The organism is Pseudomonas sp. GW456-12-1-14-TSB6 (genome assembly GCF_059424205.1).
In genome coordinates this window covers 111,671-164,026 of sequence record NZ_JBWKZE010000015.1, presented here as the reverse complement: position 1 = coordinate 164,026, position 52,356 = coordinate 111,671, and the positions used below count along the sequence as shown (strand labels likewise).

Annotated in this window: 50 protein-coding genes (1 of these 50 running past the window's edge); 29 read left to right on the top strand and 21 right to left on the bottom strand. The window is 56.9% G+C overall.

Annotated elements, in window-relative coordinates; all coding sequences use genetic code 11:
* The 5 genes from AC07Y2_RS16305 to AC07Y2_RS16285 form a co-directional block, all read left to right on the top strand.
* On the top strand, positions 1–716 hold a 716-nt coding region (locus AC07Y2_RS16305), incomplete at its 5' end, for an MraY family glycosyltransferase (RefSeq protein WP_103386375.1).
* Between the two features lie 117 nt (positions 717–833).
* On the top strand, positions 834–2,744 hold the full coding sequence (locus tag AC07Y2_RS16300) for a hypothetical protein (protein ID WP_146040482.1): 1,911 nt from the start codon (positions 834–836) through the stop codon (positions 2,742–2,744).
* A gap of 8 nt (positions 2,745–2,752) precedes the next feature.
* Positions 2,753–3,751 (top strand): glycosyltransferase family 2 protein, encoded by a 999-nt coding sequence (locus tag AC07Y2_RS16295; RefSeq protein WP_103386373.1) that lies wholly within the window; start codon positions 2,753–2,755, stop codon positions 3,749–3,751.
* Positions 3,741–4,451: a class I SAM-dependent methyltransferase gene (locus AC07Y2_RS16290; protein WP_103386372.1), complete on the top strand. Its 711-nt coding sequence runs from the start codon at positions 3,741–3,743 to the stop codon at positions 4,449–4,451. The genes AC07Y2_RS16295 and AC07Y2_RS16290 overlap by 11 nt, the downstream gene beginning before the upstream one ends.
* Positions 4,417–4,791, top strand: coding sequence for a DMT family transporter (locus tag AC07Y2_RS16285; RefSeq protein ID WP_256587012.1), 375 nt, complete (start codon positions 4,417–4,419; stop codon positions 4,789–4,791). Before AC07Y2_RS16290 ends, AC07Y2_RS16285 begins: the two co-directional genes overlap by 35 nt.
* A gap of 93 nt (positions 4,792–4,884) precedes the next feature.
* Here the strand turns inward: AC07Y2_RS16285 and AC07Y2_RS16280 are convergent, their stop codons facing one another.
* From AC07Y2_RS16280 to AC07Y2_RS16245, 8 genes are all read right to left on the bottom strand, one after another.
* Positions 4,885–6,918, bottom strand: a complete 2,034-nt coding sequence (locus tag AC07Y2_RS16280; RefSeq protein WP_103386370.1) for an HAD family hydrolase — start codon at positions 6,916–6,918, stop codon at positions 4,885–4,887.
* Positions 6,915–8,147, bottom strand: coding sequence for a glycosyltransferase (locus tag AC07Y2_RS16275; protein WP_256587011.1), 1,233 nt, complete (start codon positions 8,145–8,147; stop codon positions 6,915–6,917). Before AC07Y2_RS16275 ends, AC07Y2_RS16280 begins: the two co-directional genes overlap by 4 nt.
* 6 nt (positions 8,148–8,153) lie before the next feature.
* A complete protein-coding gene (locus AC07Y2_RS16270) occupies positions 8,154–9,425 on the bottom strand; it encodes a hypothetical protein (protein WP_256587010.1) in 1,272 nt (423 codons plus the stop codon).
* Between the two features lie 99 nt (positions 9,426–9,524).
* Positions 9,525–11,606, bottom strand: coding sequence for a glycosyltransferase (locus tag AC07Y2_RS16265; protein WP_103386368.1), 2,082 nt, complete (start codon positions 11,604–11,606; stop codon positions 9,525–9,527).
* Entirely contained in the window at positions 11,606–12,703 is a 1,098-nt protein-coding gene (locus tag AC07Y2_RS16260) for a class I SAM-dependent methyltransferase (protein ID WP_103386367.1), read from the bottom strand. The genes AC07Y2_RS16265 and AC07Y2_RS16260 overlap by 1 nt, the downstream gene beginning before the upstream one ends.
* 12 nt (positions 12,704–12,715) lie before the next feature.
* The gene (locus AC07Y2_RS16255; RefSeq protein ID WP_103386366.1) at positions 12,716–14,023 is read right to left on the bottom strand and encodes an ABC transporter ATP-binding protein; all 1,308 of its coding nucleotides are present in this window, start codon (positions 14,021–14,023) and stop codon (positions 12,716–12,718) included.
* The gene (locus tag AC07Y2_RS16250; protein ID WP_207273854.1) at positions 14,013–14,843 is read right to left on the bottom strand and encodes an ABC transporter permease; all 831 of its coding nucleotides are present in this window, start codon (positions 14,841–14,843) and stop codon (positions 14,013–14,015) included. The genes AC07Y2_RS16255 and AC07Y2_RS16250 overlap by 11 nt, the downstream gene beginning before the upstream one ends.
* A 755-nt stretch (positions 14,844–15,598) precedes the next feature.
* Positions 15,599–16,540 carry an SDR family NAD(P)-dependent oxidoreductase gene (locus AC07Y2_RS16245; protein WP_103386364.1) on the bottom strand — a complete coding sequence of 314 codons (942 nt, stop codon included), beginning with the start codon at positions 16,538–16,540 and terminating at the stop codon, positions 15,599–15,601.
* A gap of 327 nt (positions 16,541–16,867) precedes the next feature.
* On the opposite strand from AC07Y2_RS16245, the gene AC07Y2_RS16240 reads away from it, so the two are divergent.
* The 4 genes from AC07Y2_RS16240 (at position 16,868) to fabF (ending at position 21,618) form a co-directional block, all read left to right on the top strand.
* Positions 16,868–18,862, top strand: coding sequence for a polysaccharide biosynthesis protein (locus AC07Y2_RS16240; RefSeq protein WP_103386362.1), 1,995 nt, complete (start codon positions 16,868–16,870; stop codon positions 18,860–18,862).
* A 110-nt stretch (positions 18,863–18,972) separates the two neighbouring features.
* Complete coding sequence (locus tag AC07Y2_RS16235) at positions 18,973–19,308, top strand: ComEA family DNA-binding protein (protein WP_039770521.1); 336 nt, start codon at positions 18,973–18,975, stop codon at positions 19,306–19,308.
* A gap of 214 nt (positions 19,309–19,522) precedes the next feature.
* Complete coding sequence (locus AC07Y2_RS16230) at positions 19,523–20,317, top strand: SDR family NAD(P)-dependent oxidoreductase (protein WP_085668130.1); 795 nt, start codon at positions 19,523–19,525, stop codon at positions 20,315–20,317.
* Positions 20,318–20,343: 26 nt separating this feature from the next.
* On the top strand, positions 20,344–21,618 hold the full coding sequence (gene fabF / locus AC07Y2_RS16225) for a beta-ketoacyl-ACP synthase II (RefSeq protein WP_103386361.1): 1,275 nt from the start codon (positions 20,344–20,346) through the stop codon (positions 21,616–21,618).
* On the opposite strand, the gene AC07Y2_RS16220 is transcribed toward fabF, so the two are convergent.
* Positions 21,615–22,172: a TetR/AcrR family transcriptional regulator gene (locus AC07Y2_RS16220; RefSeq protein ID WP_103386360.1), complete on the bottom strand. Its 558-nt coding sequence runs from the start codon at positions 22,170–22,172 to the stop codon at positions 21,615–21,617. The genes fabF and AC07Y2_RS16220 overlap by 4 nt on opposite strands.
* Positions 22,173–22,347: 175 nt before the next feature.
* Here AC07Y2_RS16220 and AC07Y2_RS16215 point away from each other — a divergent pair, with 175 nt between their 5' ends.
* Positions 22,348–23,199, top strand: a complete 852-nt coding sequence (locus AC07Y2_RS16215) for an urea carboxylase-associated family protein (protein WP_103386359.1) — start codon at positions 22,348–22,350, stop codon at positions 23,197–23,199.
* Positions 23,200–23,244: 45 nt separating this feature from the next.
* Here the strand turns inward: AC07Y2_RS16215 and AC07Y2_RS16210 are convergent, their stop codons facing one another.
* Entirely contained in the window at positions 23,245–23,412 is a 168-nt protein-coding gene (locus AC07Y2_RS16210; RefSeq protein WP_007950938.1) for a DUF2897 family protein, read from the bottom strand.
* A 119-nt stretch (positions 23,413–23,531) separates the two neighbouring features.
* Positions 23,532–24,896 (bottom strand): ethanolamine permease, encoded by a 1,365-nt coding sequence (eat, locus tag AC07Y2_RS16205; RefSeq protein WP_039770512.1) that lies wholly within the window; start codon positions 24,894–24,896, stop codon positions 23,532–23,534.
* A 302-nt stretch (positions 24,897–25,198) separates the two neighbouring features.
* Between eat and kdpF the strand changes: the two genes are divergently transcribed.
* From kdpF to AC07Y2_RS16175, 6 genes are read left to right on the top strand one after another with little or no spacing between them, the layout of a single operon-like run.
* The gene (kdpF, locus tag AC07Y2_RS16200; RefSeq protein WP_007950940.1) at positions 25,199–25,288 is read left to right on the top strand and encodes a K(+)-transporting ATPase subunit F; all 90 of its coding nucleotides are present in this window, start codon (positions 25,199–25,201) and stop codon (positions 25,286–25,288) included.
* Positions 25,289–25,296: 8 nt separating this feature from the next.
* The gene (kdpA, locus tag AC07Y2_RS16195; protein ID WP_039770510.1) at positions 25,297–26,991 is read left to right on the top strand and encodes a potassium-transporting ATPase subunit KdpA; all 1,695 of its coding nucleotides are present in this window, start codon (positions 25,297–25,299) and stop codon (positions 26,989–26,991) included.
* 10 nt (positions 26,992–27,001) lie between these two features.
* Positions 27,002–29,068 (top strand): potassium-transporting ATPase subunit KdpB, encoded by a 2,067-nt coding sequence (gene kdpB / locus AC07Y2_RS16190; protein WP_103386358.1) that lies wholly within the window; start codon positions 27,002–27,004, stop codon positions 29,066–29,068.
* A 57-nt stretch (positions 29,069–29,125) separates the two neighbouring features.
* Entirely contained in the window at positions 29,126–29,671 is a 546-nt protein-coding gene (gene kdpC / locus AC07Y2_RS16185; protein ID WP_103386357.1) for a potassium-transporting ATPase subunit KdpC, read from the top strand.
* A 34-nt stretch (positions 29,672–29,705) separates the two neighbouring features.
* Positions 29,706–32,357, top strand: coding sequence for a DUF4118 domain-containing protein (locus AC07Y2_RS16180; protein ID WP_103386356.1), 2,652 nt, complete (start codon positions 29,706–29,708; stop codon positions 32,355–32,357).
* A 48-nt stretch (positions 32,358–32,405) separates the two neighbouring features.
* Positions 32,406–33,104, top strand: coding sequence for a response regulator (locus AC07Y2_RS16175; protein WP_039770498.1), 699 nt, complete (start codon positions 32,406–32,408; stop codon positions 33,102–33,104).
* Here AC07Y2_RS16175 and AC07Y2_RS16170 read toward each other — a convergent pair.
* Positions 33,101–34,138 carry a patatin-like phospholipase family protein gene (locus AC07Y2_RS16170; protein ID WP_064383337.1) on the bottom strand — a complete coding sequence of 346 codons (1,038 nt, stop codon included), beginning with the start codon at positions 34,136–34,138 and terminating at the stop codon, positions 33,101–33,103. The genes AC07Y2_RS16175 and AC07Y2_RS16170 overlap by 4 nt on opposite strands.
* Before the next feature lie 217 nt (positions 34,139–34,355).
* Between AC07Y2_RS16170 and AC07Y2_RS16165 the strand changes: the two genes are divergently transcribed.
* The 3 genes from AC07Y2_RS16165 (at position 34,356) to AC07Y2_RS16155 (ending at position 36,395) form a co-directional block, all read left to right on the top strand.
* The gene (locus AC07Y2_RS16165; RefSeq protein ID WP_007950948.1) at positions 34,356–34,634 is read left to right on the top strand and encodes a hypothetical protein; all 279 of its coding nucleotides are present in this window, start codon (positions 34,356–34,358) and stop codon (positions 34,632–34,634) included.
* Between the two features lie 77 nt (positions 34,635–34,711).
* A complete protein-coding gene (locus AC07Y2_RS16160) occupies positions 34,712–35,479 on the top strand; it encodes a CHAD domain-containing protein (protein ID WP_103386355.1) in 768 nt (255 codons plus the stop codon).
* 121 nt (positions 35,480–35,600) lie between these two features.
* Complete coding sequence (locus AC07Y2_RS16155; RefSeq protein WP_074688002.1) at positions 35,601–36,395, top strand: acyl-CoA thioesterase; 795 nt, start codon at positions 35,601–35,603, stop codon at positions 36,393–36,395.
* A 1-nt stretch (position 36,396) separates the two neighbouring features.
* Here AC07Y2_RS16155 and AC07Y2_RS16150 read toward each other — a convergent pair whose 3' ends face one another.
* The 3 genes from AC07Y2_RS16150 to AC07Y2_RS16140 form a co-directional block, all read right to left on the bottom strand.
* Positions 36,397–36,762: an Mpo1-like protein gene (locus AC07Y2_RS16150; RefSeq protein WP_039770492.1), complete on the bottom strand. Its 366-nt coding sequence runs from the start codon at positions 36,760–36,762 to the stop codon at positions 36,397–36,399.
* A gap of 120 nt (positions 36,763–36,882) precedes the next feature.
* Positions 36,883–38,364, bottom strand: a complete 1,482-nt coding sequence (locus AC07Y2_RS16145) for a methyl-accepting chemotaxis protein (RefSeq protein WP_039770490.1) — start codon at positions 38,362–38,364, stop codon at positions 36,883–36,885.
* Positions 38,365–38,472: 108 nt separating this feature from the next.
* On the bottom strand, positions 38,473–39,279 hold the full coding sequence (locus AC07Y2_RS16140; protein ID WP_085668138.1) for a TatD family hydrolase: 807 nt from the start codon (positions 39,277–39,279) through the stop codon (positions 38,473–38,475).
* 235 nt (positions 39,280–39,514) lie between these two features.
* On the opposite strand from AC07Y2_RS16140, the gene AC07Y2_RS16135 reads away from it, so the two are divergent.
* The 3 genes from AC07Y2_RS16135 to AC07Y2_RS16125 all read left to right on the top strand — a co-directional run bounded on the left by AC07Y2_RS16135 (position 39,515) and on the right by AC07Y2_RS16125 (position 42,037).
* Positions 39,515–40,936: an MltF family protein gene (locus AC07Y2_RS16135; RefSeq protein ID WP_074687998.1), complete on the top strand. Its 1,422-nt coding sequence runs from the start codon at positions 39,515–39,517 to the stop codon at positions 40,934–40,936.
* Between the two features lie 107 nt (positions 40,937–41,043).
* Positions 41,044–41,478, top strand: coding sequence for a DoxX family protein (locus AC07Y2_RS16130; RefSeq protein ID WP_007950955.1), 435 nt, complete (start codon positions 41,044–41,046; stop codon positions 41,476–41,478).
* Positions 41,479–41,728: 250 nt separating this feature from the next.
* Positions 41,729–42,037 (top strand): hypothetical protein, encoded by a 309-nt coding sequence (locus AC07Y2_RS16125; protein ID WP_039770484.1) that lies wholly within the window; start codon positions 41,729–41,731, stop codon positions 42,035–42,037.
* A 3-nt stretch (positions 42,038–42,040) separates the two neighbouring features.
* Here the strand turns inward: AC07Y2_RS16125 and greB are convergent, their stop codons facing one another.
* The 3 genes from greB to AC07Y2_RS16110 are packed head-to-tail and all read right to left on the bottom strand — an operon-like array spanning position 42,041 to position 45,760.
* Positions 42,041–42,538 carry a transcription elongation factor GreB gene (greB, locus tag AC07Y2_RS16120; protein WP_039770483.1) on the bottom strand — a complete coding sequence of 166 codons (498 nt, stop codon included), beginning with the start codon at positions 42,536–42,538 and terminating at the stop codon, positions 42,041–42,043.
* 34 nt (positions 42,539–42,572) lie between these two features.
* Complete coding sequence (locus AC07Y2_RS16115; protein WP_103386354.1) at positions 42,573–45,077, bottom strand: ABC transporter permease; 2,505 nt, start codon at positions 45,075–45,077, stop codon at positions 42,573–42,575.
* Positions 45,077–45,760: an ABC transporter ATP-binding protein gene (locus AC07Y2_RS16110; RefSeq protein ID WP_007955651.1), complete on the bottom strand. Its 684-nt coding sequence runs from the start codon at positions 45,758–45,760 to the stop codon at positions 45,077–45,079. Before AC07Y2_RS16110 ends, AC07Y2_RS16115 begins: the two co-directional genes overlap by 1 nt.
* Before the next feature lie 10 nt (positions 45,761–45,770).
* On the opposite strand from AC07Y2_RS16110, the gene AC07Y2_RS16105 reads away from it, so the two are divergent.
* The 3 genes from AC07Y2_RS16105 (at position 45,771) to AC07Y2_RS16095 (ending at position 47,808) form a co-directional block, all read left to right on the top strand.
* Positions 45,771–46,376, top strand: coding sequence for an arylesterase (locus AC07Y2_RS16105; protein WP_007955652.1), 606 nt, complete (start codon positions 45,771–45,773; stop codon positions 46,374–46,376).
* A gap of 57 nt (positions 46,377–46,433) precedes the next feature.
* Entirely contained in the window at positions 46,434–46,727 is a 294-nt protein-coding gene (locus AC07Y2_RS16100; protein ID WP_003226812.1) for a hypothetical protein, read from the top strand.
* A gap of 109 nt (positions 46,728–46,836) precedes the next feature.
* Positions 46,837–47,808 (top strand): L,D-transpeptidase family protein, encoded by a 972-nt coding sequence (locus AC07Y2_RS16095; RefSeq protein ID WP_039770479.1) that lies wholly within the window; start codon positions 46,837–46,839, stop codon positions 47,806–47,808.
* A gap of 123 nt (positions 47,809–47,931) precedes the next feature.
* On the opposite strand, the gene oprI is transcribed toward AC07Y2_RS16095, so the two are convergent.
* Positions 47,932–48,183 carry an outer membrane lipoprotei OprI gene (gene oprI / locus AC07Y2_RS16090; protein WP_025113130.1) on the bottom strand — a complete coding sequence of 84 codons (252 nt, stop codon included), beginning with the start codon at positions 48,181–48,183 and terminating at the stop codon, positions 47,932–47,934.
* Between the two features lie 637 nt (positions 48,184–48,820).
* Between oprI and AC07Y2_RS16085 the strand changes: the two genes are divergently transcribed.
* Complete coding sequence (locus tag AC07Y2_RS16085; RefSeq protein ID WP_007955658.1) at positions 48,821–49,102, top strand: GNAT family N-acetyltransferase; 282 nt, start codon at positions 48,821–48,823, stop codon at positions 49,100–49,102.
* 67 nt (positions 49,103–49,169) lie between these two features.
* On the opposite strand, the gene AC07Y2_RS16080 is transcribed toward AC07Y2_RS16085, so the two are convergent.
* Positions 49,170–50,246: a 3-deoxy-7-phosphoheptulonate synthase gene (locus AC07Y2_RS16080; RefSeq protein WP_011335309.1), complete on the bottom strand. Its 1,077-nt coding sequence runs from the start codon at positions 50,244–50,246 to the stop codon at positions 49,170–49,172.
* A gap of 130 nt (positions 50,247–50,376) precedes the next feature.
* Positions 50,377–50,820: a PilZ domain-containing protein gene (locus AC07Y2_RS16075; RefSeq protein WP_039770477.1), complete on the bottom strand. Its 444-nt coding sequence runs from the start codon at positions 50,818–50,820 to the stop codon at positions 50,377–50,379.
* Between AC07Y2_RS16075 and AC07Y2_RS16070 the strand changes: the two genes are divergently transcribed.
* The 3 genes in view from AC07Y2_RS16070 to AC07Y2_RS16060 are tightly spaced (at most 23 nt apart) and all read left to right on the top strand, a layout consistent with a single transcriptional unit that may run on beyond the window.
* Positions 50,819–51,205 (top strand): thioredoxin family protein, encoded by a 387-nt coding sequence (locus AC07Y2_RS16070; protein WP_039770475.1) that lies wholly within the window; start codon positions 50,819–50,821, stop codon positions 51,203–51,205. The genes AC07Y2_RS16075 and AC07Y2_RS16070 overlap by 2 nt on opposite strands.
* On the top strand, positions 51,205–52,158 hold the full coding sequence (locus tag AC07Y2_RS16065) for a putative 2-dehydropantoate 2-reductase (RefSeq protein ID WP_103386353.1): 954 nt from the start codon (positions 51,205–51,207) through the stop codon (positions 52,156–52,158). Before AC07Y2_RS16070 ends, AC07Y2_RS16065 begins: the two co-directional genes overlap by 1 nt.
* Before the next feature lie 23 nt (positions 52,159–52,181).
* Positions 52,182–52,356 carry the beginning of a 5'-nucleotidase gene (locus AC07Y2_RS16060; protein ID WP_039770472.1) on the top strand. The gene runs 731 nt beyond the window's last position, so only the first 175 of its 906 coding nucleotides appear in the window; the start codon lies at positions 52,182–52,184; its stop codon lies off the right edge, out of view.

Genomic DNA, 52,356 nt, shown 5'->3' with positions numbered 1-52,356 from the left:
ATTTTATTGGGGGGGTGTGGGGGCTTTATTGGTTAGGCGGGTTAGGCCCGATCAGCATATTTGGCAGTGCTATTAACCTTGGATGGTTAGGGAATTTTATAGCACTGATATATGTAGTGTGGATGTTGAATCTCTATAACTTTATGGACGGGATTGACGGACTAGCAAGCATAGAAGCGATTTGTGCATGTCTCGGTGCGTCATTGATATTCTGGATTACCGGAAACTATTCATTAATTTTGGCACCATTAATTCTGGCCTTCGCAGTGGCCGGATTCTGCTGGTGGAATTTTCCTCCTGCAAGAATATTCATGGGAGACGCAGGGAGTGGTTTCCTGGGTGTAACCCTTGCGATACTTTCTATCTATTCAGCGTGGACCTCCTCAGCTTTATTATTCGTGTGGTTGATTATGCTGGGGGTTTTCATAGTAGATGCCACGTTGACGCTTTTAAGACGGTTGGTTCGTGGGGACGCGGTATATGAAGCTCACCGAAGTCACGCCTATCAGTTTGCATCTCGTCAGTTGAAAAGTCACAAAAAGGTAACTTTTGGTGTCGCGGCTATCAATGTGTTTTGGTTGTGGCCAATGGCGTTGATTGTTGGCAAACAATGGATGGATCCAGTTTTGGGGGTCTTTATTTCATATCTTCCGCTAATTGCACTTGCCATATTCTTCAAGGGTGGAAGCCTGGAGCGTAAGGAAACTGCTGTTTAGGATTGATGCTCTGTCGGTTCTTTTTATAACCTCAGAAGTTCAGTTCGCAGCGCGAGGCCGGTATTTGAGTTGCGGTGCCTGGAGGCATCAGCGCTTTACCCGTTAAGGAGAGTTTAATTGTTTGCGATTTCCGTGGTGCGAGCAGCTGTTGTTTCAGCGTTTTTTTCGCTAGTTTGCGTTGTAATGCTACCCGTATCATTTTTTTCGGATACATCTGAATATATAACGATCTTGGCCACTGGAGAGCGGAATCCAGACTCAAAGGGTACAGAGGTATGGATACCTGAGTCAGACGCAAAACGGCTTCAAGCAAAAGTCGTTCGTCAGGATGCAGGCTGGGAATCCAGAGAAGGCGCTATGGTTTCCTATCAAAACCAACCGGCTACAATACAATCATTTCTGAAATTAAAGTCAGAAAAATATTTGACCTTTTCTACGCATGAGTACTCTGGAGTAGTGGAGGTAAAATATGGGAAGTCTGGACGCCGGATTGATCTGTATTCTCCTACTCAGGGAGTGCTAAAGCTTGATCTCAGTGAGATCGCGCCAATGAAAATCGATCTATTGGATAATTTCAGTTCCATTGCGTTGTCCTTGTTGGTTTCTTTTGTCGGTTTTTTTTCGCTTACATTGCTTTTGTCTTATCGATCAGCAGTTAAAAGCACTATGTCCGGTAACGGCTTGCTGAACGCTTGGGTTTTGATCTCAAGTTTTCTTATCTATGGTCTGGTCTTGGCTGCATATTGGCCAGCACAAATGTCACCCGATTCTATCAATCAGTGGCAGCAGATTGTAAGAGGGGAATACAACGACGCGCACCCGATTTTATCATCCTTGTTTTATAAGATGGCTTACAGCGTTTTTCCATTCCCTCAATCAGCTGCGATTTTGCAGTTGGTTGTGTTTGCTGCTGCGACATGGCTATTTTTAAAGGAGAGCTTGGCCTGGGGGGCGAATCCTCGATTCGTCGCCATATTCGCTGTTCTGTTTCCGCTGTTTCCATCAAACTTTCTCATTGTTACAACGCTTTGGAAGGATGTACCATTCACAGCAGGTCTGATAGTCCTCACTGCATTGATTGCAAGGGAGGTCAGATATAAGTTTACATTCAAGTTCAGTTCCTTGTTTTGGATGGGTGTCACAGGCGCGTTTGTTATCGCAATGCGTCACAATGGAATTCTGATCGTCCTGTTGTTTTTTCTGATCCTGTTTTGTTTTGCGAGAACTCGGAAAGCGCGCTTGAGTGTGGGGGCAACATTGGTTTCGCAGATCGCGGTCTTCTTGGTGTTTAAGTCCGTTCTCTTAACAGCTTTGAATGTCTCGCCAATATTGCCGCAGTACCGCGCAATTAACGCCGTCCATGTGCTAGGTGCGATGCAGGCTGCTGACTATCAATGGAGCCCTGCAGAAAAGCAGTTGCTAGAAAAATTTCTTCCAGAAAAAGTTTGGCGTGATAGTTACAATTGTGAAAGTGTGGTGCCTATTTTCTGGCATCCAATGCTTAGAGAGCACTGGAAGTTATTTGCGCAGAGTACGTCCGACTTGAATGCTCTCGCATTGAAAACAATACTCGCTAAGCCACTGGTTTTTGTGGAGCATCAGATCTGTGTGACGGGAATAATATGGCGTATTGGTGGCCGAGATCAGGAGTGGCTAAGTATCTCGCCGGGTGAAATAACGGATATGCCCGAGCGCAGGGAGCTCATGCTGGAACCACATTCGCTATTAAGTCCCTTAAAGGAATATATCACCACATCTATTCAACCGTTTGTTCAGAAAAGCACTATTTATAACCGGCCTGCACTGTATGTGCTTTTGGGGTTGGTTGCTATTTGTATAGTTTCCCTGCGTACCCAACTGCCAGCCTGGTTAATAATGGTCCCGTCGTTGACTAATTTACTGAGTCTAGTACCGTTAATTGGGGCTCAGGACTATCGATATGTCTGGCCATCGGTTGTAATGTCGCTTCTCGTGTTGTTCATGGCCTTGGGATTGGCTTTCGGTCGAAACCGTATAGAAGAAAAATGAGTTGATAAATGAGCATTGTAAATAATATCGCCGTAGTAATTCCAAGCTATAAAGTACGGGCGCATGTTCTTGATGTTATCAATAAAGTTGGCCCGGAAATTTCGAGAATCTACGTTGTTGATGACAGTTGCCCTGAGCAGTCTGGCCTGTTTGTTGAAGAGTTTTGTAGTGATCCTCGTGTCAAGGTTTTGAAGCATGAACGTAACCTTGGCGTAGGGGGGGCGGTCATGACGGGTTACAAAGCAGCGATTGCTGAAGGCATGGAGGTAATTGTAAAGCTGGACGGCGATGGGCAGATGGACCCGGATTTGATAATGGATTTCGTTGAGCCCATACTGTCTGGGGAGGCAGATTACACAAAAGGTAACCGCTTTTTTGATTTGGAGAAAGTTAGGGTAATGCCGAGGGCTCGCTTGTTCGGGAATGCAGTGCTTTCTTTTATGGCAAAATTGTCTTCAGGCTATTGGAATCTATTTGATCCTACCAATGGCTATACTGCAATTCATCGTGATGTCCTTCTTCATTTACCTTTGTCCAAAATTAGCGAAAGATACTTTTTTGAGACGGATATTTTGTTCAGGCTTAATACCTTGCGCGCTGTAGTGGTTGATGTGCCGATGGAGGCAAAATACGGCGATGAAATTAGTAATCTGAAAATATCGTCGATTGTAGGTGAGTTTTTGGCGAAACATGTCAGGAACTTCTTCAAACGAATTTTCTATAATTACTATTTACGAGATATGTCTGTTGCTTCAATTGAACTCCCATTTGGGTGCTTGATGCTGCTATTTGGAGCAGTGTTTGGCAGTTATAATTGGATAAAATCAATAGAGACGGGCCTTCAGTCCTCAGCAGGGACCGTAATGTTGTCGGCGTTACCACTGATTGTCGGTATGCATTTGATTCTTGCATTCCTGGGCCATGATATTAGATCGGTTCCAGATAGGCCGTTTCATCGTGGTAAAAGTCGAGTGGCAAATAAATTGGAGAAAAATAATGCAGAATGAAGATAAAGAATGGCTCGATTATAGAGCCCGTTTTGCTGAGGTGTATGACAACAGCAACTATGAAAGTCCGTTGCAGTCATTTGTAATGCGAGCGAGCCATAAGCTGACTGAGAGCCCTTACAACGAAAAAGTGAAATTCGAGCGCGTCCTTGAGGTTGGTGCCGGTACCGGCGAGCATCTCGCATTTGTTCAGCATGACTTTGATGAATATGTATTAACAGATATGGACGCCAAGACATTGTCGGTGGCGGCGCAGAAAGCATCGGCACGACATGAAGGAAGGTTGACGTTCTCTGTCCAGCAGGGAGGGAGCATCGATGCCGAGGATAACAGCTACGATCGCTTGATTGCCACGCACGTACTCGAACACATTTATTATCCTCATCTTGCGCTTAAAGAGTGGCGTAGAGTACTCAAGCCTGGAGGAGTATTGTCTATATTGATCCCTACTGATCCAGGTATTGCCTGGCGCTTTGGAAGGGCGTTGGGGCCTCGCAGAAATGCTATTGCGCAAAATATCGCTTACGATTATGTGATGGCGAGAGAGCATGTGAATTCATGCAATAATCTGGTTGCTTTGATGCGCCACTACTTTCCCAACGCCAAAGAGTCTTGGTGGCCTTTTAAATTTGCTTCGATTGATATGAATCTTTTTGTAGCGTTTCATGCTGTCGTTGAAAAGCCGGAAAGTCAGGTCTGATATGGTATATATCGCAGCTATTCTTTGTGTCGTGGGCTTGGCAATTGGTCAAGTACTCTTCAAAGTCAGCTCTAGCGCACTGGCAGTAGATGGCACGCTATTTACGGTGCGCGCATTGACCGCGTTGTTCAGCGCAATGCTCTTATATGCAATCACTTCAATTGCTTGGGTATGGATTCTGCAAAAAATTGAACTGGGTCGAATCTACCCTGTGATGGCTTTGGCATTTATTCTTGTGCCCATCGGTAGTCACTTGGTATTCGGCGAACGATTCAGTACGCAGTACTTTGTCGGGGTGTCTCTTATCATGATCGGCATCATTATTGCGAGTCGCGCTTGAGCGAGTGATGATATCTAGCGGAGAGGTAAGTGGCGAGATAAGTATTACTCCGCATCACACTCGTGCGGAGTAAATTTATCTTTCTCCGAGGCTCTATCGTTTTCTGGTTTTCATTCTGTAGCGCTTGATTGCATTTGCTAGTTTGAAAAGTACTAGCAATGCTGTCTTGTGGATAAAACTGATTCCTTCCAGTTGTTTTACGCCAGAAGTCCATTGAACTCGGCGGATATAATCAAGAACCTTTCGGCGCGCCGATTTTTTTAAGGGAGACAGAATGATAGTGCCGAGTGTCGGTGCTTGGTTTTTTTGGAATATATCACCGAAGCCAAAAATATCATGTTGGGGGGTTTCGATAAATATCCTCGCCAACTCAGTGCCCGGGTTTTCACTGATTTTTTTCCATACGCGAACGGCTAAATCATACAAGTCTGAAGAACCTACTACATAGCGTTCCAGGTAAGGTGCCCATGTCTGAGCCGCAAGTGCAACACCCTCCTGAAAATAGCTGGAAAATTCGTCGTATGAACTATTTTCTTCTTCAGATACATTGCGATAAGCAATAACCGAGCCCTGCGACTTTATGTACTTTTCCGTACTTCCCTTATTAGAGGTACACAGCATTTCTAGAACGGCAAATGATTCAAACAGTTTTCCTGTATCGGCATCACGTAGTTCATCTGCGGCGTAAGCACTTTTCGACGTGTTGTGTGGTTGGGAGTTGATCATTTTTCTCAAGCCCAGATACATGCCGTGAAAGTGGGTTTTGGTTTCCACTCTCGCAAGATTGTCCTGGATTGTTCCGCGCCATCCGATATCGACTATTCCCACGTTCTCACCGTCGGTTATACCCCTATCCTTAAGGTATTCGATTAGAAGAGTCCGTTGTTCGGAGATCTTGTTTTTGACGGCACTACTGAAGGTTTCAGAGTTGATGAGCCTCGATAAACAAGAGTTATTCTCTGGGTCGTCAATGACGTCAGAAGGGCTTAGTCCTAACTCAGATAGAAGGTCTGAAAAATCAGTGTGATCCAGACCTAGTGATGAGAATAGTCCGGATACTTTTTGGGATTGGTTCAGGCGCCAAATTCTATTCAACTCCTGATTTGAGACATCGCGCATTGACGCCGCGAACGTAGATAGGCGGCTGACTTCGAGTTCACTAGCGACAGGTAACTGATGTCCAAAGAGTTGGTTGTTCGGAAACAGTATTCTGTATATACGCAGAAAGAACTCGCCTTCGCGAGTCAGAAAAAATATACGATCTAAGTTCTGAAGAAGCGCTTGTTCTGAGATCCACAATACGAAGCCCAAGAATAGAGGTGCTGCCTCTACTCCGAATCGAAGCGCTGCGGTTTCTGTTTTCCCCAGTGTAAGGGAGGGGATTTCGGCCGCTTGGATGCTGAGATCTCGAAGATTTTTAAATAGAGTGTCGCGGGATGCGAACAAGCCTTCTCGGTATTCTCTTGCTGCATGGGATTTGTCAGGCAAAAATGAGGTGCCTGCAATTCCCATTTTTTGGGGCGCCTCTACGTCCGACCAAGGGTGATCACCAATGTGGACATGCTCTTGAGAGGACGCGCCGTAAAGGTTCTGGGCGTGCTGGAACAATGCGCCTGAACGCTTGTTAAGGCCAACGTCACAAGAGCTTATTCCTTCATCATATAAATGGCCGAGGCCTTTGTGCTCCAGTAGTTTTTTCAGCATGTCGGAACTCATGTAGAAGTCCGAAAGAAAAACTGTCTTCTCGGCGGGAAATTGCTTTAGGAAATCTTCAATATCCGGATCTTTGAAGGTACGGAGCATTTCAACCGATAGTTCGTAGTCAGCAAAACGTTGAGCCAATTCATCTTCGAATTCACATTCTAGAATTTCTTTCAACCACGCTTTAAATACCTGAACTATTTCGTACTCTTCGTCTTGACCGGCATCGCGGGCGGCTCTTGCGAGACGAAGTTCGGTGTAAATACGTGCTTTGTAAATCTCCCAGTATCCAGGGTATGACTGTTTAAATTTACCCAGCAATTGAAAGTAAACGTGCGCTGCCGTGGCCAGCTTAATGCATTCAGGGTGACAGTCTCTTCTGAGCAATGTGTCCCAGACGTCGACTGTTTTTAGCTTATAATTCATCTAACTTCCCGGCCGCCAAAGAGGACTTCGAAAATGGCTTCAAATTGTTTTACCCGAAGTTTGAACGACGGCGGTAGTTTGGCGGCTAATGCGCTCAGCTTGTGACGACGAACTATCCATCGACTCGTATTGAGACGACTTTTTTCTTGTTCGGCGTACTTTTGAAATGCATTGTTTGTAAGTTCGACTAATTGCGATCTGTCCATTGCCGGACCTTCCGCGGCCTTATCCACCCAAACGCGGAACTGTGCAGAGGACTCTTGCCAGGAAGGCCAGGTGTTTGCTGTTTCGTACGCTGCTTCCTGTAAGCGTGACAATTCGGAACGATCATTGATCAGTTTTTTGAGAGTTCTGACTACTTCATCTGTGTTACCGGTAGGAATCACCACAGCATTCTTGCCATCTACTATGTATTCGTCATGCCCCGAAACATCGAAAACGACTGCTGTCCCTCCGCAGTGGAAAATTTCCAGTGGTGGACCAAACATGCCTTCAACTGTGCTCAGTTTGATCAGAATGTCGCAGGAACGATAGATTTCAGCGGTCTTGACCATGGGAACTCTAGAGAATATCCGCGATACACCCGGGAGCCATTTGATCGGTGACCCAGTCAAAACCCAGATATCCCGCGCACCTGCTTCTTTGGCTAACCGTACTCCCAAAGCGGTATTTTTGAACGATACACCGAAGTGACCTTCGACTAGTATTCTAGGTTGCTTGGAAGTAGGGCGCGGGGCGCTGGCGGCACCACTTAGCGAGTAGACATCCTTTCGAATGCCATTGCGCACCAGTGCTGTCTGTCTATCAAAATCCTCGGTAAGGGTCGTCTGAATCCACGTCGCTTCAGTGACGTACTCGATGGGGAAGTGATAAGTAGCGTCGACCAGCGCTCTCAAGGGCTTTTCTGATGAAGGATAGAATCTTGACTCAATGGACTGCACGAAATAGGCGTACCTCGCTGCGGTGAAGTTACCAAGCTCGAACGCAGTTTTCCACCAAGTGGCGATAACTAGAGCGAAGGTCTCCCGTTTAGCCTCCTCGATGGGCAGGCAACGAAGTCGCGGCGCTTCATCGTGCCAGGATAAGGTCGTGTCGTTAAAGGCTTCCTGAACCGCCAACGTCACATCGTAGCCTTGATTGCGAAGGTAGGCTGCGTGCTGAATGATGACGTAAGTTCCACCGCTGATAGCCATGGAGCCGACGAGAAAACAGATTCTTTTATCGTTCAATTTCTATTACTTCTGTAAATAGCGGATTAGTCCATACAAGTTGGCAATTGGGCGGCCAACCCGCTCGTTGAGCATCTTCCATGGCCAGAAACCAAGCAGTCCCCGCCCTTTACGTTGAAGGACGGCGACCAAAAATTTCAATCTGTCAGAAAGCCTCGGACTCTCGAATGTGCTCGCAAAAGAGGAGCGTTCAAATACACCATAGTTTTCTACGTGAAACACGGAAGAAAACCAGTTGAGCTCGTTCTGCGTTGGCTGGAAAACCAGGCGTGCATGATTTCGTGCGATGTCGTGTAGATCAAAGTTTCGGGCTTTCAATCGGTTGAAACGATCAAATATGTGTCGCTGAACCGGAAAAACCTGGCTCTCCAGCATATGCTGTTCATGAAAAGCATCATGAACGACATATGCTTTTCCATCAGCATCGATTTGATAGCTTGCCGCTGAGCCATGATCCGCTGCCAGGATAATCTCGAATAGCGCGCGGTTTTCATTAAATACATGAAAGCGCGGTGATCGTCCCTCAACGGCTGAAAACAAAAGTCCGTGTTTCACGTTCATTGAACTGGCGCCTCCCGGTGCGACTAGGCCAATGTAGTAACCGGTAACTTTTTTGACCGACGATGCGGGCTCCTTGGTCAACAGTGCAAATAGATTGTCCTGAATGGTGCCTTTCCATCCCACGTCGACCACGACTAACTCTTCGGGCACGTTATTGTCGGACAAAGAGGACAGGTACTTCCAAAATGTGCTACGACGTAACTCTCGTTGTTCGTCAAAAATACTATTGAATTTTGGTGAATTTTTCAGCTTTAAAAACAACTGGCTTTCTGGGAAGTTGTCAATCCGCTGCTCGGACTCTTTGGCCGAGATCGCCAACGCATCGAGCAGCTCTGTAATATTTTCTTCTAGGCCAATACTGGAGAGGAACTCTAGTAGTGACATGCAGCGGTACTGCCGGAACAGTGTTGTAAATTTCTCGCTGCTCAGTGCATCCAGTGACGGAAGCAAAGTTGCACGACGAGAAACTTCCAGATATCTGCTCTGGATCAGACTGCCCGAAACAAGGCAGTAACTGTCAAACATCTTCTTTAGAGGCTGCCCCTCGCGGGAGAGGAAGTAAACTTGCTGGACTCCACGTTCAACCAGTTTTCGATGTAGTTCCGACACCCAGTATAAAAGGGTGTAGGCCAACTCTCCGAAAATTTCGAAGGAATCAGAGGTTTCCTTGAGTCCATTTTCTCTGATATCACTCGGCGTCGCTGGGGAGTTTTTCACTGCATAAATTCCGATTGAATTAACCAAACCACTAATGCTTGATTTGTCGTAGTTGGCTGAAGCGAATGCTGTCGTTCAGCCAACTGCGCTCTGTGAGTGCTAGCCGGAGCATTTTTCCTGGCTGAGCATATCCGCGTTACCGTGTTGATTGGTCGCGATCAGCCCATCAAAGTAGCGCCCGAATTTTTCTGCTTTTATGGACCAGTCCCAATCCTTGATTCGTTCAACGTTCTCCGAGGAAAGCTGAAGCAGTTGTGTCGGGTTTTCAGCCAGTTTTCGCAAGCTGGCCTTGAGGGCCTCTACCGATCGTTCTGGCAGTATAAATCCTTTTTGCAGATCCCCGAATGCCTGTGGCACGATGCCGACGTCTGTACTGATTACCGGCACACCGCAAGCCATGGCTTCTAAAACAGGATTCGGAGTGCCCTCAATTTTGGAAGTGCATACGTAGACATCTATCTGGGCATAGTAATCTGGCATTTTGTCATGAGGAATGAATCGCTCCTGACGATCTGCGAACAGGGCCCTGATAGGAACACCTTCCTGTTGCAATTGCTCAATGGCAGGCTTCAGGATTGTATTCACGCCCTTGAAGTCTTCTAGCTCGGCCGCCCATTTGCTGTTCCCTACCCACCCGACGACGAGCTCTCGCTGGCTGACATGTTGAAGGCGTTCGATATTGATGGGGTGGAATTTATGTAAATTCACACCATCCTCCACGACTTCTGTTGGGAATGGATAGTTTTCGACGGAACAGTAGATTCGATTGAGCTTTTCGGAGCCCACGGTATAGCCATCTATCACATTGTTAAATAGATAGGCCCGCTCGCTCAATTCATTTTTTTCTAGTAATAAATGATCATACACACTGGTGCTTAGTATTTTTGAGGCGATGAAGCGTTCGTGGAATAGCTCGTAGGGTATTCCTAGGCTTTCGGCATAACCTTTATAGTATGGGGTACCAATCAGAGTTAAGTGCTCTCTCCAGAAGAAGTGAACAATATCGCAATCTTCTGTAAGCAAGAATACTTTGTTGATGTTGTCAATGATATCCATTGGTATCACGACAAAGTCAAACTTATAGCTCAAGTAACGCTCTAGCTGTCGGGCAATATTTCCAAACGCCCAATTGTCAGTGTCGATAATCAGTGCAATTTTTGTTTTTTGATGATGCTCGGTATGGGCGTGAACAATTGCAGAGATATGTCCTTCTTCTTTATTCAATCCCAGTTCCTGGTGTCGCGCTTCAACCCATCGGTCCACCGCATCTCCCCAGATCTTGAAGCCATGTTTCTCTTCAAGATGCATTGCGGATTTATGAAGAACACCGCGAGAGAATCGCTCTTTTTCGTAATCGCGATCAGCGTCTGAGTCAGGCATTGGATGGTCATGTACTAGTGCACAGCTGGAGGCACAGCCTACTTTATAGCCTTCCTGAAAAAGGCGGACCGAAAAGTCTATATCTTCGAAGCCGACAAACATGCCTTCATCATACCCGCCAAGACGAGTAAATGTTTCTTTCTTGATTACACACGCACCACCGAAAAGAAAGGTTCCAAGAAACGGCTGACCCACAGTGCTTTCTACTTTGGTTTGTAGCGACGCGCTACCTGCTCCAATATGAAGTTCGCCTTCCTCATATGACACGTAAACGTGCCCACCTCTGGCGAAAATTGTTTCGCCATCCGGATCCAGGAGGGGAAGGCTCATGAAATGGCAGCCGAGAACAGCGAGATCATTCTGGATTTCTTTCAAGGGGTTGAAAGTAAAATAGATGTCATTGTCAAGACACATCAGCCATTCTGTTGTTACATGTGGAATTGTTCGATTTCGGCCCCCTGAAACGCCAAAATTCTGACCGAGTTCCACAATTCGAGTACGGAAACTCAGTGCTTTGCATGCAATACGCAGGCACTCGATTTCCTCCTCCGACGAACCGTTGTCAATAATTAAAATTTCGCCCGCGAAATTTGGCAAAAATCGTTCAATCGACTCTAGAAGTTTGATCGATAGAGAAGAGCGGTTCATTGACAGGAATGAAATCGTTAGATTCTCGCCACTTGATCCTATATTAGGACCAGCATCCTTCCAACAGTCTTTCGCGAGAAGTGCATGTGCCTTGTCATAAACATAAAGCCCGCGGGAAAGGCCTGGGATGATGTCTAATTCAGGACCTTTCATTAGATTGAATTCCCGCGAACTATTTTGAATGCTCTCTTCATTAGTGCTCGAAGAGGTTTAGGGACGAGATTGCCCAAGAGGATATAGCGATGATACCCAATGCGCATATTATCTCGTTCGGCGGCAATGCTCATCTTGTCGTCATAAGCAGACTGAAGTTCTGCTTGAAGTGCGAGGATACGCTCTTTGACGAGTTCGTTTTCTCCCAGGGTTGCTTGATAATTCAGTCTTGTTTTTCGCAGGTCTGATTTGAATTGTTCGAGCGTCGATTCGAGCTCGCTCAGTTTCAAGCGCTCTTCTATCGATAGTGTGCCTTCCATCGCAGGAATCATGCGGGCATAAGCATCCATGCTTACAGGGAAAATTGCCGCACCATTGGTTATTTCAGGTGCATTCCAAATTCCGAAAAAATAGCTGCAGTTTTCTGCGTTGAACTCGGGTTTCTCACCGCCGTTTACAAGATAGGCTCCCTGGATATGATTAAACTTCATCCAGCTGTCTGGAACGTTATTGTAGTCGTGCTCGATGTCTAGAGAAGTTGAACCGAACCCCATAACGGCAGTGCCGATACTCCAGTTTACGTTGTCACCCAATACGCCGCAGGCCAGTTCTTTGAACTCTTCGATTCGGTACTTTCGGAGATGGTACGGGTTTCTTTGGTAATCTTCCGGAAAGTACCAGTGGTCATTAGGGCAACTGATAATGATGGTGGCGCCTTCTTTTGCGACACGCTTGAGCGATTGCAGGTAGGCGATCGGGTCCTTGATGTGTTCAATGGTTTCAAGTGAAACAACGACATCAAAATAGTTTTCTGGAAACTGCGATTCTATCTTTGTGGCGTCGGCTGCAATGAATTTTATTCCAGGTCCGCCAAATGACTGGTTTGAGCGGTTCACCGCGTCTTCGAATACGTCGACTCCTACGACCTCACTGGCCCCTGACTGTTTTAGGAGATAACTTCCATAACCCTCTCCCGAGGCGATATCAAGCACGCGCTTATTCTTCACAAAAGGCGTCGCGACCGAATACCTTGCGAAATGAATGGATGCTTCTATGTTTGCTCTCTCTGGAGCTGAGTTGATATCTAACCGTTCCATTTGGGGCCTGTCTTAAATGCTGTTGAAGTCGTTGGGTTGAAAGTTCCAGTGTCGTGGGAGGCTAAGCATGCCAACCGCTTTGAAATTGTCCTCGACTCGGAACGAACATGCGTTTGTTGCTTCTGCGTACGTTATAAAGCCAACATTATCATTGATGGCTAGCCGCCATTTGTACTGGCCGCTAAGCAGAGGGAAATCCGGAAAGTTGATAGTTACAGTCCCGGCACTTGATGAATTATAAGCGGGTATCTTATCCATCAAGGTAGTGGCACCGCACAAGTAAGTCCCATCGTGTCTATATAGGTTGAAAACGAAGCTGATTTCTTTTGGCGGGTTTTCAACCATTGCTTTGAAGTCGAAGCTTACGCTTATGGACTGCCCCGTTGTTACTGTGTTTACGGTGCTGCCTTCGGCATCGATCAGGCGCACGTCCGTAATCTTGAATAGCTGACCAGCCGTTTCTGCGTCGTTTCCAGACTCGCTGGCGTTGGCACTTTCTGAGAGTGTTGAGTCCGACGCTGAGGTTTCTTTTGCTTCTTTATCTGCCGCGCGAACGGTTACTGCATTGTTTTGCGCAATTTGAGCTTCCATCTCAATCATGTACTGATCGATGACTTTGGGGGCGGCGCCAAACATTACTTGGCGTCCTTCCTTTAGAAAGAGTGCCCGCTCGCACGCGGACTTCACCTGATATTGATCATGAGATACGAACAATATAGTGCAGCCACGATCACGGATTTCATAAAACTTGGAAAGGCAGCGGCGCTGGAATGCTGCGTCGCCTACAGCAAGAATTTCATCGACAATAAGGATCTCTGGCTCGACGTGAACGGAGACAGAGAATGCCAGCCTGGCAAACATGCCACTTGAATAGTGTTTGACCGGGCTGTCGATAAACTGGCCGATGTCCGCGAATCCGGCAATTTTATCGAATCGATTGTCTACTTCTTCTTTTGTCAGTCCGAGTATCTTGGCGCTTAAATAGACGTTTTCGCGCCCGGTAAACTCGGGGTTGAATCCCGAACCTAGTTCTAATAACGCGGAAAGTCGTCCGTCGCGTGTTACATGTCCATGGGAGGGGGTAAGTGTTCCGCATATTATCTGTAATAACGTAGACTTCCCGGATCCATTGCGTCCGACAATTCCGACAGTTTCTCCCTTTTTGACATCAAAATTGATATCTTTCAAGGCCCAGAATTCGTCTTTTGGGTCAGGCGATTTGTTCCAGAGTATTTGCTTCAGCCGGTCCTGAGGTTTTTCATACAAATGGTAAACCTTTGACACACCGGCAACCGAAATTGCCAAGTCATTAGAGGACATCAGCAAACCCCTTCTTTGTTTTTTGGAACCAAATGAAACCCAACCAGGCAATGACAACTGCGCATAGCATGTAAATGGCCAAACCCTGGAAGTCTGGAAGTCTTCCCCAGATCATTACTTCACGTGCCTGTTCAATAATAAATGTCAATGGATTGAGCATCAGCCACGGACGAACCGCTTCTGGTAGAGAAGTCGCAGGGTAGAAAACAGGGGAGAGAAACATTAGTACCGTCGTAAACAAGCCTATGGTCTGAGCGACATCCCGCAGATACACCCCCAGTGAAGCCAGAAACCAGGCTGCGCCTAGAGAAAGAACAATCAAAGGAAGCAACACGACTGGCGCAAAGATAGCGGTCCAATGAATAAAACCGTTAAAAATAAAGAAGGCGATAAGTAATACGGACAGACTGACGATGGCATGAAATAGCGCAACACCGATGCTGACTGCAGGTAGTATTTCGATGGGAAACACAACCTTTTTTACGTAGTTGGCATTGTCGAGGATCAACCGGGGGGCCCGGTTGAGAATTTCGGCAAATAGTCCATGAACGATCATCCCGACGAACAGAATGACTGCGAAGTCAGTCTTGCTGTCGGTGCCACCCGTTCCCCACCTTGATTTGAAAATTACCGCGAAAAAGAAGGTGTAGACTAGCAGCATCAGAACGGGATTGAAGAACGACCAGGCCAGGCCAAGCACAGACCCACGGTAGCGTCCGATGACTTCCCGCTTCGTCAATTGAAGAGCCAGTGTACGGTTACGCCACAAACTCGATATCAATGTGAGTGGAGAAGCTGAATGCCTGCTGTGTGGGTTGATCGGCGTTGCCTTTTGCATCGTTACACTCACTGGTTGAATCCTTTGGGAGGGCTTGCTCTACCTGTCACTGGAATTTTCAGGCATTCCATTGCGGAGATAGGTACCAATATTTTGTTGACTTGCCTGTTTCGATTCAGTGTTATCAGGTCTGATTGTATTCCTGGGGTGCGGTGCGTTTCGAGAAAGCAACAGAGGCTCACCCACTGTACGTGTGTACAACTTTATCCCCGAGAAAAGCCGCTATCATGTTGCAAGAGGTGGAGCCTCAAATTTAGCGGAGGGTTTAATATAATTTTTAAAAGAATGATAGGCACTGTTGGTGCGGATGCCTGTATTGTTTTGGGGGAGATGTTTTTGAGCTTGAATAATCGAAACCCACTAGTCTCTTTGTCGGCATCGAAGTAAACAGGCGCCACTGGATTCGGTAAGACGTAGCATTATTGACACGTAATATATTCAATTGACTCACCACCACCTACCTCCAGATCCTTTCCCCAAAGCACAACCACAAGGGCAGATTTCTTGCCTGGGCCGAGGGTCGTCTTTAGCCAGGGAAGAGCTCAGCCCAAGCGTAGACGCGCGATTGTATCACTCTGGAACTAAGTCGTATAACCCCTGGTAAGGAGGATGGATCTCTGGCGACGCTCATTCCGATCAAGGGAGCGCAGGTCATTTTTGGGGCGGGGAGGCTCGAAGTGCACCCGCGCTCGGCCAAGGCGTGAAAGCCCTGACCGAGAGCACGCCGTCGGGAGGTATCACTCTACTGCAAGATGTTGCAGCAAGCGGTGCAGCCCAGTTTTTATTGGGGTCTGCTGAGGTAGTGCAAATCTTTTGGTCAGGCGTGTGTTGTTGGCTCTGGAGTGGCGAATATCACCCGGGCGCGCCTCGGCATAGCTGACTGGAGGCAGTTTTCCGACGACTTCAGCCAAAGCTTCCAGAATCTGATTCAGACTGGTGGTTTGGCTCATTCCGACGTTGGTCGCTCCCGATTCAACTGTCGGGGACTCAATCGCCTGAACCAGTATCTTGACCAGATCTTCAACGTATACAAAATCTCGGGTTTGCTCACCATCGCCGAAAACGTTGATTGGCAGACCTTTCTGCGCACGTTCGCTGAAAATGCTGATAACGCCGGAGTATGGCGAGGACGGATCCTGGCGAGGCCCGAATATATTGAAGAAGCGAAAAATAACTGGCTCAAGAGCATGCTGGCGTCCATAGAACTCGAAATAGTATTCGCTTGCCAGTTTGTCGGATGCGTAGGGTGTCAATGGCGCCTTCGGAGTTTCCTCATCGATCGGGTGTCCTTCACCGTTGTTGCCGTATACGGCTGCGCTTGACGCGAACACCACACGTTTGACGTTGGCCTGGCGCATGGCTTCACAAACATTCAAAGTTCCGATGAAGTTGCTCTGATGGGTGCGAACCGGATCGTCTACTGATGCCTGCACAGATGCTACTGCTGCCAAATGTACGACTGCCTGGCAGCCGGCAACGGCACGTTTAACCACATCGGCGTCGGCAACGTCACCTTTGATGAATTCTACCTTGGATGGCGAATTCGGCAGGTTGCTGAGCTTGCCTGTCGACAGGTCATCGAGAATTCTGACCGTATAGCCTCTTTCAAGAAGGGCGCCCGTCAAATGGGAGCCGATGAAGCCGGCACCGCCGGTGATTAAGATTAGGTTATTCGCCATGCTGGTGACCTTTAAGATGGTTTCGTGCTTCACGCCTGGCCTGGTGCTGGGAATCTTGTTCCTCGACGAGAGATGTAGGAGGGGGCTATCTCGAGAGGGCTGGTTCAGGCGCGGTGTCCAGACCTCTAGTGTCTCACAACAGTACTGCGCAATCGAGTTGCAGGCGTGCGTGCGAAGGCTTTCCCGCATCCGCCGGAGTTGCGTGATGGCAATTGGCTTGAAGGCTCGGCCGGCAATATGGCAGGTTCTGATGTACGGAATCAAAAAAAGCAGGTTCGTTTTCGCTTGCGCAAGTACAATGGACGGGGACTTTGACGGTTGAGGTTTATGGATAAAGCACGTGCTCTCTTGCTGGGGTTGCCCCGCAGGCAAAAAAGACTGATTCAGGTTCTCACAGACATCATCCTGGTTTGGGTTGCGCTTTGGCTGGCGTTCATCGTGCGCCTGGGCATAGACGAGATGGTCAACCCGCTCAAGGTACATCTCTGGCTTTTTCTCTGCGCTCCCGTCGTCGCAATCCCCCTGTTCATTCGTTTTGGTATGTACCGAGCCGTCATGCGATACTTCGGCAACGATGCGCTCATTGTCATAATTAAAGCCGTCAGCCTTTCGTCTCTTATCCTTGCGCTGGTCGTCTACTGGTACAGTAATCACGAAACCGTCGTGCCCCGATCGATTATTTTTAACTATTGGTGGTTAAGTCTTGTCATCATCGGTGGGTTGCGACTGTGCATGCGCCATTACTTCATGGGGGATTGGTTCACTGCGGCAAAACATGTGCCCTTCGCCAACCGTGAAGATAGCCTTACCAAGGTCGCTATTTACGGGGCAGGCGTTGCAGGTAATCAGTTGGTTGCAGCACTTCGTATGGGCCGAGTCATGCGCCCGGTCGCTTTCATCGACGACGATTCCAGTATTGCCGAACGCTCCATTTCGGGGCTGCAAGTATACAAACCCAAACATATCCAACAGATGATAGATGTGACGGGCGCTCAGGAAATACTCCTTGCGCTACCATCGTCTACCCGTGCCCGGCGCAGGGAAATTCTCAACTTGCTGGAAGGTTTTCCACTTCACGTACGTAGTGTCCCGAATTTCACTGATCTGGCTAGCGGTCGAGTCAGGGTCGAGGATATCCAGGAGGTCGATATTGCTGACTTGCTTGGGCGCGATGCTGTGCCTTCTCTGCCGGACTTGCTGGAGGGTTGTATCAAGGGCAGGACAGTCTTGGTTACAGGGGCCGGAGGGTCGATTGGATCCGAACTCTGTCGGCAGATATTTGCCCTGGGTCCAACCACGCTACTACTGTTCGACCATAGCGAGTTCAATCTCTACAGTATTCTTTCCGAGCTTGAACAGCGCGGATGTCGAGAATCAATACCTGTTCGATTACTTCCAATACTCGGCTCGATTCGCCATCAGAACAAACTTCTTGATGTAATGAAAACCTGGAAGATCGACACGGTGTATCATGCGGCGGCTTATAAGCACGTGCCGATGGTCGAGCATAATATTGCCGAAGGTGTACTGAATAATGTCATCGGAACATTAAATACCGCTCAAGCGGCGCTGCAGTCGGGGGTCTCAAACTTTGTACTTATATCAACTGACAAGGCCGTACGCCCAACCAATGTGATGGGGAGTACCAAGCGTCTTGCTGAGTTGATTCTTCAGGCACTAAGTCGTGAAGTCGCTCCTGTACTGTTTGGTGACAAGGCTAATGTTTCCCGAGTCAACAAGACCCGTTTCACCATGGTCCGTTTCGGCAACGTGCTGGGCTCGTCCGGTTCGGTGATCCCGCTGTTTCACAGTCAGATCAAGTCCGGCGGTCCGCTGACGGTCACCCACCCGAAAATCACCCGCTACTTCATGACGATCCCGGAAGCCGCCCAACTGGTGATTCAGGCGGGCTCCATGGGGCAGGGCGGCGATGTGTTCGTGCTGGATATGGGGGAGCCGGTAAGAATCGTGGAACTGGCCGAGAAAATGATTCATCTGTCCGGATTGAGCATTCGTTCCGAGCGCAATCCGCAGGGCGATATTTCCATCGAGTTCACGGGATTGCGTCCCGGTGAAAAGCTCTATGAAGAACTGCTGATTGGCGATAATGTTGCCGCGACGCCGCATCCGATGATCATGACGGCCAATGAGGACCACTTGCCTTGGGATGTTCTTAAATCCCGGTTGGAAGAGCTGCTCGCTGCTGTCGATGCGGATGATTACTCTCGAGTCCGCCAACTCCTGCGCGAAACCGTCAGCGGCTATACCCCCGACGGCGAGATCGTCGACTGGATTCACCAGCAGCGCCGTCTCGAACCCTGATTGTTTCACATCCTGTAACGGACGCATTTTTGACTTGTCCCGATCATCGCCTAAGTTTGGAGAGCAGCTTCGGAAAAGCTGCTTTCTCAATTGATGATGGAGCGTCACTTATGCGTACCGGATATTTCTACTCCCTGATTTTTGCCCTGCTGACCAGCGCCTCTATTGCTGCCATTGCTGCGCCTCTGGCTTCTTCAGAAGCGAACAAGGCAGCCGTGGTGATGGACGCGTCAGCCACTTCTGAAAATCAGAAGGTCGATCTGAACGGTGCCGACGCGGCCACTCTGCAAAAGGAATTGGCAGGCGTGGGCGAGGCCAAGGCGAAAGCGATTGTTGCTTATCGTGAAACAAATGGGCCGTTTGCGTCCGTGGATGAACTGCTCGAAGTGAAGGGTATCGGCAAGGCGATCCTGGATCGCAATCGCGACAAGCTGGAAGTGAACTAAGCTGATTGTTCAACGCCAAGGGGCCGGTCATTGACCGGCCCTTTTTGCTTCCAGGTGGAGCACAACACAGGAGGGCGACAGCCTTTCCGTCGGGAAATAGAAAATTATGGCTGTCATATTGGCTTGAGATTATGCCTATAATAATTTCAGTCGCCACTGAAGCCTTCTGCTTTTCAGCGGTCGTTCATTCCTCACGCATCCCAGGAGTATCGTCATGAATTCCCCGAAATCCCAAGGTACGGCGCTGGTCACGGGCGCTTCTTCCGGTATTGGTGCGGTGTACGCCGAGAGACTGGCGGCGCGTGGTTTCGATCTGCTGCTGGTCGCTCGTGACAAGGCGCGTCTGGAATCGGCTGCGAGCAAACTGCGAGACGTCCATGGCGTTGAAGTTGAAGTGCTCAAGGCCGATCTGACGCAAAAGGATGATGTGATCAAGCTTGAGCAGCGTCTGCGCAGCGATTCCAGCATCACGCTACTGGTCAACAATGCTGGCGTAGCGTCCAACGGATTGCTGGCCAACGCCGATCCCGATGAACTGGAGAAGCTGATCCAGCTGAATGTCACGACCCTGACCCGACTGGCTTCGGCCGCCGCCGCTGCTTTCACCAGCGCCGGGCGCGGCACGATCATCAACATTGCATCGGTGGTTGCCCTGTTTCCTGAGCGTTTCAATGCCACCTACAGTGCCAGCAAGGCTTATGTATTGAGCCTCTCCCAAACGCTGAATGCGGAACTCGAAGGCACTGGTGTCAAGGTGCAGGCGGTTCTGCCCGGAGTGACGCGCACCGAAATCTGGGAGCGTTCGGGTCTGGATGCCACCAATATTCCGGCGGAAATGGTCATGGAGGCGGGCGAGATGGTCGATGCCGCGTTGTCCGGTCTGGATCAGGGCGAGCTCGTCACGATTCCTTCGCTGCCCGATGCCGGGGAATGGCAAGCCTTCGTCGCCGCGCGTCATGTGATGGCGCCCAATCTGTCCCATAGCTCGGCCGCCAGTCGTTACAAGTAAATCAAGTCGAGAGAGGTCAACCCGATATGGATCAGCGTCGAGTAGTTGTCACGGGTATGGGCCTGGTATCGCCCTTGGGAAGCAGCGTCGAAGTGGTCTGGCAGCGCTTGCTGGCCGGGCGTTCGGGATTGCGAAACCTGCCGGACGCGGTCATCGCCGATCTGCCGACCCGGGTCGGCGGCGTGGTGCCGACGATGGAGGAGGATGCCGAAGCCGGTTTCGATCCGGATCGGGCGACGCCGCCCAAAGAACAGAAGAAGATGGATCGTTTCATTCTGTTTGCAATGGAAGCCGCTCGTCAGGCGCTTGAACAGGCCGACTGGCATCCGTCTGACGCCCACGCTCAGGAGCGCACGGCGACCCTCATCGGTTCCGGTGTCGGTGGCTTTGGTGCAATCGCCGATGCTGTGCGCACCACCGACAGCCGTGGCCCGCGACGCTTGTCGCCGTTCACTATCCCTTCGTTTCTGGTCAATCTCGCGGCGGGCCATGTCTCGATCCAGCACGGTCTGAAGGGCCCGCTAGGTGCGCCGGTCACCGCGTGTGCTGCTGGCGTGCAGGCGATCGGTGATGCGGCCCGGTTGATTCGTGCCGGTGAGGCCGACATTGCGGTGTGCGGCGGTGCGGAAGCCTGCATCGACCGGGTCAGCCTTGCCGGTTTCGCGGCGGCGCGGGCCTTGTCCAGCGCCTACAACGACACGCCTGAGCGCGCCTCACGCCCGTTCGACAGCGGGCGCGACGGTTTTGTGATGGGTGAAGGCGCCGGGCTGCTGGTGATCGAGTCCCTGGAGCACGCATTGGCACGGGGGGCACAGCCATTGGCCGAACTGGTCGGATATGGCACCAGCGCCGACGCCTATCACCTGACCGCCGGGCCGGAAGACGGCAGCGGTGCACGGCGGGCAATGGAATTGGCGTTGGCCCAGGCCGGTATCGCGCCGGATCAGGTGCAGCATCTGAACGCACATGCGACCTCGACACCGGTGGGCGACCTCGGTGAACTGGCCGCAATCAAATCAGTATTTGGTGTGCAAAACAGGATCGCCGTGACCTCGACCAAATCCGCGACGGGGCATTTGCTGGGTGCGGCGGGAGGTCTGGAAGCGATCTTCACGCTGTTGGCGATCCGCGATCAGATCGTTCCGCCCACCCTTAATCTGGAAAATCCCGATCCGGCCAGCGAAGGCGTGGATATCGTCCACGGTCAGGCGCGGTCGATGCCGATCGAGTATGCGTTGTCCAACGGGTTCGGCTTCGGTGGGGTCAATGCCAGCGTGCTGTTCAAGCGCTGGCAGGCTTAGTCTTCCGAGCGTTTGAGGTGTTCGCGGGTGACGTCGAGGATCTGTTGGGCAAACCCGGCATCCGCGACGCTGCGTGAGAGCAGGAGCGCGCCCGCCAGTGTCGCCATGATGACGATGCTGCGCTCGGCCGCGTTCTCGCCTTCGAGGGTGTTCTGGATCTGATCCAGACGCGCCTTGAGCACGAGATCGCTGGTCGGGCTGGGTTGTCCGCGCAATCCCAGTTCCGAAGAAATGGTCAGCAGCGGACAGCCTTCATGCGGAGAGGTCTGGTGCCACTCGGAGAGATACGTATCGATGAAGGCTTCCAGCGGTTTTTCCTGGGCGAACAACTCTTCGCACAAGCCTGCGACCTGATCGCCGGCGGCTTGCAGGGCTTTCTCGACCAGGTCGTCCTTGGATTTGAAATGCGAATAAAAGCCGCCGTGGGTCAGTCCCAGTGCCCTCATCAAAGGTTGCAGGCCGGTCGCACCAATGCCGTCCTTGCGAAACCGCTCGGACGCTTCCTTGATAATGCGCTGATGGGTCTGGGCTTTATGATCCTGCGAGTAACGCATTTAAACTCTCCGCAACAAGATCGCCATCTTAACCAATGCAAATTGAATGGTGACTGTACTTCTACTTCTAAAAAAACGGCCGGTGACTCCGACATGTTCGTAACACCCATCAGCGGTTGGCACGGATAGTGGTTGCAGCTTGCAAAGTTGCCATCACTTGAGGAGCAGGAGAATCATGTACAAAGACTACCCGGCCGCCTATCAGGTCAGCAAAGGCGCGGCGTTGCAGGTCAATACACCTTTCTACGAACGGATTCGCGACCGCAAGGACGGGCGTACGCTGATCGAGCAATTCGAGGTGCCGATCCGCACCGGCCGTGCCTGGCACGTGCCGGCGGGGCATGTGTTTCGTGTCACCACACCGGTCGGGCCCCAAGTGGGCGATTTCAATGTGTGGAACGCACACGATCCGCGCGAACGGATGTGGGCGGCCCGCACCCGGCAACTGCAGGGCGCGCATGTCAGCACTCATGACCGCCTCTGGTCGAACCTGCCTTTTCTGCGACCGCTGGTGACCATCACCGATGACAGCCTGGCCGACTATGGCATCGACGAGCACGGCGGGCGCCTGCACGATTTGCTCGGCACGCGCTGCGATCCCTATGTGAACAAAATGCTCACCGGCGAGGATTTCCATCATCACTGCCATTCCAACCTGACCCGCGCCGTGTTGCCCCATGGCCTGACCGAGTTCGATGTGCATGACGTGCTGAACATCTTCCAGTGCACCGGTCTGAATCACGATGACCTGTATTTCATGAAGGCCTGCCCGGCGCAGAAGGGCGATTACCTGGAGTTCTTCGCCGAAATTGACTTGCTGTGCGCGTTGTCGACCTGTCCCGGTGGTGATCTGTCACTGGCGATGTGGGGGCCGGACGCGCAGGATCCGCTGACGGTATGCCGCCCGCTCGGGGTGGAAATCTATCGTCTGGACGATGCGCTGCTGGAAGGCTGGAGCCAGCCGGAACGTGCGGCGTACAAAGGCCTGCATGGCTTGCACATCGCCAAGGCCGACTGGGAAAAATAATCGCGACAAAAAACAAACCCCGCCGATTCAGGCGGGGTTTTTCGTTCAGCGGTCCTGCGCGTCCTTGATGTCCGCTTCGGCATTGCGTTCAGCAACGCGCTTGCGTTGTTCATCGGTCAGTTCGACCTTGTTGGCGGTGTCACGCAACATCATCAGACCGCCGACGATCGAGCCGATTGCAACGACCAGAATCAACCAGGCATACCAGGGCATAACGGCTCTCCTTAAAGGCAGGTCGACGGGCGAGGGTTTCGCCGTGCGACGCTGCGTACCACTTTGAGCGAAGTGCATTCGCAGTGGTTCCATTCTAGGCCGGTTATGCCCGTCGCGGTTTACAGTCCGGTGAGCATGGCGTCTGCCGGAGCGTTGGCGCGCAATTGGCCGGTCAACAGGAAGTAGCCGAAACCGACCGCCATGAAGCCGAGAAAGATCAGCCCGATCAGCGCATTGAACCAGGCCATCGCAACCAGGCACACCACGGCCAGCGCCAATGCAATCAGCGGAATCAGCGGATAGCACGGCGCACGGAAGGTGCGCTCCAGATTCGGTTCGGATTTACGCAGTTTGAACAGGCTGAGCATGCTCATGATGTACATCACGATCGCGCCGAACACCGCCATGGTGATCATCGCGGCAGTGAGGGTCATGCCGCCGAGGTTGATCAGGCCGTCGCTGTAGATCGCCGCGATGCCAATCACGCCGCCGGCGATGATCGCCCGGTGCGGGGTCTGGAAGCGCGACAGTTTCGCCAGCGAGGCGGGCAGATAACCGGCGCGGGCGAGGGCGAAGAACTGCCGTGAGTAGCCAAGAATGATCCCGTGGAAACTCGCCACCAGCCCGAACAGACCGATCCACACCAGCATGTGCAGCCAGCCGGAGTTGTCACCGACCACCGCTTTCATTGCCTGAGGCAGCGGGTCGTTGATGTTCGACAGGGTGCGCCAGTCGCCGACGCCGCCTGCAAAGAACATCACGCCCATGGCCAGCAACACCAACGTCAGAATGCCACTGATGTAGGCCTTGGGAATCGTGCGTTTCGGGTCCTTGGCTTCTTCGGCCGCCATGGCTGCGCCTTCGATGGCGAGGAAAAACCAGATCGCAAACGGAATCGCCGCGAACATCCCGGCAATCGCCGGAGCGCCGAAGATGTCCGAACCGGCCCAGCCGTTGAGGGCGAAGTTGCTGAAGCTGAACGCCGGGGCGACCACGCCCATGAACACCAATAGCTCGGCGACGGCCAGGACGCAGACGATCAACTCGAAGGTCGCGGCCAGTTTCACGCCAAGAATGTTCAGACCCATGAAGACGATGTACGCGCCGACCGCCGCGTGTTTCGGATCGAGGGCCGGAAACTGCACGTTCAGGTACGCACCAATCGCCAAGGCAATCGCCGGCGGGGCGAAGACGAACTCGATCAGCGTCGCCAGTCCGGCGATCAATCCGCCTTTTTCACCGAAGGCGCGGCGACTGTAGGCAAACGGCCCGCCCGCGTGGGGGATCGCCGTGGTCAGTTCGGTGAAGCTGAAGATGAAACAGGTGTACATGGTCGCGACCATGAACGAAGTCACCAGGAAACCCAGGGTTCCCGCGACGCCCCAGCCGTAACTCCAGCCGAAGTACTCCCCGGAAATCACCAGCCCCACCGCGATGCCCCACAGGTGCAACGTGCCCAGTGTGGGTTTGAGTTGTGTGTTCATGCGTTTGCTCCCTGAACGGTTTGGAAAGCTCGGGGAAGGGCGTGTGCAGTGGGCGTGCCATTTTGTATTGGCGGGTCGTAATGGGATGAAAGCTGTCGTATCGGGGATGTTCGCGGCTCGATGGCCACATTTGCGTGCGCCAGTCAGGTGCGCCGCCAGCCGGATACAGTCGTAAAGAAGGCATAAACCCACTCTTTACGCTTTCTTTATGCCCCGCCCACACCCTCGCTCTCGTTCCTTTACAGCCTCCTTTCCGACAATGCCTCCACACGCGGCAATACGCCGTAACACGGAGATCTTCCATGAGCGTTCTGGACGGGGTGTCACTGCTGCTGGCAGTGGGGCTGTTCATTTATCTGTTGGTTGCGCTGTTGCGCGCGGATCGGACTTAGGAGCGGCTATGCACAGTTATGACTATTGGCTGATCCTCGCTTTCTTCGCGGTGGTCTTGCTGCCGGCGCCGTTCCTCGGGCGCTTCTACTACAAGGTGATGGAGGGCCAGCGCACCTGGCTGACGCCGATTCTCGGCCCGGTCGAGCGCGGCTGTTACCGCATCGCCGGGGTCAATCCGCAGGACGAACAGAGCTGGCAGAAGTACACGCTGGCGCTGCTGGCGTTCAACCTCGCCGGTTTTCTGCTGCTGTTCGCGATCCTGCTGTTCCAGGATCACCTGCCGCTGAACCCGCAAAACCTGCCGGGTCAGGAGTGGACCCTCGCGTTCAACACCGCCGTCAGTTTCATGACCAACACCAACTGGCAGGCCTACAGCGGCGAAGCGTCGCTCAGCTACCTGAGCCAGATGGTCGGCCTCACCGTGCAGAACTTCGTCAGCGCCGCCACCGGCCTCGCCGTACTGGTTGCGCTGTGCCGTGGCATCGGGCGCAAGTCCACCAAAACCCTCGGCAACTTCTGGGTCGACATGACCCGCGCCACCCTCTACGGCCTGCTGCCGCTGTGCCTGCTGCTGGCGCTGTACCTGGTGTGGCAGGGCGTGCCGCAGACCTTCGCCCAATATGTGAATGCAGTGACGATGCAGGGCGTTGATCAGGTGATCCCGCTCGGCCCGGCCGCCAGCCAGATTGCGATCAAGCAACTGGGCACCAACGGCGGTGGTTTCTTCGGCGTCAACTCGGCGCATCCGTTCGAGAACCCGACCGCCTGGAGCAACCTGTTCGAAGTTGCGTCGATCATCCTGATCCCGGTGGCGCTGGTTTTCACCTTCGGCCATTACGTGAAGGACCTGCGTCAGAGCCGCGCCATCATCGGTTGCATGCTCGCGCTGTTCATCATCGGCGGCGCTACTTCACTGTGGGCTGAATACCAGCCGAACCCGGCGCTGAACAACGTCGCCGTCGAACAGACCGCGCCGCTGGAAGGCAAGGAAGCGCGCTTCGGCACCACCGCCACCGTGCTCTGGTCGGTGACCACCACCGCGGCGTCGAACGGTTCGGTCAACGGCATGCATGACAGCCTCAACCCGCTCAGCGGCATGGTCGCGCTGGTCAACATGATGGTCGGCGAAGTGATCTTCGGCGGCGTCGGCGCGGGGCTCTACGGCATGTTGCTGAACGTGCTGATCGCGGTGTTCCTCGCCGGCCTGATGATCGGCCGCACCCCGGAATACCTCGGCAAGAAACTCCAGGCCCGTGAAGTGCAACTGCTGGTCGTCACTCTGCTGGTGATGCCGGTCGGCGTGCTGGTGCTCGGCGCGATTGCCGCGAGCCTGCCGGGCCCGGTGGCGGCGGTGAGCAACCCCGGCCCGCACGGTTTCAGCCAGTTGCTCTACGCCTACACCTCGGCCAGTGCCAACAACGGCTCGGCGTTCGGCGGCTTCGGCGCCAACACTGCGTTCCACAACCTGATGCTCGGCCTGGGCATGTTGATCGGCCGTTTCGGTTACATCCTCCCGGTACTGGCTTTGGCCGGCAGCCTGGCGATGAAGAAAACCGCACCGATCGGCCAGAACAGCTTCCCGACCCACGGCCCGCTTTTCGTGACCCTGCTGACCGTGACCATTTTGCTGGTGGGCGGCCTGACCTTCTTGCCGACCCTGGCGCTCGGCCCGATTGCCGAACACCTGAGCATGGGCTTCTAAGGAATCCATCATGAATATGCATGTTCCAGCTTCAAAACCAGCGGCAGCTGCCAAGTCGGCTGAAGCTCCGAAAACCGCGATCAGCGCCCTGTGGCGCCCGGCGCTGGTGCAAGCGTTCGTCAAGCTCGACCCGCGCCAGTTGCAGCGCTCGCCAGTGATGCTGGTGGTCGAACTGACAGCGATCCTGACCACCGTGCTGTGCTTCATTCCCGACAGCAGCGTGCCGACCTTCGTTGCTGCGCAAATCGCCCTGTGGCTGTGGTTCACCGTGCTGTTCGCCAACTTCGCCGAAGCGCTGGCCGAAGGTCGCGGCAAGGCCCGCGCCGACAGCCTCAAGGCTGGCAGCGAAGGCCTCAGCGCCCGACGCAAACTCGCCAACGGCAGCTTCCAGGTCGTGCCGGCCACCAGCCTGCGCAAGGGCGATGTGGTGCGCGTCGAAGCGGGGGAGATGATCCCCGGTGACGGCGAGGTCATCGAAGGCATCGCGGCGGTCAACGAAGCGGCGATCACCGGTGAATCGGCGCCAGTGATTCGCGAGTCCGGTGGCGATCGTTCCGCCGTCACCGGCAACACCCGGCTGGTGTCCGACTGGCTGCTGGTGAAGATCACTGCCAACCCCGGTGAATCGACCCTCGACCGCATGATCGCGCTGGTCGAAGGCGCCAAACGCCAGAAGACCCCGAACGAAGTGGCACTGGACATCCTGCTGATCGGCCTGACCCTGATCTTCCTGCTGGTGGTCGTGACCCTGCAGCCGTTCGCCCACTTCGCCAACGGCAGCCTGCCGCTGGTGTTCCTGGTGGCGTTATTGGTCACGCTGATTCCGACCACCATTGGCGGGCTGCTGTCGGCCATCGGTATCGCCGGGATGGATCGTCTGGTGCGTCTGAACGTGATCGCCAAGTCCGGCCGTGCGGTGGAAGCAGCGGGTGACGTGCACGTGTTGCTGCTGGACAAGACCGGCACCATCACTTTCGGCAACCGTCGTTGCAGCGCGGTGTATGCGGCGCCGGGCGTGAATGCCCGTGAACTGGCCGAAGGCGCGCTGTTCGCCTCGCTGGCTGACGAAACCGCTGAAGGCAAGTCCATCGTCGAGTACCTGCGCGGCTCCAATCCGCAGCCGGAACCTTCGCCGGAAACCCTGACTGCCGTGCCGTTCAGTGCGGAAACCCGCTTGTCCGGTGTGGACTACCAGGGCCGTGTATTCCGCAAGGGCGCGGTGGATTCGCTGCTGGCCTTCCTTGGTCAGCAACGCAAGGATCTGGCCCCGGCGCTGTCCCGGGAAATCGACAAAATCGCCCAGAGCGGCGGCACCCCGTTGCTGGTCTGCGCCGACGGCAAGCTGCTCGGTGCCATCCACCTGAAAGACGTGGTCAAGCCAGGCATCCGCGAGCGTTTCGCCGAGCTGCGCAAACTGGGGATTCGCACGGTGATGGTGACTGGCGACAACCCGCTGACCGCTGCCGCGATTGCCGCTGAAGCGGGCGTCGATGACGTACTGGCCGAAGCGACGCCAGAGAAGAAACTGGCGCGCATCCGTCACGAGCAGAACGACGGTCGTCTGGTCGCGATGTGTGGTGACGGCGCCAACGACGCCCCGGCGCTGGCCCAGGCTGACGTCGGCATGGCGATGAACGACGGCACACAAGCCGCGCGTGAGGCGGCCAACATGGTCGACCTCGACAGCGACCCGACCAAGTTGCTGGACGTGGTGCAGATCGGCAAGGAATTGCTGGTGACCCGTGGCGCGCTGACGACCTTTTCCATCGCCAACGACGTGGCCAAGTATTTCGCGATCCTGCCGGCGCTGTTTGCCGCGATCTACCCGCAGCTCGGCGTGCTGAACATCATGCAGTTGAACAGTCCGCAGAGCGCGATCCTGTCGGCCATCGTGTTCAACGCTTTGATCATCGTGGTGCTGATTCCGTTGGCCCTGCGTGGTGTGCGGGTGCAGGCGGCGAGCGCGGCGGCGCTGCTGCGTCGCAATCTGCTGATCTATGGCCTGGGCGGGATTCTGGTGCCGTTCGTGGGGATCAAGGCGATCGACATGCTGTTGACGGCGTTGCATCTGGTTTGAACCTGAACAGCGGTGTGCCGGGCACACCGCTTCAAGCACGAATTCGAGGATTTTGAAATGTCCACACTGTTACGTCCGGCCCTGAGCCTGCTGGTGCTGATGACCCTGGTCACCGGCGTTGCCTATCCACTGGTGGTGACCGGCGTTGCCCAGGTCGCCTTCCCCGAGCAGGCCAACGGCAGCCTGGTGCGCGATGCCGAAGGCAAGGTGCGCGGCTCGTCCCTGATCGCTCAGGATTTTGTCGGCGATGCCTGGTTCCATTCACGTCCATCAGCCGGTGCCTTTGCAACCGTGTCGAGCAGTGCGAGCAACCTGTCGCCAAGCAATCCGGCGCTGGCCACTCGGGTGATCGATGACGCCAACAAGCTGCAGGTGCCCGGTCAGGGCCCGGTGCCGCTGGCGCTGCTGACCACCTCCGGCAGCGGTCTCGATCCGCACTTGCCACCGGCGGCGATTGCCTATCAACTGGCGCGTGTTGCGGCCGCGCGGAATGTGCCGGTAGCGACTTTGCAGCAACTGCTCGACGCGCACATCGAACAGCCGTTGGTGGGCCCGCCGGTGGTGAATGTGCTGGCGTTGAACATGGCGCTGGAAAAGCTATGAATCGCGATGACATCAGGAAGAGAGAGCTTCAAGCATGAGTGACTCCGGCCGCGCCGACGCGCTGTTAGCAGAACTGCCCCGCGATGGACGCGGCCGGCTCAAGGTTTTCCTCGGCGCAGCGCCAGGCGTGGGCAAGACCTACGCGATGTTGCAGGCAGCTCACAGCCAACTGCGTCAGGGCGTGAAAGTCATCGCCGGCGTGGTCGAAACCCACGGCCGCGCCGAAACCGAAGCGCTGCTCGGTGGCCTGCCGCAATTGCCGTTGGTGCGCTCGGAATACCGCGGTGTGACGCTCGAAGAAATGGACCTCGATGGCCTGCTCGCCGCCAAGCCGAAGCTTGTGCTGGTCGACGAACTCGCCCACAGCAACGCTCCCGGCAGTCGCCACGCCAAACGCTGGCAGGACATTCAGGAACTGCTCGCCGCCGGCATCGACGTGTACACCACGGTCAACGTCCAGCACCTGGAAAGCCTCAACGATCAGGTGCGTGGCATCACCGGTGTGCAGGTACGCGAAACCCTGCCGGACTGGGTGCTGCAAGAGGCTTACGAACTGCTGCTGATCGATCTGCCGCCCCGCGAACTGCTCGAGCGCCTGCGCGAAGGCAAGGTCTACGTGCCTGAGCAGGCGCGCGCCGCGATCGATGCATTTTTCACCCAGACCAACCTCACCGCCCTGCGCGAACTGGCGATGCAGACCGCTGCCGCGCAGGTCGATAACGATCTCGCTCAGGGCTATCGCCAGCTCGGTCAGGCCGCGCCGGCGGTGCGTGGGCGCTTGCTGGTCGGGGTCGATGGCGATGCCCAGGCCGAACGGCTGGTGCGACACGCCAGCCGCGTCGCTCAGCGTCGGCATTTGCCGTGGAGTCTGGTGCACGTCGACAACGGCAGCGTGCGTGACGAGCAATCGCGCCTGCGCCTGCAAAGCGCCCAGCAACTGGCCGAACGCCTCGGCGGCGAAGTGGTGTTGCTACGGGCCGGTGAAGTGGCGAAAACCCTGATTCAGCATGCCGCTGAACGTCGGGCGAGTCTGGTGCTGGTCGGCCAGTCCCGGCCGCGTCTGCGCAGGCGCCTGTTCGGTGGTGGGCTGGCGGCGCGTTTGCTGCGTCAGGCCCATGGTCTGGAAATCAACGTGCTGGACAGTGATCAGGAACAGCATCAACCGCGCCCGCGTGTAGCGCCGACGCTGGTGTGGTTCGACTATGCGCTGGCGCTGGTCGCCACGCTGTTGGCCAGTGCGCTGGCGTGGGCGGTGTCCAGCGTGTTGCCGTTGCCGAACATCTCGCTGGTGTTCCTTGCGGCAGTGCTTCTGGTGGCGGTGCGCAGCAGTCTCGGCCCGGCGCTGGCCTGTGCGGCGCTGTCGTTTTTGACCTACGACTTTTTGTTCATCCCGCCGAATTTTTCCTTCAGCATCCAGCGCGAAGAAGACGTGCTGACGTTGCTGTTCTTCCTGCTGATGGCGGCGCTCACCGGCAACCTCGCGGCGCGTCAGCGGCGGCAATTGCAGGCGCTGCGCGATACCCAGGAAGAAACCACCGAGCTGCTCGACCTGTCGCGCAAACTCACCGCCGCCACCGACCGTCAGGCCGTGGTCAGCGCCGCAGCCCAACACCTCAATGGCTGGAGCGATCTGCAACTGTGCCTGCTCAATCGCGACGGGCAGGGCGGCTGGAAAGTCGAAACCGGCGGGCCGCTGCAATTCACTGAATCCGAACGCGCCGCCGCCGACTGGGCCTGGCAACACGATCAGCCGGCGGGCATGGGCACCGGCACGTTGCCGTTCGGGCGCTGGTGGTGGTGGCCGCTGTCGGTGGAAGACGGGCCGCTGGCGCTGCTCGGTGTGTGTGCCAAAGAGGGCCAGACCTTGAGCGGCCAACGCCGGCGTTTGTTGACCGCGTTGAGCCAGCCGTTGGCTCAGGCATTGGCCCGGGCACAACTGGCCGATGACCTGGAAGCTGCGCGCCTGCACGGCGAAACCGAACAACTGCGCAGTGCCTTGCTGGCTTCGGTGTCCCACGATCTGCGCACCCCGTTGACCTCGATGCGCGGCAGCATCGACAGCCTGCTGGCCCTCGGCGAAGCGATCCCGCTGGAGGATCGCCGCGAGCTGCTCGAAGGCACCCGCGATGAAGCCGAGCGTCTCGACCGCTACATCCAGAACCTGCTGGACATGACCCGTCTCGGCCACGGCGCCCTGAAGCTGGCGCGGGACTGGGTGTCGCCGGCGGACATCGTCGGCAGTGCGCTCAATCGTCTGAGGGCGGTGTTGTCGTCGTTGCAAGTGAGCACCGATGTACCGGCCGAGTTGCCGCTGTTGTACGTGCATGCCGCGTTGATCGAGCAGGCGCTGGTCAACGTGCTGGAAAACGCCGCACGCTTCTCGCCATCCCACGGTCGTTTGCAACTGCGCGCCGGGGCGGATGACAGCGAAGTGTTTTTCTCGGTCAGCGACGAAGGGCCGGGGATTCCGGTGGATGAGCGAGCGAAGATTTTCGACATGTTCTACACCGCCGCCCGGGGTGATCGGGGCGGGCAGGGCACCGGCCTCGGGCTGGCGATCTGTCAGGGCATGGTCGGCGCCCATGGCGGGCGGATCAGTGTCGGCGACGGCATCGACGGGCGCGGCACCTGTATCACCTTGCACCTGCCGTTGCAGACGCAACCGGGGATGGACGGTGAAGCCTGATCCGCGCTGCGCTACTCTCTTGCCACTCTTTTGTGTTGATGTGAACTCATGAGCCAGACCGCGACCATTTTGGTCATCGATGACGAACCGCAGATCCGCAAGTTTCTGCGCATCAGCCTCGCTTCCCAGGGCTACAAAGTGCTGGAGGCCGGCACCGGCGCCGAGGGCCTGGCCCAGGCGGCGCTGAACAAACCGGACCTGCTGGTACTCGACCTCGGCCTGCCGGACATGGACGGCCAGCAAGTGCTGCGGGAGTTTCGCGAATGGGCCACGGCGCCGGTGCTGGTGCTGTCGGTGCGCGCCAGCGAAGGGCAGAAAGTCCAGGCACTGGATGGCGGCGCCAATGACTACGTGACCAAGCCGTTCGGCATTCAGGAATTTCTCGCCCGGGTACGCGCGTTGCTGCGTCAGGCACCGGCAGGCGAGGCGCAGCAGGCCGCGTTGAATTTCGGCCCGCTGACCGTGGACCTGGCGTATCGCCGGGTGCTGCTGGACGGCGTTGAAGTTGCCCTGACCCGCAAGGAATACGCAGTGCTGGCGCAACTGGCGCGGCATCCGGGGCGGGTAATCACCCAGCAGCAATTGCTCAAGGACATCTGGGGCCCGACTCACACCGAGGACAGCCACTACCTGCGGATCGTGGTCGGGCATTTGCGGCAGAAGCTGGCAGACGATCCGACCCGGCCACGCTTTATCGTGACCGAGGCCGGCGTCGGTTATCGCTTGTTGAGCGAGAGCAGTCTTTAGTTCTGCTCGCTCTCGTAGCGATCCAGCGTATCCCGGGCAATCTCGCGACCCAGCGCGATCAGTTCCGGCGCCTTGTAGAACTCGAAGAACCGGCACACCCGCTTCGGCACGTTGATCAGTATGTCCGGCGGATATCCGGCGATCTTGTACTGCGCCAGCGAGGTCTGCATCACCTCGAAACTCTGGTTGATCAGATCAAGCAATGAAGCCGGCCCGACGTTATCGACGATGAATGATCCGGTGGCGGATTTCGGTGCGCCGTCGCGCTCAGGCGCGGCGGCCGGTTGCTGGGCTTCCGGTTCAGCGCCTTCGACCCATGGATTGATCTCCGCCGCTTCGGCACGCAGCGCTTCCTGTTCCAGCATCAGCAGTTGCTCGGCCTGCTTGCGGCGGAACGGCATCTTTGAACCCAGCGAAGTGATCAGGCTGTCGAAGCGCGTACGGAACGCGGCAGGGCGCTGGATCACCGGCAGTTTGTAATGGCGCTGGTTGGTCGAGTTGAGATTGACCGCGATGATCAGATCGCAATGGCTCGACACCACCGGCACGATCGGCAACGGGTTGAGAATGCCGCCGTCCACCAGCATCCGGTTGCCCTGCATCACCGGGGTGAACAGGCTGGGAATCGCCGCCGAAGCTCGCATGGCCTGATGCAGGCAGCCTTCCTGGAACCAGATTTCCTGTTGGTTGGTGAGGTCGGCGGCTACGGCGGTGTAGGGAATGCGCAGGTCTTCGATGTTGATCTCGCCGACGATCTTGCGGATCTGGCCGAAGACTTTTTCGCCACGGATCGCACCGAGGCGGAAGCTGACGTCCACCAGGCGCAGCACGTCGAGGTAATCCAGGCTTTCGATCCAGTTGCGGTACTCGTCGAGCTTGCCGGCGGCGTAGATTCCACCGACCACGGCCCCCATTGAACAGCCGGCAATACAACTGATGTCATAGCCCCGTCGTTCGATCTCTTCAATGACCCCGATATGGGCATAGCCCCGGGCGCCACCGGAGCCCAGCACCAGCGCGACACGCTTTTTCATCAAACTTCCTCCCGACAAGGTTGCACAATGCACCCATCGAGGGCCGGGCTTCAATCGCCGGGGTCGTTCGGGGCGGCGATGGCGTCGTTTTTTCGATACTTCATGACCCGTCGGCGTTATCTTTTGCAATGCGGCGCAATGGCGGGGCACAAGGCACTTTTTCGCTGGCGCACCGTCTTACCTGCACGACTGTTGACCTATCTTTGAGGTGTGAGTGATGAAAGCCTGGATCTGTGTGCCGTTGATGGCACTGGCATTGGCCGGTTGCGCCGGCAAGACCGCTTATCGTGACAGCTGCGGCAGCCAACTCGACGCGGCGTGGCATGAACTGGATCTGGCCAAGGCCGAAGGTTTTGCCGGCACCGTCAGCTATTCCAAGGCGCTGTCGCTGTTGACGGCGGCCAAGACCCAGCAGCAATTCGAAGGCTTCGAAGGCTGCACCAAGAAAGCCGAAAAAGCACGTTTCTACATTCGCGAGTCCCGCGCCGGGCGCTAAGCTGCTGACGTAGCGCAAGGGCAGGTCGCTTGCGCCGGCGCACACTCGTGCAAAGTCATTGAATTCAGGAGCAAGCGATGTCTGCGTTGGTTGATCGGCTGGTGGCCCATGTCCTGAGCCTGGAAGTGCGGCTGCTGGCCTGTCAGGCGCGTCTGACCGCGCGGACCGCCCCTGAAGCGCTGCACGACCTGCGCACCACCGTGCGGCGCTTGCGCAGTCTGTTGCGACCGTTACGCGGCTTGCCCGGTGTCGAACAACTGGAAAGCGCGGCGGCCAGCGTCGGGCAACTGACCACGCCGTGGCGCGACCGCGAGGTGCTGGCGGCCTGGCTGATCAAGCATGATCAGCCGGAAGCTGCACAGCGCCGGATGGCGCAAATGGCCGAGGCGTACCCGACGCTGGCGGCCAGCGCCGAAGTGGCTTCGCTGCTGATGATCCTCGATGCCTTTCCACGTTTTCTGCGTGCGTCCCAGCGCCAGGGATTGCTCAAGCGCCTGGACAAGCGCATCGAAAAACGTCTGGGCAAACAATGGAAGCACCTCGACGTGGCGCTGCACGACCCGGCCCACGACCGCCATCGCCTGCGCCTGCTGATCAAGCGTGTGCGTTACGGCATCGAGGCCTATCCTGAACTGGATCGTTTGCCCGAAGCCGCATTACCCCGATTGAAATCCGCACAAGGCGCCCTCGGTGACTGGCACGATTGCTGGCAATGGCTGGCACGCGCCGAACTGGAGCAGGATCTGCAACCCTGCGTCGCCACGTGGCAGGCAACCATGGCCAAGGCCGAAATCAAGGCCGACCGGGTGCTGGATAAGCTCAGCGCGGCCTGCTTCAAGTCCTGAAACCCGCTGGCGCGCAGCACCGCTGTCTTATCTGTCAGTCTCTTTGACCGGAATGGACGCTGCGCCGCTCTGCCGCGCTGGTTAAGATCCGGTCATTCCCTTTTTCGTGTCCGAGGTTTCCATGCGCTTTTGCGATCTGATCGATGCTGTCCGTCGTCAACCGGAGGTCACGATTCCGGCGGAGTGGGGGCAGGGCCGGGCCAGTTTTGGCGGCTTGGTGGCCGCGCTGCAATTTGAAGTGATGCGAACCAGGGTGCCTGCCGATCGGCCGGTGCGTTCGCTGGCGATCACTTTCGTCGGCCCGGTGGAGCCCGAAGTGCCAGTGAGCTTTGAAGTCGAGGTGCTGCGCGAAGGCAAAGCGGTCAGCCAGGTGCTGGGGCGCGCCGTGCAGAACGGTCAGGTGGTGACGATGGTGCAAGGCAGCTTCGGGGCTTCGCGGTCGTCGGAAGTGGCGGTTGAAGCCTATCCCGCACCGGAGATGAAACACTGGGACGACTGCCAGGAGCTGCCGTACATCAAAGGCGTAACCCCCGAGTTCATGCGTCATCTGGCGATGCGCTGGAGTGTCGGCGGCATGCCGTTCACCGGCACTCAATCGCGGCTGATGGGCGGCTGGGTGCGTTTGCGTGGGGATGTGAAAGAAGAGCCGGTCAACGAGGCGCACCTGCTGGCGCTGGTCGATGCCTGGCCACCCGCGCTGTTGCCGTACCTGAAGAAACCGGCACCGGGCAGCACCCTGACCTGGACCATTGAATTCGTTCAGCCGTTACGGGATTTGAGCACGCTGGACTGGTGCCAGTATCTGGCGGACATCGAGTATGCGGCTGACGGTTACGGTCACGTCGCCGCCAAGCTGTGGAGCGCGAAGGGTGAACTGATTGCCATGAGTCGGCAGACGGTGACGATCTTCGCCTGACTTAATGGCGGCGATGGCGTTCACGCCAGGCGCGATACCAGCCGCCACTGAGGAAGAACCGCGGAAACGTCAGAAACTGCTCGACCAGCAGCCGCGAGACAGCGTCCTTGCGATCACTGAACGGCTCGGAGGCTTGCGCCTCCAGGCTGTGACCGTGACGCTGCAGACCCAGCGCCGCGATGATGCCGATCACGCCGATCGCAACGCTGGCCAGACTCAGGCTGAACACACCTGAGACGATCAACAGAAACGCAACGATGAACAGCGGCACGGCAATCAGGTGCAGCACCAGATTGGTTGGGTGCTGATGGTTGTTCGGGTACGCGCGCCATTGCCACGCGGGAAGGTTGGGGTGACGTTTGCCCATGTTGCTGCTCCTCGATCCATGTTCAGTACATGGTTGAAGAATAGGCCCGGGCAGCGAGGGCGGCGAATCAAGGTTGGCTATTGAAGTGATAGGGACAATGGCCAATCTTGATGTTGTCTCCTAGAGCTTCAATTGGCCGATCGCCTTGTTCAGTTCCCCGGCCAGCGTCGCTAACTCGTTACTGGTAGTCGCCGAATCCACGGTCTGTTGCACGGTGTTCTCGGTCACATCGCGAATGCTCACCACCGCGCGGTTCATCTCTTCAGCCACCTGGCTCTGCTGCTCCGCCGCCACTGCAATCTGCGTGTTGCTCTCGCGCATTTGCGCCACCGCTCCGGTAATTTCCGCGAGCGCTTCTCCCGCCTCTTGCGCCTGCTGCACGCAGTCGTCGGCCTTGTACGAACTCTCCTGCATGAAGTCCACCGCATCGCGGGTGCCCGCCTGCAATGCCGAGACCATGGTGGTGATTTCATCGGTGGAGGTCTGTACGCGTTTGGCGAGGTTGCGCACTTCATCGGCGACCACCGCGAACCCGCGACCCATTTCCCCGGCACGGGCCGCTTCGATGGCGGCATTGAGCGCCAGCAGATTGGTCTGCTCGGCGATGCTGTGGATCACGCTGACCACGCCGTTGATCTTCTGGCTGTCCTCGGCCAGGCGCTGGATCATCTCGGCAGTCTGCTGCACGCCGCTGGACAGGCCGGCAATCGAATGCTGGACGCGGGTCACCACTTGCTGGCCGCTGCCGGCCAGGCCGTCGGCGGTCTGCGACAGGTCGCGTGTGGCGCCGGCGTGCTGGGCGATGTGGTAGACGGTGGCGGTCATTTCGTTGATCGCCGTGGCGGCCTGATCGGTTTCGCTCTGCTGGCCGAGCATGCCGTGACGCACCTCGTTCATGCTCGACGCCAGTCGCGCGGCGCCGACGTCCAGTTGCCGCGCAGTGTTGGCCACGGTGGTCACCACTCGCTGATAACCGGCCTGCATCGCATTGAACGCGTTGGCCATCTGCCCGACTTCATCCTTGCAGGCCAGTGGCACCCGGGCGGCGAGGTCGCCGGTTTTCTCCACGTGCAGCATCACGTCCTTGAGAGTGTTGAGCTGGCTGAGCAGAAAGCGGATCAGCAATTGCGAGGCACCTAGCATTGCCAGCATCAGGATGAACACCGCCACTGCGTAGTTGGCGAATCGCTCGCTGAACACCTGGCTGAGGCTGGGGGCGTAGGCGATCACGGCGACTTGCTGGCCATCGGCGCGGCTGAAGACCTCGGCGCCGAGCAGCGGGTTTTCGCCGAACAACGGCAAGTGACTGATCTCGATCCAGCCGCTGCTGTCGGTGATTTCCAGCAGTGGCTGATCGTTGAGGCGCGGCGCTTCACCCCGTTTGAAGGTCAGTACCTGATCGGATTTGGGCAGCGGCTGCCCGGCCGGCCAGGCCTTGAGCAATTGCGCCTGGGCCTGGGCCGAGGTTTGCGCGGCGTGGCTGCGGGCCTGTTGTTCGAGTTGCACGGCGTACAGCACCAGCAACAGGGTGGTGACAAAGGCGACCGCGTTGACCGCCCAGAATTTGTATTTCAGCGAGATATTGCTAAGCCAGGCACCCATGGAGGTCTTCTCTGATAGCGGAAACAGTTTTGGCAAGGTGCCATTATTGTGCCGCTACCCAGGTGCCCGGTTCTTGATGTGCATCAACAACCGATGCATCTGCCTCTTTCAGGGCAGGGTAGGTAAACCGTAGAACGCCCGCGCGCAGGCGGTGGTGTGGGCCGCCAGATCTTCCTCGGTTTCGCCTCGATGCAGCGCAACCTCACGCAGCACTTCGGTCAGATACGCCGGCTCGTTGCGCCCGTTCTTCGGCTTTGGCCGCAGTGTGCGTGGCAGCAGATACGGCGCATCGCTTTCCAGCATCAGGCGACCGCGCTTGATCTCCTTCACAAGCGGATGCAAATGGGTGCCGCGACGCTCGTCACAGATCCAGCCGGTGATGCCGATGTGCAGGTCCAGATCGAGGTAGCTGAACAAGGCTTTCTGCTCGCCGGTGAAGCAATGCACCACGGCGGCAGGCAATCGGTCGCGGAAGTCACGGAGGATTTCCAGCAGGCGCTGGCTCGCATCACGCTCGTGCAGGAACACCGGCAATTGCAGTTCGGCGGCCAGCGCCAGATGTTCTTCGAGGACTTTTTCCTGCTGCGGGCGCGGCGAGAAATCGCGGTTGAAATCCAGTCCGCATTCGCCCACCGCCACCACGTTCGATTCCAGCAGCAGACTGCGCAGACGCCGTGCGCTGTCGGCGTTCCAGTCGCTGGCCGAATGCGGGTGAATGCCGGCGGTGGCAAACAGTCGCTGGCCGTCCGGATCCAGTTGCTGGCAGAGCTCCAGCGCCTGTTCGCTGCCCTCGACACTGGTGCCGGTCAGCACCAGTTGGCAGACCCCGGCAGCGTAGGCGCGGTCGAGCACGGCCTGGTGTTTGTCGGCGAAACTGGGGTTGGTCAGGTTGACGCCGATATCGATGAGTTGCATGGTGCTACCTCGGGCCGAAGGCCGGAAAGCATATCAGAGCTGTAGATTTATAAGAAAAGCCAAGAACTACAACGGCTTATGGCTGTCTGTTGAGGCCGCGTAGCAGGCCGGGTTGGCAGAATTGCCATCACTGTGCCAGTCTCTCGCACTTTATCAGCGCTCCAGGCGCTCTGTTTTCGTCGGTGTTTTACGACCGCTCAGCGGTGAAACGCCCCGTATTCTTTCCGGAGAGTGGATGATTCGTCCCTCGGTTTTGCTCCTGCTGTGTGGTTCGCTGCTGTTGCCGATGACGGCGGTCGCGCGGCTGCCCGGACCACTGCAAGCCGTGCCGGCCGCCAAGGTTCGCGACCTGACCGAAATCCGCAGCAGCCGCGTCTTGCGGGTGCTGGTCAACCAGAGCCGCAACAGTTCCGGCGAAGTCCAGGGCCAGGCCATCGGCATCGAATACCACCGGCTGCGCGCCTTCGAGCAATACCTCAACGGCCACGCTCGCGACGGCCAGGAAATCACCCTCAAGATCATCCCCAAAGCCAAGGATCAATTGCTCGGTGCGTTGCAGCGTGGCGAAGGCGATCTGGTGGCGCCGGGCGAACTGCTCGAGCTGCAACCGGGCCACGCAGTCGCCAGCAGCGAGCCGATTGCCAGCAACGTGCCGCTGGTGCTGGTCGGCATCAAGGGTGAAAAGCGCTACACCAAGGTCGAGCAACTGGCCGGTAAAACCCTGGCGTTGCCCACGGGCAGTGCGGCGGGGGAGGCGGTCAGCCAGCTCAACCAGAAACTGGCGCTGCACAAACTGGCGCCGATCAAGATCGAATGGGTCGATCCAACGCTGGCGGTCGAGGATGTGCTTGAGATGGTTCAGGGCGGGATTTTCCACCTGACCATCGTCGAGCAACCGATTGCCGAGCGTTGGGGCAAGATCCTGCCCAAGCTGCGTTTCGACCGGCAGGTGATGATCAACGAGCCGGGCGAGGAATACTGGTTCGTGCGCCGTGATGCGTCGATGTTGCGGGCGAGCATCGACCGCTTCCTCACCGGCTACAAGAAGCCGGCGAACGAAGATGCGGCCTTCCTGCGGATCTACCGCCGTCTCTATCAAGTGCACTATCCGTTGGCCAAGGCTGACCGTCAGCGTCTGGAAAAACTGCGACCGACCCTGCAGAAGCACGCCGAAGCGCAAAACATGGACTGGCTCAACCTGGCGGCGCTGGCCTTCAAGGAATCGGCGCTGCAGCCCAACGCGCGCAGCGGCAGCGGGCCGACCGGGCTTATGCAGATCACCCCGTCGGCGGCACAGCGGGTTGGCGTCAACAACATCCAGAATCTCGATGCGAATGTGCAGGCCGGGGCCAAGTACCTGGCGATGATCCGCCGCAAGTTCTTCAACAGTCCGAAACTCAATGAGCGCGAGCGCATGGCGTTCACCCTGGCGGCCTACAACATTGGTCCGGAGCGAGTGCAAGGCATGCGTGCCGAAGCGCGGCGTCGCGGCCTGAATCCCAACCAGTGGTTCTTTCAGGTCGAGCGCATCGCCATGGAGCAGGTGGGAATGGGCCCCGTCAGCTATGTTAATAGCGTGAACAAGTATTACTTGGCGTTCGACCGGGAGCGGGAGTCGTTGGAGCCCGGGGGGCAGAAAGTTGTCTCACGCAAATGATCAAATAAGTTGATTGTTATGGCGGAATTTTTGCGCTTTTAACATGAAAATAACTGATTAATATAGCGGCCAACCAACAAGCACTTCTGACAACAAGGAAACGCAACATGAGCTCTCTGATCAACAAGGTTCTGTTCACCCGCGCCGGCTACGGTCTGACCATTCTGCGCATTGCCGTCGGCGTGATCTTCGCTGCCCACGGCTCGCAGAAACTCTTCGGCCTGTTCGGTGGCTACGGTCTGGCGGGCACTGCGCAATACATGGAAAGCATCGGCCTGACCCCGGGTTACCTGATGGCCACTCTGGCCGGCGGTACCGAGTTCTTCGCTGGTCTGGCGCTGATCATCGGCCTGCTGGTTCGCCCGGCGGCGTTGGGTCTGACCTTCCTGTCGCTGGTGGCGATCTTCACCGTACACATCAGCAACGGACTGTTCATGGCCAACAACGGTTACGAGTTTGCCCTGGCTCTGCTTGGCGGCAGTCTGGCAGTACTGATCGAAGGTGCCGGCAAGCTCTCGGTGGATCGCGCCATCGCCGGTTGACCGCTCTGGCTCAAGCAAAAGGCCCGCATTCTGCGGGCCTTTTTTGTTGCGGCTGATTCTTGACACTGGGCGGTCACGTTCTCTAGGATGCCGCTCATGCGCCGATTTAAACAGCTACTTGCGGGGCGCCAGGTGACTATTCTTCAGTTGCCGTCAGAAGCCGGAACAGGGCTTCGAAATACCGCTAAAGCGCTGGTTCGGTGTTGCCTCTCACCTGCCATGCAGACTTTTGAGGCAGAGACACGACACGATGAATGCACTACGCCCTCCAGCACGTCCCGCGCCGATCACGGCACATATCACCCAGCGCAATCCGAAAATCCTGCTTGGCGGCAAACATCAGCCGACGCTGTTGCGTTATCTCGATGGCTGGCCACGTCGCAGCGGTGGTCCTGCCGCGTTCCTGATCCAGTTCGTTGAAGACGGTGAGTCGCTGGCGCGTTTTGCCGATGACAGTTTCGATCTGGCCGTCATTCAGGCCCCGAGCCATGAAGAGGCGCCGGAAATGATTCGCCAACTGACCCGCGTCGCACGCCAGGGCCTGATCACCCGGCGCTGAGCGTCAGGGATATTCGATCGCCACGATGTAGACGAACTGTTCGCCGGTTGGCGTCTGTACCCGAACTTCGGCATCCAGCGCCTTGCCGATCAGGGCGCGGGCCAGCGGTGAGTCGATGCTGATCAGGCCGAGTTTCAAGTCCAGTTCGTCCGGGCCGACGATGCGATAGCGCGACTGTTTGCCGTCCTCGTCTTCGATGGTCACCCAGGCGCCAAAGTAGACCTTGTTCGGGTCACTCGGTTTTTCGCTGACCACTTTCAACGCCTCAAGGCGTTTGGTGAGAAAGCGCACGCGGCTGTCGATCTCGCGCAGCATTTTCTTGCCGTAGGTGTACTCGGCATTTTCCGAACGATCACCCTGAGCCGCCGCTTCGCTGACCGACTGCGTCACCTGCGGACGGCGCACATGCCACAGCTCATGGAATTCGGCGCGCATCCGCGCTTCACCCTCGGGGGTGATCAGCGCGGTGCCGGCGGTGCGGGGAGGGCGATAACGGCTCATGGCAACTTCTTTTGATGGAGATCGCTGGAGTCTATCAACCCTCGCGCAACACTGTCAGCGGGCTGGCGTTCAGCGCACGTCGCGTGCCGAACACTCCAGCGCCACCGATCAGCGCCGCGCCGATCAACGGCAACAGCAGCAACCATGGATGGGGGTGCCATGGCAGGTCGAAGGCGAAGCGATACAGCACCAGACTCACCACTTCCGAACCGATCGCCGCGAGCAACCCGCTGACCGCTCCGAGCAAGCCGAACTCGATTCGTCGCGCCTTGATCAGCAACTGGCGCTCGGCACCCAGCGCACGCAGCAGTGCGCCCTGGCGAATGCGTTCGTCCAGCGTTGCCTGCAACCCGGAAAACAGCACCGCCATCCCCGCCGCCAATACAAACAACAACACATACTCCACCGCCAGGGTGACCTGGGCGAGGATGCTGCGCAGCTGTTCGAGCAAGGCTTCGACCTGCAGGATGGTCACCGCCGGGAATGTTCGCGACAGCTCGACGATCTGCTGATCGTGACCGGGCGCCAGATAGAAGCTGGTCAGGTAAGTCGCCGGCAGATCCTTCAGAGTGCCGGGCTGGAAGATCATGAAGAAGTTCGGCTGGAAGTTGTCCCAGTTGATCTCCCGCAGGCTGGTGACCTTCGCTTCACGATTGACCCCGCCGACGCTGAACACCATGTGATCGCCCAGTTTGAGCTTGAGGCTTTCGGCCACCTTGCCTTCCACCGAGACGCCCGGAACATCGTCCGAAGGCCGGCCGGTCCACCACGAACCGGCGGTGATCTTGTTGCCCGCCGGCAGATCGGCCGCCCAGGTCAGGCTCAGGTCGCGCTGGATCGCGCGGTCGCCGGCCGAATCCTTGCTGACAATCTGCTGCACCGCTTCGCCATTGATGCTGATCAAGCGTCCCGGCACCACCGGGTACAACGGCGCGGCCTGGGCCGAGACATTGATCAGGTGATCTGTGAAGGCCTGTTTGTCTGCCGGCAGGATGTTCAGGGCGAAATAGTTGGGTGCGTTTTTCGGCAACTGGTTCTGCCAGGTGTCGAGCAATTCGCCGCGCAGCAAGGCGATCAGCGCCATGGACAGCAGGATCAGCCCGAAGGCCAGTGACTGGCCGGCTGCCGCCAAAGGATGGCGCAACAACTGACCCAACCCGAGGCGCCACGGCAGAGACGCGCGTGCGAGCAGGCGACGCAGACTCTGCAGCAGCAAAAGCAGCAAGCCGCCGAGTACCAGCGCGGCGACCACACCGCCGCCGAGCAGGGCGAACGTCAGCAGCAGATCCAGGCTCAGGCGCCACATGATCAACCCGAGCGCGCCGAGTGCCGCGCCATAGACCATCCAGGTGCTCGATGGAATCGGCAGCATGTCCCGACGCAATACCCGCAACGGCGGCACGCGGCCCAGTGCGGCGAGCGGTGGCAGGGCGAAACCGGCCAGCGCCACCAGCCCGGTGCCGATGCCGGCCAGTGCCGGCAGCAAGCCACCCGGCGGTACGTCGGTCGGTAGCAGATCATGCAGCAGCGCGAACAAGCCCAATTGTGCGAGCCAGCCGAGCAGGGCGCCGCCGAGGCTGGCGAGCAGGCCGAGCACCGTCAGTTGCAGACTGAACAGCACCAGGGTTTCCCGGCGTGACAGACCCAGGCAACGCAGCAGGGCGCTGGCATCGAAGCGGCGACTGGCGAAGCGGTTGGCCGACAACGCCACCGCCACCCCGGCCAGAAGCACGGCGACCAGACTGGCCATGTTCAGATAACGTTCGGCCTTGCCCAGTGCGCCGCCGATCTGTCGGTTGCCGTCGCGGGCATCCTGAATCCGCTGGTTGGCGGCGAGGCCCGGTTTGATCAGTTGGCGATAGGTTTCCAGCGCCTGCGGCTCACCGCGCCACAGTTCGCGGTAACTTACCCGGCTGCCGGGTTGCACCACGCCGGTGGCGGCGAGGTCGTCGAGGTTGATCAGCACCCGTGGCGTCAGGCTGTAGAAGTTACCGGCGCGATCCGGTTCGTAAGTCAGCACTCGCGTCAGTTTCAACGTCTTCATGCCGACGTCGATGCTGTCGCCGATCTTCAAGTCCAGCGCCGTCAGCAGGCGCGCTTCGACCCAGGCTTCACCGGGCTGCGGCTCGCCTCCGGCCTCCTCTGTCGCGTAAGGGGCGGGAGCGCTTTTCAGTTCGCCGCGCAGCGGATAGGCGCGGTCGACGGCTTTGATACTGGAGAGCTGAATGCCGTTGTCCGTGGCGATGACGCTGGAAAACTCCACCACCTGTGCATGATCCAGGCGCAGCTCGGTGCCGCTCCGGATTTGTTCCGGACGAGCCGGCGAGCTGCCTTCGAGCGACAGGTCGGCCCCGAGAAACTCGGTGGCGCGCAGCATCATCGCGCCGTTGAGGCGGGCGCCGAAATAGCCGATCGCGGTACTCGCCGCGACCGCCACCACCAAGGCGAAAAACAGCACCCGCAGTTCACCGGCGCGGGCATCGCGCAGCAGTTGGCGCAGGGCGAGACTGAACAGACGCAACAGCGGCAGACGTGCCATCAAGGCTCCAGAGGGGCGACCAACAGGCCGGCTTCAAGACGGATCAGGCGCCGGCAACGATGGGCCAGGCGTTCGTCGTGGGTCACCAGCACCAGGGTGGTGCCGCGTTCCTTGTTCAATTCGAACAGCAAGTCGCTGATGCGCTCGCCGGTGTGACTGTCTAGGTTGCCGGTGGGTTCGTCGGCGAACAGCACGTCCGGCTCGGCGGCGAAGGCCCGGGCAATCGCCACGCGCTGTTGTTCTCCACCGGAGAGCTGACGTGGCGAGTGAGTCAGGCGCTGGCCGAGGCCGACCCGTTGCAGCAGTTCGGTGGCGCGACTTCGGGCGTCTTTGCGGCCGTCGAGCTCCAGCGGCAACATGACGTTTTCCAGCGCGTTGAGGCTGTCGAGCAACTGGAACGATTGAAAGACGAAACCCACGTGCTCGGCGCGAATGCGCGCGCGCTGGTCTTCATCGAGATTGCTCAGGCCTTGCCCGGCGAGCGTCACTTCGCCGCTGCTTGGCAGATCAAGGCCGGCGAGCAGGCCGAGCAGGGTGGATTTACCGGAACCGGACGCGCCGACGATGGCCAGGCTGTCGCCCTTGTTCAGTTCCAGGCTGAGTTCGTGCAGGATGGTCAGTTCACCTTCCGCGCTGGGAACCACTTTGCTAAGGTTCTTCGCGGTGAGAATGCTTGCGCCCATGGAGAATCCGATGCGTGTGTGGTTTTTGAGTGCTGGCCTGGCCTTGATGTGCATGGCCCAGAACGCAGCGGCGGGTACAGTCCTGATCGTTGGCGATAGTATCAGCGCGGGTTTCGGACTGGATACCCGGCTTGGGTGGGTGTCGTTGCTTGAACAGCGGCTCAAGACCGAAGGTTTTGACGATAAGGTGGTCAATGCGTCCATCAGTGGCGACACCAGCGCCGGAGGCCAGGCGCGGCTGCCGGCGCTGCTTGCAGAGCACAAGCCGGAACTGGTGATCCTCGAATTGGGCGGCAACGATGGCCTGCGCGGAATGCCGCCGACGCAATTGCAACAAAATCTTGCTTCGATGATCGACAGCTCTCGCCAAAGTGGTGCCAAGGTGCTGTTGCTCGGCATGCAATTGCCACCCAACTACGGCAAGCGCTATACCGATGCCTTTGCCGAGGTCTACGGCAAACTCGCCGAGGAGAAGAAAATCCCGCTGGTGCCGTTTTTCCTCGACGGCGTGGGCGGGCATCCGGACCTGATGCAGGCCGACGGTCTGCACCCGGCGGCCGGGGCTCAGGGCAAGTTGCTGGAAAATGTCTGGCCGACGCTAAAACCGCTGCTATGAGGCTTTTCTAGCGGCAGGCTTTCGGCTAATGTGGCGCCCCCTTATTTGGAGCCCCCGATGCCGCGTCCTGCCTGGTCCCTGTTCGCCTACCAACTGATCGAGCCTGACGAACAGCTGGATCTGTTCGCCTGCCAGGAAGTGCGGGTGCATCTGGTGACCCGTCAACTGGAACTCGGTGGTTCGGCGGACCGCACCCTGTGCGGCAGTCTGCTGCCGGCGCAACCGCGCTGGTCGAGCGTGGATCGCCGGGTGTTCCAGGATCAGCGCCTGTGCTCGCTGTGCCGGGCAATCCTCGAATCGCAGAAGCGCGGCACTTCGCCTATCTGGCCTGAGCTGCGTTTCGAGCTCTGAGTCCTTTTTCGTCGATATCGCGGTCTATCGGCGCATCTCCCCGAATTCCCTGGGCGCGGTGTACAATCGCGCTCTTATACCCTTGTCGATCTTGCGAAGGATTCTCCGGATGTTGCCGCGTTTTCCTGCCGTCACCCGCTGCCTGTCTCTTGCCGCCCTGTGTGTGGCCGGTCCCGTTGCCGCACTGGAGTTTCCCCTGCCACCACCCGGTGAGGACATCATCGGCCAGGTACAGGTGATCAAGGCCAAGTACGAAGACACTTTTGCCGATCTGGGCACCACCTACGATCTGGGTTATTCGGAGATGGTCGCGGCCAACCCGGGCGTCGATGCCTGGTTGCCGGGTGCCGGTACCGAAGTGGTTTTGCCGACCCGCTTCATCCTGCCGCCGGGGCCGCGTGAAGGCATCGTGATCAACCTGGCCGAATACCGTCTCTACTACTACCCGAAGGGCCGGAACGTGGTGTACACCTTCCCATTGGGAATTGGTCGTGAGGGCTGGGGTTCGCCGATTGCCCACACCTCGATCACTGCCAAGACTCCGAACCCGACCTGGACGCCGCCTGCCTCGATCAAGGCCGAGCACGCCGCCGATGGCGATCCGTTGCCGAACGTGGTGCCCGCCGGTCCCGACAACCCGCTGGGCCCGTTCAAGTTCACCCTGGGGACTCCAGGCTACCTGATCCACGGTTCGAACAAGAAGTTCGGCATCGGCATGCGCACCAGCCACGGTTGCTTCCGCATGTTCAACAACAACGTGCTGGAAATGGCCAGCATGGTGCCGGTGGGTACGTCGGTGCGGATCATCAACGATGCTTACAAGTTCGGTCGCAGTGGCGGCAAGGTCTATCTGGAAGCGCACACGCCGATTGATGACAAGGGCAACCCGTCGGTAGTCGACAAGCACACCGCTGTGATCAATGCGATGCTCAAGCGCGAAGACATCACCAACAATCTGCGCATGAACTGGGATGTGGTGCGTGATGTGGTGGCGGCCGAAGATGGCCTGCCAACTGAAATCGGCACGCCGAACACTTCGGCGCCGATGGTCTCCAGCGCACCGATCGACCTCCAGCAATAAGCTGTAAGACAGAACCCGCCGAGGCTATTGCATCGGCGGGTTTTTTGTCGCCCGTAGAAAACAGCGGGCACAAAAAAGCCGACCCAAAAAATGGGTCGGCTCGATAACAATCCCGGAGGATTATTACTTGCGGCTAGCTTTGTCCAGCATGCGCAGAGCACGCTCGTTAGCTTCGTCGGCGGTCTGTTGTGCTTTTTGAGCAGCAGCCAGAGCTTCATCAGCTTTACGGTAAGCTTCATCTGCACGAGCCTGGGCGCGAGCAGCTGCGTCTTCAGTAGCGGTCAGACGTGCTTCGGTTTCTTTCGATGCGCTGCTGCAACCGGTAGCCAGAACTGCGGCCAGAGCCAGAGCAGAGAATTTCAGAACGTTGTTCATCGTGTTCCCCTTCAAGGACTTTCAATTAAGTGGCTGTCTCCTCCGATTGAGGAAATAGCCGGCGTACATACTACCCATTACTTGTAGTAAGTAAACTGACGTAAGGCAAGAAGCAAAAAAAATTGTAGGCGTTGATTCTTTTTCGAGCAACTTTTAACTGCGCTGTATAAAAAATATCCAGCTGTAAGCCGCGAGATGAGCGAGTTAATGAGAAAAAGTTCCCGGTGCCGTGCGCTGTTTTGCAGGTAGTGGCCAAAGTCTGTCTATATGGATTCGTCCACACTTTTGTTGCGAATTTGCGCAGCGCCTCGCATATCTTTGTCCATGTTGAGGTGACTTTAAAACAGGCGGCTCGTCTTAAGTCTCAACATCCGGCGATGTTCAGCCTTTCGGCTCGGGAAGATCGTCTCCCGAACCGGCCCTGAGTCCACCGGAACTGCCCCGTCAATTCGCACGATGACGAGCGTACCTTGAGCATTTTCGCCAATGGTGCCTACTATTTGATACGTGCTCGGGTTGCGCGAGATCGGTGCAGTTCTTCTCGGTGTCCATCAGGCACGGGGTGGCGTAGATGTTCCTTCGCCGGGAAAACATCGGTAAGGTAGGGGTCAGAATTCGAGACCCGCGAGGAGTAGTGATGAGCGAGGCGTTGTCCATCCACCATGACCAGGCTGGTCATCAGTTCGAGACCAATGTGGACGGTCATCGTGCCTACCTGACCTACATGGATCTGGGGAAACAGACCCTGGATATCTACCGCACCTTCGTGCCCAACGCGCTGCGTGGCCGAGGCATTGCGGCAGCCCTGACCGAGCGGGCGCTGCAATACGCCGATGAAATGGGTTACACGGTCATTCCTTCGTGCTCCTACGTGGAGCGCTACATGGAGCGTCATCAGCGGCGCACCGCCAAGATCTGACTGACCTCACCGCACACACAAAAACGCCGGGCAATGCCCGGCGTTTTTTATGCCTGCGAAACGGCTGTCAGCCGCGCTGACGTTTCGGCAGTACATCCTTGAGCTTGGCGTGCATGCTGCGCAAGGTGTTTTCGGTAGCGGACCAGTCGATGCAGGCATCAGTGATCGACACGCCATATTGCAGGTCGGCGAGGTCTTTCGGGATCGCCTGGCAGCCCCAGTTCAGATGACTCTCGACCATCAGGCCGATGATCGACTGATTGCCTTCGAGGATCTGGTTGGCGACGTTCTCCATCACCAGCGGTTGCAGGGCCGGATCCTTGTTGGAGTTGGCGTGGCTGCAATCGACCATGATGTTCGGCTTGATCTTCGCCTTGTTCAGCGCCTGCTCACACAGGGCGACGCTCACCGAATCGTAGTTCGGCTTACCGTTGCCGCCGCGCAGCACCACGTGGCCGTAGGCGTTGCCCTTGGTGGTGACGATCGACACGCCACCTTCCTGGTTGATGCCCAGGAAACGGTGCGGGCTGGAGACCGACTGCAAGGCGTTGATCGCCACGGTCAGGCCGCCGTCGGTGCCGTTCTTGAAGCCGACCGCCGAGGACAGGCCGGAAGCCATCTCGCGGTGGGTCTGGGATTCGGTAGTCCGTGCGCCGATGGCCGACCAGCTGATCAGGTCCTGCAGATACTGCGGGGAGATCGGGTCGAGGGCTTCGGTCGCGGTCGGCAGGCCTTTCTCGGCCAGGTCCAGCAGAAGCTGGCGACCGATGTGCAGACCGTCCTGGATCTTGAACGAGTCATCCAGGTACGGGTCGTTGATCAGGCCTTTCCAGCCGACGGTGGTCCGTGGCTTCTCGAAATACACGCGCATGACCAGATACAGGGTGTCCGAGACTTCTGCCGCCAGCACCTTCAGGCGATCGGCATATTCGTGGGCAGCCTTGATGTCGTGGATCGAGCAGGGGCCGATCACCACGAACAGACGATGGTCGGTACCATCGAGAATGTTGCGGATGACTTCGCGACCCTTGGTGACGGTGCGCAGGGCCGCGTCGCTCAGAGGGATATCACGCTTGAGCTGATCGGGAGTGATCAGGGTCTCGTTGGAAGCGACGTTCAGGTCGTTGATCGGTAAATCAGCCATCGTTTACTCGTCAGGTCACGGGTGCCGGCCGCCAGCGATCCCCGCGCGGCGGAGCACAGCGGATTTAAGCGCGTCGGGGAGCCGAACCTTATCGCGTTAGGCGCCTGCTAGACAATGGGCAAGTCACTGTTCAGTCCAGCACAGGCTGCGCGAAAGCCTTGCGAACGGTGTCGTGGGAGAACTCGTCGGCGTGTTGTTCGACCCATTGCAGGGCCAGGGCCTGAATATCCTGGAGGTCTTCGTGGGCGTAGTTGAGTCGGCAATAGCGTTCGATCTGACACACCTGCTCACCCATTCGGGCGCTGAACAGCGTCTGTTCGTCGGTGAAGGCGATGCCCACCAGATAGCCTTTTTTACGTCGCAGGCACCAGGCCACGTAGCCCGGATAACAGATGTCGGCGTTGAGGGTGGGCATGCGCACTTGCAATGCGGTGCCATGGCGCCAGGCACGGTGGTAATTGCAAGCGATGCCGCCGAGGCTGATAGTGTGCAGCCGTTGACGCGAAATACACTCCGGTGTGAGCAAGGTCAACTCAACGGGTACTTCATCCGGATGAGGAATAAACCGTCCCATGAGCACAGACTCCCTGTGTCGGCCATTTGACATTGTTTCCCCCAGTATAGTGGTCGAATCGCAGCTGACCGATTTCGACGCCGACCAGCGGCTGCTGACGATGAGCGGCGTTTCGCTGGTGATTTTCACCAGCGTCGGCTGCGCCAGTTGCCGCTATGCCCGCGAAGTGTTGCCGGGGCTCGATCTGGTCGTCGATCGCGTGTGCTGGATCGATGCCGGTGACAACGGCGGACTGGTCGAGCGTTATCAGGTCTTTCATTTGCCGGCGCTGTTTGTGGTGCGCGACGGCGAGTTCTTTGGGGCGGTACACACGCGCCTGAATGCCGATGAGCTGAACGCAGCCGTGGCGCAGGCGCTGGGTCGAATTGCAGAGGAGTTGCCGTAATGGGAGCAGTGAACAAACCGGTGGTGGGGATCATTGGCACCGGCGCCATCGGCGGGTTTTACGGGGTGATGCTCGCCCGGGCCGGGTTCGATGTGCACTTTCTGTTGCGCAGTGAATTTTCCGCAGTCGCCGAACGCGGCTTGCAGGTGGACAGTGCCGTGCATGGTGCGTTGACGCTGAGCCCGGTGCAGGCCTATTCGTCGGCTGAAGACATGCCGCCCTGCGACTGGCTGCTGGTCGGCGCCAAGACCACCAGCAATGCCGGGCTGGCGCCGTCGATCATTCAGGCGGCGAAACCCGGCGCGAAAGTGCTGGTATTGCAAAACGGCCTCGACGTCGAAGACAGCTTGCGGGCATTGCTGCCCGACTCCCTGCATTTGCTGGGCGGCTTGTGCCTGATCTGCGTCCACCGCGAAGGGCCGGGCCAGGTCACCCACCAGGCGCTGGGGGCGGTGAACGTCGGCTATCACAGCGGCCCGGCAGCGGATGACGCGGCGCGCATGGCAATCGTCGAGGAGGGCGCCGGTCTGTTTAGGGCCGCCGGTCTCGATTCCCAGGCGATGCCGAACCTGCATCAGGCGCGCTGGCAGAAACTGGTGTGGAACATTCCCTATAACGGGCTTTCGGTATTGCTCGGCGCCGGCACCACGCCGTTGATGGCCGACAATGACAGTCGCGCATTGATTCAGGCACTGATGGCTGAAGTGGTGCAGGGCGCCAAGGCCTGCGGCCACGACATGCCGCCCGGTTACGCCGAATACCTGTTCATGATGACCGAGAAAATGCCCGACTATTGGCCGAGCATGTATCACGATTTCCTGCACAAGCGACCGCTGGAGCTGGAGGCGATCTACGCTAGTCCTTTGGCGGCGGCAAAAGCGGCAGGCTGCGAGTTGCCGCGTATCGAATCGTTGTATCGCACATTGAGCTTTATCGACCGGCGCAACGTTTAAACCGGTCGCATTGGGGGAAAGGCATGGCCAAGAACATCGATGACAAACTGGTGCTGGCGATCTCGTCCCGTGCCCTGTTCGACCTCAGTGAGAGTCACAAGGTCTACCTGTCGAGCGGCGTCGAAGCCTATCGGCAATATCAGATCGAACACGAAGACGAAATCCTCGCGCCGGGTGATGCCTTTCCGCTGGTGGAAA

What these genes read in the sequence shown, in the direction of transcription:
- AC07Y2_RS16295 (WP_103386373.1), top strand. Translation starts at nt 2,753, where the DNA reads ATGAGCATTGTAAATAATATCGCCGTAGTAATTCCAAGCTATAAAGTA.
- AC07Y2_RS16290 (WP_103386372.1), top strand. Translation starts at nt 3,741, where the DNA reads ATGCAGAATGAAGATAAAGAATGGCTCGATTATAGAGCCCGTTTTGCT.
- AC07Y2_RS16285 (WP_256587012.1), top strand. Translation starts at nt 4,417, where the DNA reads ATGCTGTCGTTGAAAAGCCGGAAAGTCAGGTCTGATATGGTATATATC.
- AC07Y2_RS16280 (WP_103386370.1), bottom strand. Translation starts at nt 6,918, where the DNA reads ATGAATTATAAGCTAAAAACAGTCGACGTCTGGGACACATTGCTCAGA.
- AC07Y2_RS16265 (WP_103386368.1), bottom strand. Translation starts at nt 11,606, where the DNA reads ATGAAAGGTCCTGAATTAGACATCATCCCAGGCCTTTCCCGCGGGCTT.
- AC07Y2_RS16260 (WP_103386367.1), bottom strand. Translation starts at nt 12,703, where the DNA reads ATGGAACGGTTAGATATCAACTCAGCTCCAGAGAGAGCAAACATAGAA.
- AC07Y2_RS16255 (WP_103386366.1), bottom strand. Translation starts at nt 14,023, where the DNA reads ATGTCCTCTAATGACTTGGCAATTTCGGTTGCCGGTGTGTCAAAGGTT.
- AC07Y2_RS16245 (WP_103386364.1), bottom strand. Translation starts at nt 16,540, where the DNA reads ATGGCGAATAACCTAATCTTAATCACCGGCGGTGCCGGCTTCATCGGC.
- AC07Y2_RS16240 (WP_103386362.1), top strand. Translation starts at nt 16,868, where the DNA reads ATGGATAAAGCACGTGCTCTCTTGCTGGGGTTGCCCCGCAGGCAAAAA.
- AC07Y2_RS16235 (WP_039770521.1), top strand. Translation starts at nt 18,973, where the DNA reads ATGCGTACCGGATATTTCTACTCCCTGATTTTTGCCCTGCTGACCAGC.
- AC07Y2_RS16230 (WP_085668130.1), top strand. Translation starts at nt 19,523, where the DNA reads ATGAATTCCCCGAAATCCCAAGGTACGGCGCTGGTCACGGGCGCTTCT.
- fabF (WP_103386361.1), top strand. Translation starts at nt 20,344, where the DNA reads ATGGATCAGCGTCGAGTAGTTGTCACGGGTATGGGCCTGGTATCGCCC.
- AC07Y2_RS16220 (WP_103386360.1), bottom strand. Translation starts at nt 22,172, where the DNA reads ATGCGTTACTCGCAGGATCATAAAGCCCAGACCCATCAGCGCATTATC.
- AC07Y2_RS16215 (WP_103386359.1), top strand. Translation starts at nt 22,348, where the DNA reads ATGTACAAAGACTACCCGGCCGCCTATCAGGTCAGCAAAGGCGCGGCG.
- AC07Y2_RS16210 (WP_007950938.1), bottom strand. Translation starts at nt 23,412, where the DNA reads ATGCCCTGGTATGCCTGGTTGATTCTGGTCGTTGCAATCGGCTCGATC.
- eat (WP_039770512.1), bottom strand. Translation starts at nt 24,896, where the DNA reads ATGAACACACAACTCAAACCCACACTGGGCACGTTGCACCTGTGGGGC.
- kdpF (WP_007950940.1), top strand. Translation starts at nt 25,199, where the DNA reads ATGAGCGTTCTGGACGGGGTGTCACTGCTGCTGGCAGTGGGGCTGTTC.
- kdpA (WP_039770510.1), top strand. Translation starts at nt 25,297, where the DNA reads ATGCACAGTTATGACTATTGGCTGATCCTCGCTTTCTTCGCGGTGGTC.
- kdpB (WP_103386358.1), top strand. Translation starts at nt 27,002, where the DNA reads ATGAATATGCATGTTCCAGCTTCAAAACCAGCGGCAGCTGCCAAGTCG.
- kdpC (WP_103386357.1), top strand. Translation starts at nt 29,126, where the DNA reads ATGTCCACACTGTTACGTCCGGCCCTGAGCCTGCTGGTGCTGATGACC.
- AC07Y2_RS16180 (WP_103386356.1), top strand. Translation starts at nt 29,706, where the DNA reads ATGAGTGACTCCGGCCGCGCCGACGCGCTGTTAGCAGAACTGCCCCGC.
- AC07Y2_RS16175 (WP_039770498.1), top strand. Translation starts at nt 32,406, where the DNA reads ATGAGCCAGACCGCGACCATTTTGGTCATCGATGACGAACCGCAGATC.
- AC07Y2_RS16170 (WP_064383337.1), bottom strand. Translation starts at nt 34,138, where the DNA reads ATGAAAAAGCGTGTCGCGCTGGTGCTGGGCTCCGGTGGCGCCCGGGGC.
- AC07Y2_RS16165 (WP_007950948.1), top strand. Translation starts at nt 34,356, where the DNA reads ATGAAAGCCTGGATCTGTGTGCCGTTGATGGCACTGGCATTGGCCGGT.
- AC07Y2_RS16160 (WP_103386355.1), top strand. Translation starts at nt 34,712, where the DNA reads ATGTCTGCGTTGGTTGATCGGCTGGTGGCCCATGTCCTGAGCCTGGAA.
- AC07Y2_RS16155 (WP_074688002.1), top strand. Translation starts at nt 35,601, where the DNA reads ATGCGCTTTTGCGATCTGATCGATGCTGTCCGTCGTCAACCGGAGGTC.
- AC07Y2_RS16150 (WP_039770492.1), bottom strand. Translation starts at nt 36,762, where the DNA reads ATGGGCAAACGTCACCCCAACCTTCCCGCGTGGCAATGGCGCGCGTAC.
- AC07Y2_RS16145 (WP_039770490.1), bottom strand. Translation starts at nt 38,364, where the DNA reads ATGGGTGCCTGGCTTAGCAATATCTCGCTGAAATACAAATTCTGGGCG.
- AC07Y2_RS16140 (WP_085668138.1), bottom strand. Translation starts at nt 39,279, where the DNA reads ATGCAACTCATCGATATCGGCGTCAACCTGACCAACCCCAGTTTCGCC.
- AC07Y2_RS16135 (WP_074687998.1), top strand. Translation starts at nt 39,515, where the DNA reads ATGATTCGTCCCTCGGTTTTGCTCCTGCTGTGTGGTTCGCTGCTGTTG.
- AC07Y2_RS16130 (WP_007950955.1), top strand. Translation starts at nt 41,044, where the DNA reads ATGAGCTCTCTGATCAACAAGGTTCTGTTCACCCGCGCCGGCTACGGT.
- AC07Y2_RS16125 (WP_039770484.1), top strand. Translation starts at nt 41,729, where the DNA reads ATGAATGCACTACGCCCTCCAGCACGTCCCGCGCCGATCACGGCACAT.
- greB (WP_039770483.1), bottom strand. Translation starts at nt 42,538, where the DNA reads ATGAGCCGTTATCGCCCTCCCCGCACCGCCGGCACCGCGCTGATCACC.
- AC07Y2_RS16115 (WP_103386354.1), bottom strand. Translation starts at nt 45,077, where the DNA reads ATGGCACGTCTGCCGCTGTTGCGTCTGTTCAGTCTCGCCCTGCGCCAA.
- AC07Y2_RS16110 (WP_007955651.1), bottom strand. Translation starts at nt 45,760, where the DNA reads ATGGGCGCAAGCATTCTCACCGCGAAGAACCTTAGCAAAGTGGTTCCC.
- AC07Y2_RS16105 (WP_007955652.1), top strand. Translation starts at nt 45,771, where the DNA reads ATGCGTGTGTGGTTTTTGAGTGCTGGCCTGGCCTTGATGTGCATGGCC.
- AC07Y2_RS16100 (WP_003226812.1), top strand. Translation starts at nt 46,434, where the DNA reads ATGCCGCGTCCTGCCTGGTCCCTGTTCGCCTACCAACTGATCGAGCCT.
- AC07Y2_RS16095 (WP_039770479.1), top strand. Translation starts at nt 46,837, where the DNA reads ATGTTGCCGCGTTTTCCTGCCGTCACCCGCTGCCTGTCTCTTGCCGCC.
- oprI (WP_025113130.1), bottom strand. Translation starts at nt 48,183, where the DNA reads ATGAACAACGTTCTGAAATTCTCTGCTCTGGCTCTGGCCGCAGTTCTG.
- AC07Y2_RS16085 (WP_007955658.1), top strand. Translation starts at nt 48,821, where the DNA reads ATGAGCGAGGCGTTGTCCATCCACCATGACCAGGCTGGTCATCAGTTC.
- AC07Y2_RS16080 (WP_011335309.1), bottom strand. Translation starts at nt 50,246, where the DNA reads ATGGCTGATTTACCGATCAACGACCTGAACGTCGCTTCCAACGAGACC.
- AC07Y2_RS16070 (WP_039770475.1), top strand. Translation starts at nt 50,819, where the DNA reads ATGAGCACAGACTCCCTGTGTCGGCCATTTGACATTGTTTCCCCCAGT.
- AC07Y2_RS16075 (WP_039770477.1), bottom strand. Translation starts at nt 50,820, where the DNA reads ATGGGACGGTTTATTCCTCATCCGGATGAAGTACCCGTTGAGTTGACC.
- AC07Y2_RS16065 (WP_103386353.1), top strand. Translation starts at nt 51,205, where the DNA reads ATGGGAGCAGTGAACAAACCGGTGGTGGGGATCATTGGCACCGGCGCC.